Below are 57,671 nucleotides of genomic sequence, written 5' to 3'. Positions count from 1 at the left end.
GAAGAAACCTACAACGGCAGCGACCAGCTGCTTAGGCGTTCTGATAGCGGATTCGTGGCTCATGATTTCCTTAGGACAGTTTTTCGAAGCTGTTGGAGGGTTATCTTTTTGGCATTTTTGATGCCGGGCCCTCGTCAAACCTGCGATTATAGACGGAAACCCCTAGCTATGGAATGGATTTCCGGCTATCCTTCGTGTCTCTTCAGTATCACCTGCGGCTGTAGCTCAGTGGATAGAGTATCGGCCTCCGAAGCCGAGGGTCGTGGGTTCGATCCCCGCCAGCCGCGCCACTTTCCCTTCAGATTGTCCTGCCCAATTCGCCCCTGGCGGGGCCCCGCCATTTCGCAAATCCGATTAATACCTTCCTTATCGAGGAGGTAAATCGTGCGTATTGCGCGCTCCCAACTTCCGTCATATGCAACCGCAACAGCATAAATACGCGATTTATACCGCGCCAAATGCAATCTCGGATCTTCCAGCTTAAATTCACTGCCTGAAGTTAGCTTTACGCTCAGGGAACAAGGATCCGCAGATTCGACGCTTCCCGAACCGGGGCAATACAGACTTAAACCATCGGCTTTTCCATCGCGGTCGATATCCAGTTTCCTAAACTCGATCGTTCCCTCACCTACGTCATTTCCGGCGATCACTAGAGATTTACAAGTTACCGCGCACGATTGAACGTTGCGCATTGGCACAACAATAGTCCATTTATAATCTATTGCTATTTTTGTATGCCCGCCCGCCATCGCCAGCGCAGGCAAACCGCAAGGAATTTGAACCATGAAAATGAATGGGTTGTCTGAATCGCTGGCTGGCTTAGTACCGCTCGGAAGCCTGGCGGGCACCAACCGGCCGATTCGCCTGCGCCTGTCTGATGCGCAGGATGACCTCCTGCTGGTCAAGCACGTCAGTGGAACGGAAACCATCTGCGGCGGCATCGAATACCGCTTGTTGTGCGTATCGAAGAGCGCCGGCCTGCCAACCAAGCAGTTCATCGCCGTGCCTGCTGAAGTGCAGTTCGTGACCGATACCGGAGATTTACGCTCCGTGTGCGGCATCGTGGCCGAAGCGATAGAAGGACAAAGCGACGGAGGCCTGGCGACCTACCAGTTGGTCATCCGCGACGCCTTGGCCATCATGGAACTGCGCACGAATACCCGCGTCTTCCGCAACGCCAGCGAGGTCGACATCACCCAAACGATCTTGAGCGAATGGTGCCAGCGCACGCCGATGATGGCACGCGCCTTTGAGTTCGATCTTGGCCAGTTGCGCAGCTATCCCGCACGTGAATTTACGATGCAATACAACGAATCGGATGCCCAGTTCTTGCGTCGTTTGTGGAAGCGGCGCGGCATTGCATGGTTCATCCAGCCTGGCAAATCAAGTGAGAGCAACGACGATAGCGTGCCGGTGCATACGCTGGTGCTGTTCGACGACGTAACGTCATTGCAGCAGAACGCTGCAGGAACCGTGCGCTATCACCGCGACGACGGAACCGAAACGCGCGACAGCATTACAGCCTGGCACGCCGTGCGCACGCTCAGCCCTGGCAAGACCAGCCGCCAAAGCTGGGACTATGCCAACGCCCAGATGTCGGGCAGCGACGAAACCGGCCGCAATGACCAGGGCGAGTGGGGCAACCAGCTTGCCGCAACGCTGGAAGATTACCTGGTCGACGTGCCGCATGCGGGCGACAGCAGCTCGGACTACCGCGACCTCGGCACGCTGAGGATGCTGCGTCACGAATATGAATCCAAGTGCTATCGCGGCGAGAGCGGTGTGCGCGACCTGTGCATCGGCCAATGGATAGGGGTGACTGGCCATGCCGCCATCGATTCCCATCCGCCCGAGGAACGTGAGTTCGTGATCACCGAGCTGCACGTCGATGCCGAGAACAACCTGCCCAAAGCGTTGAACGACAAGGCACGCCGCCTGTTCGCGATGAACCGCTGGCACGGCGTTGGTGCGAGCGGCGCACTAGAGCAGGCCAGCGATGAACGCGGTGTGCGCTACACCAACCATTTCAGTTGCGTGCGGCGCGGCATTGCGATCGTGCCTGCTTACGATCCGCGCATCGACCTGCCACGTACCGAAGCGCAAAGCGTGATTGTGGTGGGGCCGCCCGGCGAAGAAGTCCATTGTGACGACCTTGGCCGGGTAAAAATCCGCTTCCCGGCTTGCCGGCCCGAGGACCACTCCAACGGCGCCGGGGCTTCCGGCAGTGAGCGCGACTCGGCCTGGGTACGCATTGCCGGCACCTGGGCCAGCCGCCAATGGGGAGCGATCTCGCTGCCGCGCGCTGGCGACGAATGCATTGTCACCTTCCTGGGTGGAGACCCGGACAAGCCAATCATCACCGGCCGCGTACATGGCGGCACCACGCCGCCGCCAACGTTCAGCCACGCCGGTGGACTGCCAGGCAATCGCTACCTGTCGGGCATCAAGAGCAAGGAAGTGCAGGGCGCGCGCTACAACCAGCTGCGCGTGGACGATACGCCTGGCGAGATCAGCGCCCAACTGGCGAGCGAACATGGACATAGTGAGCTGAATCTTGGCTACCTGACCGACCCGCGCTTCGACGGCAAAGGCAGCCCGCGCGGCGAAGGCGCTGAGCTGCGCAGTGACCACGCCGTGGCGATCAAAGGGGCGGAGGGTGTCTACATCAGCGCCGATGCGCAACTGCGCGCCGCCGGCCGCCAGTTGGAGCGTGACGGCCTGACCGGCCTGGCGGATGCCCTGCAAAGCATCCAGCAGCAGTTGGCCGAACTGGCTGGCACCCATCATGCAGAAGACGGAGACGGCAAACCCCTGGCGCAGTTGATCGGCCATCTGAAGCAATGGGAAAAGGGCAGCAATACCGACGGCGGCAAGGGCAATCCGGCTGGCGGGCAACCGATCGTGGCAGTGAATGCGCCCGCCGGTGCGATCCTGGGCAGCTCCGACAACATCGCCATTGGAGCGCAGACCCACGTGGATGTTGTCAGCGTCGGTAATACGCAAGTGTCAGCGGGGCGCAGCCTGCTGATGCGCGCGGCACAAAATGTAAGCCTCTTTGCGCACAAGCTGGGCATGAAACTGATTGCCGCCGAAGGCAAGATCGACATGCAGACGCACCAGGACGACATCGAGCTCACTTCGGCGAAGCGCATCGTATTGTCCGCCTCGGAAGAAATCGTCATCCAGGCGCCGAAAGTGCGCATTGTGAGCCAGGGCGCGCAAACGAATTATTGCGGAGGCGCGGTCACCCACCAGCTTAGCGGCGCCTACACGGTCAAGTCGTCGACCTTCGCACATAGCGGAGCCGGCGACGCCAGTCCGCAGGCGTTGGATCTGCCAAAGAGCAAAGTCCAGACGGACGAAAAATTCATTGTCCGCTACATCGGCAGCAATGCCCCGGTTAAAGGCGCGTCATACATCATCAAGCTGAATAACGGCAATGTCATCAGCGGTAAGACCAATGCCAAAGGCGAGACTGAGCTCAGTAAAGAACAAGAGATGCTCATCGCCGACATTGAGATCCGCGACGACGCAGACGCCTGACGAAAAGATCGAGAAATGACAGACAACACACCAACCAGGGAAGTTCCATCGCAATATGACGGCACCACGGTGCGTGCGAAATCCGTGCTGTCGCCGGAAGGGTTTCCCGTGCGCGCGCTGGTCAAGCTTTACCCAAAGCAGATTATCCCGATTATCTTCATCCCAGGGATCATGGGGACAAACCTGCGCGTAAAAGATGGCAAAGGCTATGCCTGGCGCCCGCCTAATGGCAAGTTGGCAGGCCTGGTCCAGGTTATTCAATATCTCGGCAAAGATGCCGCCGCCAGGAAGAAAGTGCTGCATCCAGATCGTGTCGAAGTCGACGGCGAGGGCTCCGTCAGCCTGACCCGCAAGGTTGAGAAGCAATTAAAAGGCGCACCTGACCTCGATCCTGAAAAGTTGGCACGGCTATTCGGATGGGGCGAGCTTCATCGCGACAGCTACGGTCGAATCTTGAACACCTTGCAGGAGCGCTTGCACGACATCCTGAAGACAGACGGAACGCCTGATGACGCTTGGGTGGAGTTGGTGCTGGAACAGCAAAAGCTTCATCAGTTTGGTGCCGAGAAGGCGTTCGAGGAAATCACGCCAGACGACCTGAAACAATTTGCCAATGCGGCGTATCCGGTACACGCCGTCGGCTATAACTGGCTGCAGTCGAACAATGTCTCGGTCCAGCGCCTAGTAGACAAGATCGACGCGATCACTGATTTCTACAAGAATACCTTGAACAAAGACTGTGAGAAAGTCATCCTCGTCACCCACTCCATGGGTGGACTGGTGGCGCGCGCATGCACGCAATTGCAGGGAAAGAGCGACAAGGTACTCGGCGTGCTCCACGGTGTGATGCCAGCCATCGGGGCCCCGGCAACTTACAAGCGCATGCGCGCAGGTTTTGAAGGCGTCGAACAAGTCCTCCTTGGACGCAATGCGGCAGAGGCGACAGCAGTGTTGACGCAAGCACCAGGCCCAATGGAACTACTACCAACAGCGGAATATCAAGCCAAGCTGCCAAGCGGTGCGCAGCATTGGTTACGTGCCCATTACAGTAAAGGTAAGAACGGTGAGGGCGAGATTACTTCGCTTCTCGGTGAAGGCGATCCTTATGATACGGTTTATTTGAACAAGGCAGATTGGTGGCGCTTGGTGAAGACAGAATTGATCAATCCATCAAAGGCTGAGAGCAAAGATAAGCCCGCAACGACTTCCAATTCGGCTGATGATCCAAATTATCGAGATCAGGACTTCGCAGCGTATGAGGAAGCTCTGAATTTCGCACGGACCTTTCATGATAAGGTGAAGGGCCAGTACCATGGCAACACCCACGCATATTACGCTGCAGATCAAGCGCAGCCAGCATGGGGCGAGGTTCGTTGGTCTGCCGGTACGTCATGCCCAAACTTTTCCAACGGTGTCCTGCTTGACGACGACCTAAACGGCACGGTCAAAGTCCAGTTTGGCGAGGGGTTATGCAAATTAGAGATTGCGGGACAAGACCTGCCTGGCGATGGAACAGTACCGGAACTATCGGGCCAGGCGCCAAAGAATTTTGTCGCACAGATCTTTCGCCACGAGGGTAAGAAGAAAGGGCATGCCAGTTATGACCATCAAGGTAGCTACTCCAATGATTTTACGGCTGGCCTTACTTTGTATTCGATCGTCAAATTGACGCTCAAAGCCGGGATTCTGAAATGAGGCAAACGATGCATAGTCTCAAACGACGCTTTCGACTTGCATTTGCGGTCCAAATGATAATTTTGTTTTCTCTATTGAATACAGCAAGTGCCTCACCGAGTGAAGAGTCAAAGGATCAAGGAATGATTATTACCGAGAAGAGTCAATGGGTCACACACTGCGTTGGTCGCTTTCTAATCGACCTGCCTAAGGAGGCGGAGTATGTTGGCGGCCATTACGAGTATGGGTTCACTACTATTGAGCGCCAATCTATGGATCGCGATGCCTTTCTACAGGAGGTAGATGCACTCGAAAAGCGGTTGCGGAATACGACACACAAATCGGGAACTCCGCTTCTCCTGAAGAAGTCTGCACTAGATGAAAACACTCGGATCTTTGGTTTCTGGTTGGACCGTGATCAGCACGTGGTTGTAAAAATTTGGGGATATCGTTGGCTCAATGGCATGCGCTATTTGGTCCAGAACGGTGCCGATCCCGACAGACTGGAAGGTTCTATGGCGCGCCAGGAGATCATATTGGCTAGCCTTCAAGGAACTCAATCAAATATTCCAACAACAAAAGGCTTCTGTATCGAGCATGCTTTGATTACCGATGACGGAACCAGCAAAAACGAAGCCCTCAATATGCGTTTTCGCATGAAGAATCATCCCGATATCGTGCTCGATATTGCGACTACGCGAAATGCAGGCTCGCCGCCAGAATCATTGTTGTCACGCAAGCCGAGCGTATTCAGTGGGCTGGGACTTCTTGGCGCGACAATAGGCGGAATAAACAACCTTAAGGAGGGTGACCGCAAGATTCGAGAATTTCCTGGTCAAGAATGGTTGTTGAAAGCTCCAAACGATCACGGGCAAAAGGCACATCTATTTACTTGGGAGGCACCTGGACTGTCCCACGACGTCCTACATCCGCAAATTCGCTTTGATCTTCAATCAGGCAACTTTGATGGCGGTCTTGACCCTAAGCCGATCAGCTTGCAAGACCAGCAAATGATCGAACTTTGGGACAAGATCCTCAATTCGTTACGGCTACGACCAACCGATGGTGACCAAGGGGCGCCTGAAAAGAGACCGCCGTCGCAATCGAGTAGTGGCGATGCACTCCCGTTGGGCGAGCTTGTACGTACTGGGGCAATCTGCCCGCAGACTGGTTACTGGCAATGCCCCGAGAGCGACGTACACGGCAATACGCGGCTCTTCAAAGCGGGTGATGCTATGCCACCAGCCATCATCAGGCGCGACTTGTCCTTTGTCGAGCGCCTGAAAGGAAGCAGCGATCGACATAGCGCCAGTACCGTTTGGCGGCTTGTGCGTTATGACGAACAGAGTGCAAATAGTTCACCGAACTCGGTGGCGGGCGACGAGGCCATTCAATCATCAAGCGGTGTCTAAGTATGCCTAACGTCATCCGCCTCAATGACCCGACCTCCCATGGCGGAAAGGTCGTCAGCGTAAGTGCGACGTGGTTTACAGTTGATGGAATTCCAGTCGCACGCGTCGGTGATCAGTGCATCTGCCCTTTGCCGGGCCACAGTGTCTGCGTAATCATCGAAGGAAGTTCCGATCATGTCATTGACGGAATTCCGGTTGCTTATGATGGCCACAAGACAAGCTGCGGCGCCGCACTGCGATCCACAATATCAAGCTTTAGCACAAAGTGAAGCTTCTACGTTGCGGATGGCGGTGGCGGCAAAGTGATTGGCCTGGTGATGGTAGAAGGAGGCAGCAATCCCGCGCTTGCACTTGGGCGGCACTAGCGTTTTATGCGGTGGTGCTCTGCGCTGGAGACACTTGTGCAAATGAGCAAACGATGAACGAGATTAGTAATGACCGAACAGTTACGCACTGTCTTGGCCGCTTCCTGATCGATATTCCTGTGGACGCGGAATATGTCGGCGGCCATTACGAGTACGGATTTGCGACGATTGAACGCAAATCGATGGATCACAACACGTTCATCCAAGAAGTTGATGCTTTCGAACAGCCGCTGCGGGAAACCAAACACAAGTCCGGTACTTCACTTCTCTTGAGGAGCACTGCACCTGATGAAAATGATCGTGTTTTCGGTTACTGGGACGGTAAAAATCAGCATGTGGAGGTCGACATTTCGGGCTACCGTTGGCTCAGCGGCCAACGGTATTTGCTTCACAAGCCTGCGGATTCCGATAAGGTGGATTTAGCGGTTAAGTTAATGGAGAGGGCGATAACCATACTGCAAGCACAGGATCCCGCTGTGAATTCTGGCCCGGGGTTTTGCGTTGACAGGGCAATATTTTCTGACGGCGGTCGTAGTGAAAATGAAAGTTTGAACGTCCGCTTTCGGTTGAAGAATCACCCAGATATCGTACTTGATGTAGCTACCAGTCTTAATATCTATGCGCCGCCTGAGTCTCTGTTGTCCCGCAAACCCGGCGTGCTTAGCGCACTGGGAATTCTCGGGGCGACGCTGGGTGGGATTCGCAATATCAAGGAAGGCGATCGCGTGATAGGCGACCATCCCGGCCAGGAATGGTTGATGAAAGCCCCTAACGACCATGGTCAGCAAGCTCATCTGTTCACGTGGGAGGCCCCCGGATTGCAAGGTGACGAAGTTCACCCCCAAATCCGCATCGACCTCCAGTCGGGAAACTTCGATGGTGGCCTCGATCCTAGGCCGATCAGTATGAGCGATAAGCAAATGCTCCAACTGTGGGACAAAATCCTGAACTCGTTGCGGCTACGCCCGACCGTCCAAGCCCCCGCGCGATAACGTAGGCGTTGCATCCGCCCATCAATCGAAATTTCGAAATTGTATAACTTGCAATTCTGATGCAAAATATGTACTCGACTTTCCGGGTGCAGCAACATGACGAACAAACCGAACCTTGATCTGCTGCGCGCGGTGGCAGTGCTGTTCGTGCTGTTCTCGCATGTACTCCGCATCGGGCAACCCCAACAGTCGCCGATTTTGTACGCGATGGGCCAGTTGGGCGTCATGATCTTCTTCGTGCACACCAGTCTGGTACTGATGCAATCCCTCGAGCGCCAGCAGGTCAGCGGTTCTGCACTGTTCAAGCGTTTCTATATCCAGCGCATCTTCCGTATCTATCCCTTGTCCATCACCCTGGTGCTGGGGATTTTCTTCCTCACCGACCAGCAGTGGACATACTACGAGCTGTTCACCAACCTGACCCTGACACAGAACCTCACCTACACCAGGCTGATGAGCGACCCGCTGTGGTCGCTGCCTCTGGAAGTGCAGATGTATTTCATGCTGCCTTTCCTGTTCGTGTTTTTCCGACACCGTCCGGTCAAGTGGCTGCTGGCGTTCTGGGTCCTGTCGCTGCCCATCGCGATGTTGCCGCAGTGGCTGTCGCCGCGCATGGGCGTGCTGTCGTATCTGCCTTGTTTCCTGGGCGGCGTGATCGCCTGGCGCCTGCAGGGCAGGGAACGGCTGCCGGCCTGGGTGTGGCCTCTCGCCCTGGCCGTCGCCAGTGCTGCCTACATCCTGTTCGCCGATACGCGCAGCAACCTCTATGCGCGCTGGTCGGTTTGCCTCGTGCTGGGCCTGGTCATTCCATGGGTACACCAGTTAGGCAGGCCGGTCTTGAACCATGCCAGCAAGATCATCGCCAAGTACAGCTATGGCATCTACCTGTTCAACTACCCCTTGTTGGCCCTGTGTTTCGACACGCTGGCCGGCTGGCCTCCGGTGCTGCAGTGGAGCCTGTTCTGGGTCCTGATGGTGGCACTCCCTTGCCTGGGCTATCACCTGATCGAGCACCCGATGATCAAGCTGGGCGCAACATGGCGCGAACGCAAGACCGTCGCCGCGAGCCAGCTTACCGGCGCATGATGCAGCGCAAAGCTTAGGCGCCGATCGTCGTGCAGACTGAAGTTTCTGCACCACGCGACCGGAGCCACGATGCTCAAGCCGAATCTCGATTTCCTGCGCGCGGTTGCCGTGTTGCTGGTGCTGGCGGCGCATATTGCTGGCTACACCATCCGCACCAATGCGATGTCCTTCGCCATGGGCCAGTTGGGCGTGATGCTGTTCTTCGTGCACACCAGCCTGGTGCTCATGCAGTCGCTGGAGCGCCAGCAACTGGCCGGGGCCGCGCTGTTCCGTGCCTTCTACCTGCAGCGTGCCTGCCGCATCTATCCGCTGGCAGCGGTGACGCTGTTGGGGATCTATTTCTTGCTGGATGCGCAATGGACGCCGTTCGAGCTCGCCGCCAACCTGCTGCTGGTGCAGAACCTGGTGTATGCGCGCTATATGTCTTCCGTGCTGTGGACGCTGTGCCTGGAAGTGCAGATGTACCTGTTCTTGCCTGTGTTGTTCCTGCTGTTGCGGCGCAGGCCGCTGCGCTGGCCACTGGCGCTGTGGGCACTCTCCGTGCCGCTGGCCTTGCTGCAGCCCTTGGTCAGTGCACGCCTGAACGTAATTGAATTCGCACCGTGCTTCCTGGCTGGCGTGCTGGCCTGGCGCCTGCAGGGAAGGGAGCGGCTGCCTGGCTGGCTATGGCCGCTGCTGCTGGCACTGGCATGTGCCGGCTTTGTCGCGTATGCGGAGCCGCGTGCCAATAACTACGGGCGCTGGGTGGTCTGCCTTGCAGTGGGCCTGCTGTTGCCGTGGATGCGAGAGATGTCGGCGCCCTGGCTGAACCGCGCCAGCAAGTTCATCGCCAAGTACAGCTATGGCATCTACCTGTTCCATCCGCCGCTGATGGGTCTGGCGTTCCGCACGCTGGAGGCGCTCCATCCGTTCTGGCAATGGAGTCTTTTCCTGTCGCTGCTTGTGGTGTTGACCGGCCTGGGCTATCACCTGGTCGAATTGCCGATGATCAGGCTTGGCGCGCGCTGGAGCGCACGCCGCAGCTCTATGCCAGCGGCCGCGCCGCCAGTTGTTCCGGGGTAGAGTAGATGGTCAGGTTTTCGCCGGCCAGGCGCTGCAGGTGGTCGAAGAAACCTTGCGCGGGAATCCACCACGATGGCGCCTCGCCCACCTGGCCGGCATGCAGCAGGCCGGCGCGCGTGAATTCCGCCATGAAGTAGGCGCGCAAATCGTCGCGCGAGCCGTGGTCGATGCGGCGCTTTGCCAGCACCGGGTCGAAGGGGCGCAGCGGCACTTCGCTACGCTGCCCCGCCTGGTCGACGCAGGGCAGGCGGAAAGTTTCCTCGCCCCACACCGGCTCTGGGAATTCGTCGCCCATCGCGTCTTCCAGCACATGGTAGAAGGTGACCGGGCCCATCGAAATGCCCAGGCCCAGCACCTTGGCGTTCTCCAGTCCGACAAAGCGCTGCCACGGCGAGCCTTCGCCGAACACCGACGGCGCACGGTGGTGGGCTTCGGTCAGGTAGGCTGCATGGCGGCCCCAGGCTGAAACCGAGTGGGTCGGGTGCACGCTGCGCGCGATGCCGGCGCTGGCCAGGAACGCTTCCGGCAGGCGGCCCATATTGGTGCCGTGCTTGCGCACATCGAACACATAGTCCTGCATCTCGCAGGTGCCGCGGATCGAGCCGCCCGGCATATAGTACGTGGGCAGCACCAGCGTGCCCTGCGGACCCACGGCTTCCTGCAGCGCTTGCACCACTGTGGCGGCGCCGCCTTCCACATAGCCCAGGCTTTTCAGCGAGGAGTGGATGAACACGGCATCGCCCTTGGCAATGCCGAGCTGCGCCAGCCCTTCCACCAGTTCTTCGCGGCTGACATGGCGTTGCGTTTGCTTGACTTCCTTGGCGCTGCTGCGACGACGCAGCTTTTCCAGCACGGCCTTGACCAGGCGCTTGGCTGGCTTAAGCATGACGTGCCTTCAGCAGATCCTGTTCCAGCAGGTTGGAGTCGATGCAGAACTTGACGGCCCAGTTCAGGAACTCGTAGCGGCCATAATCGCCATTGACCGGGAACGAGCCTTTAACGGCGCCACGGGTTTCTTTCGGGCCCTCGACCTTGACGCTGCGCCGTACATACTGGTTCAGGCGCTGGGCGGCGTCGAAGTAGCGCTGCTGGCCGGTGAGCTGGAACAGCAGGAACAGGCAGTGGGCGTTTTGCACCGAGCCGGTCAGGCAGGCGAAATCAACCGCAGGCTTCCATTGGCTGTCCAGGCGGCCAGGCAGGAAGCCGTCTGCGCCGACCACGCCGGCCAGGGCGTCGCCGGTGCGCACGGCAGCGGCCAGCAGCTCCGGGCGTTGCGAAAGCAGGTAGCCTTCCAGCACGCCGCGCAACACGTAGCCGATGGTGTGGCTGAGCGGATGGATTGGGTCGTTCAGGCAATTCGACGCAAACCAGCCGTTTGGCTGCTGCTTGGTGAGTGCCCACGCCACCTGGCGCAGGCCGGCTTCGCCATAGCCGTGGCCGGGCGCTACGCGCTCGGCGGCAAACAGGCCCCACGATACGTGGGTCTCATAGGCTTTTTCGCCGGGCTTGGCAAACGGCGTAGGGTGCTTGCGCCAGCAGCCGTCTTCATCGAGCGAGTCGCGCAGCCAGGCGGCGGCGCGGTGCATGGCGTCGTGATATTTCTGGTCGCCGTACTCCTGGGCGCCGGCAGCCAGGCCCAGCAAAATCTGTCCGGTATTGAAGGTGACCGGCACCCGTGGCGTGGAATCGATGCGGCCGCCCTGGAAGCCGCCTTCCGGGAACTGGATCGCGACGAACCAGTCCAGCATGCGGCGCGCACGCTGGTGCAGCTCGTCGCTCTGCTGGCGACGCGCCAGCTCGATCACGGTCGGGATGATATAGCCGGTGGTTTCCGGATAGGAGGTGGCCCAGCCCTTGACCAGGCTGAAGTCGCGCGCCACGCCGCCGTCGGCCGAGGCTGAATGGTCCTGGGCCGCCCGCAGCCAGTCGGTGCCGGCCGCAATCACCGCCTCGATGCCCGGGTCTTGCGCCGGCAAGCCGCGCTGGTCGGCCTCGCGTTCCGCAACGGCGCCCAGCGGCAGCGGAGCCTCCGGCGTGAATTTGTTCTTGATCGACCTCAGGAGCTGGAGCATTTTATTTCCGTTAAATGTTGTCAATTGACCATCAAGATGATGCCAGCCGGACTGCCTGGTGTCAATTTCAGGATTGCCGGAGCAATGTCATTAAGCTAATATGCTGGACGTTTTGATAAGCGCGCGGTGGGGCGCTGGCGCTTGCGACAGCAAGCCAACTCCCTTATCCTGATTGCAATCACTCTCCCTGGACCGTCATGAATCCCTCGTCCCCGCAGCAGGCGTCGCTGCATGGCGCCAAACTGGACCTGCTGTTCCCGTCTCCCGTCATGTATTTCGATTGGCCCGACAGTGAGCAACTGAACCGGGAATTGCGCGATGTGGTACTGGCGCGACGCACAACCAGTTGTGGCACCGTGAAGACCAACCGCGGCGGCTGGCAGTCCGATGCCGACCTGCAGGATTGGCAGGAAGCGCCGGCGCGCAGCCTGCTGCAGCGCATGACCGGCCTGGCTGCCGAATACGTGGCGCGCCAGACCGGCCGGGATGCCGCGGAATTTGCCGCCGGCTGGAAAATCCGGGCCTGGGCCAACGTCAACGAGCAGGGCCATTACAACCGGCGCCACGATCATTTGGGCGTGCATTCCTTCTTTTCCGGCGTGTACTACGTCAATGTGGGCGATATCGAAGCCGGCCAGGCGGCCGGCGGCCGCACCCGTTTTGAGGATTGCAGCTTCGTCGCGATCGATGTCGACCGCGATGCCGACCCGCTGCGGCGCGACTATTTCATGACCCCGCGCAATGGCCGCATGCTGCTCTTTCCTGCCAGCCTGATGCATTCGGTGGAGACTTACGGCGGCACCCAGCAGCGCATCACCATCGCCTTCAACCTGTACCACCCCAGCTTTACGGTGCCGCGCCTGGTCGAGCGGTTGCAGCAGGACGACTGGTGGATGACCAATTTCCGCGGCCTGATCGTGCTCAAGCGTAAAGTCCCGGAAAAGCTGTATGCGATGCGCCTGCTGCCGCGCCAACTGGCGGCACGCAAGGTCAGCAACCCGCTGTCGCTGAGCGCCTGGCGCCAGCACATCGATGCCGCCATGCAGCACGCTACCGCGCTCGCCTCGGAACATTTCGAGGCGCGCCGCAATGGCTGAAAAGCAGGGCATGACACGCAGCTTTTCGCTGTACCTCGACTTGCTGCGCCTGCTGGCTGCACTGACCGTGATGGTGGCGCATGCTGCCAGCACCAAGACGCTGCATACCCCACTGCTGTCCAATTCGGTTGGCCACAATGCGGTGGTGGTGTTTTTCCTGCTGTCGGGCTATGTGATCGCCTTTGTCGCCGATGGCAAGGAAGCGACGGCGCGCGAATTCTGGATCAGCCGCCTGGCGCGCATCTATTCGGTGGCTCTGCCTGCCATGCTGTTGGCGCCGCTGGCCGACCAGGTCGGCCTCGCGCTCAATCCCCAGCACTATGCCGGCGGCCTGACCACCCATGATCATCCGGTGCTGCGCATGGCGGCGAGCCTGGTTTTCGCCAACGAATTGTGGCTGGTGTCCATCATGCCGTTCTCGAATTCGGCTTACTGGTCGCTGTGCTATGAAATGTCGTATTACCTGCTGTTCTCGCTGTGGTGCTTCGGCAGCAGCCGCCGCCGCTGGTTGTGGCTGGGCTTGGCCGCCCTGCTGGTCGGGCCCAAGATCCTGCTGTTGGCGCCGGTCTGGGCGCTGGGTGTGCTGCTCTACCGCTGGCAAGGCGGTTACCGGCTGACGGCCGTCATGGGCTGGACCTGCTGGCTTGCTTCGCTGGCGGGCCTGGCGCTCTACCAGTATCACGATACCGGTGAACAGTTGGCGCGCTGGAGCGGCGGCCTGCTGGGCGCCGAGCTGCACCGCTTGCTGCATTTCTCCAAGCACTTCCTCGGCGACTACGTGCTGGCGCTGCTGATCGGCCTGAACTTCCTTGGCTTCCGCGCGATTGCCGCCCGTTTCGACCCCCTGTTCAAGGCTTGCGGCACGGCGATCCGCAAGGCGGCCAGCTATACCTTTTCGATTTATCTGTTCCATCTGCCGCTGGTGCTGCTGTTTGAAGTCCTGCTGGCCGGCATGGGCAAAGGCTATGCTTACCTGGCGGCCGTGCTGGCCGCAACCCTGGTGGCGGTCGTGCTGCTGGGCAGCGTGACCGAGCAGCAGAAGGACCGCCTGCGGCGCTGGCTGGCGCAGGTGATCCCGGCCGCAAAGCCGGCCAAATTCGATTTCCCGGCGCGGAGCACCGTCAAATGAAAATGCATTCCGAGCTGGCGCGCGGCGTGAAGTGGGTGGCGGGGGCCAAGCTGGTGTCCCAGGTGATCACCTGGGGCGTCACCATCTATGTGATGCGCCTGCTGGCGCCTTCCGATTACGGCTTGCTGGCCATGTGTACCGTTGTGCTGGGCCTGCTCGGCATGTTTGCCGAGGTGGGGTTGGGCCCGGCCCTGATCCAGCGCAAGGAAATCAGCGAACAGGAACTGCGGCAGGCCATGGGGGTACTGTGGCTGGTCAATCTCGGCCTGTGCCTGCTGGCCAATGCGCTGGCGCCGCTGGTGGCCGCTTTTTACGGCGAGCCGCGCCTGCAGGGCTTGCTGCACGTGCTGTCCTTGCAATTCGTGCTGCTGCCGCTGGCCACCGTTCCCGATGTGCGCCTGCAGCGCCGCCTGGAATACAAGCAGCGCTCGCTGGTCGAGCTGACTGCGGCGCTGGCCGGTTCGCAAGTCACCCTGTTCATGGCCCTGTTCGGCGCCGGCGTGTGGGCGCTGGTAGCCGGTATGCTGGCCACCCAGGCCTGGCGGGTCGGCGCGCTGAACTGGTGCGCGCCGGGCCAGCCGCGGCCGGACTGGTCGCTCAAGGGCATGGGCAAGCTGCTGGGCTTCGGCGGCAGCCTGACCGCCACCCGCCTGCTGTGGTACAGCTTCACCCAGGCCGATGTGGCGATCGTCGGCCGCGTGCTGGGCGACCACGCGCTGGGCTGGTATTCGGTGTCGATGCACCTGGCGTCGCTGCCGGTGCAGCGCATGGCAGGCATCCTGAACCAGGTCCTGTTCCCCATCCTGTCGCGCAACCAGCATGATTTGCCGGCGATCCGCAGCGGCGTGCTGAAGATGCTCGGCTACATCGGCTTGCTGTCCTTCCCGCTGCTGTGGGGCATGGCCAGCGTGGCGGCGGAAATCGTCGCCGTGGTGCTGGGCAAGGGCTGGGAGGGCGCCGTGCTGCCCTTGCAGGTGCTGTGCCTGGTAATGCCTTTCCGCACCCTGACCCAGATGCTGCCGACCGTCACCGATGCCCTTGGCCAGCCAGGCATCAACTTCCGCAATGTGCTGCTGTCCTGTCTGGTGATGCCGCCCGCCTTCTACATCGGCACGCGCTGGGGCATCCAGGGCGTGGCCTATGCCTGGTTGCTGGCCTACCCGGTAGTGTTGTTCTTCAATATGCGCCGCATGCTGGCCGCCATCGGCATCAGCGCGCGCGCGGTGGCCGGGCGCGCCGGCCCGGCCGTGCTGTGCGCCGGCCTGATGTTCGGCGCCGTGACCCTGGTGCGGGCGCCGCTGGCGGCGCAGCCGCGCGCCTGGGCGCTGGTGGCGGAAGTGGTAACCGGCATGCTGGCGTATGCGGTGGTCAGCCTGCTGTTCAACCGCAGCATGGTGAGCGAGTTGCGCGGCATGTTCAGGCGCCAGGCGCCGGCCTGATTGCAAATCCGCAACACCGGCCATTGAATTTTCCTATTGTAATTTTTCGTGAGTTTCCACAGCGCACCATCTTCCTATACTTGATCGCATGACATGGCAGGGCGCCTGCTTGCGCCCCGCCCAAGCCATGCGGACCCCAGCTCCCGGTTCGTGCCAGAACTCCCCTGTAGATAGCCGATAAGGAGCACCGCCATGCGCCTCAACACCCCTGTCACCAACCAGGAGTTCATCCTGGATGACGGCAAGACCATCGTCTCGACCACGGACCTGAAGGGCAAGATCACCTACGCCAATCCCTACTTCATCGAAGTCAGCGGCTTCACCGAAGAAGAACTGATCGGGGCGCCGCAGAACATCCTGCGCCATCCCGACATGCCGGCGGAAGCCTTTGCCGACCTGTGGTCCACCATCAAGGCCGGCATGCCGTGGAGCGGGATGGTGAAGAACCGCTGCAAGAACGGCGACTTCTACTGGGTGTATGCCAACGTGACGCCGGTGATCGAAGCCGGCCGCCCGGTCGGCTATATGTCGGTACGCACCAAGCCCAGCCGCGAGCAGGTGGCGCAGGCCGACCATCTCTACCGCGAAATCCGGGAAGGCAACCCGCGCCGCCTGCGCCTCGAGCGCGGCCGGCTTCGCCGCTCCGGCTGGCGCAACTGGGCCAGCCAGTTGCGCGACATTTCGCTGGCCAGGCTGATCGGCATCGGCATGGGCGCGCTGAGCGGCTTCCTGGCCTTGCTTGCCATTTCCGGCATCGTGCAGCAGGCGCCGTCGTGGTTGACGCTGGCCCATGCCGGCTTTGTCGCGCTGGCGCTGTCGTTCTGGTACGCGCTGCATGCCGCCGTGGTGCGCCCGCTGCGCCTGGCCACCGGCTTCGCGCGCAAGATGGCCGGCGGCGACCTGACCGGCCGCATCGACATTGGCGCCGACAATGAAATGGGCCAGTTGCTGGCGGCGCTGCGCCAGACCAATGTCAACCTGCACAGCATCATCGGCGACGTGCGCAGCAACTTCGATGAGATCCAGACCGCCACCAGCGAAATCGCCAGCGGCAACCTGGACCTGTCGGGCCGCACCGAATCGCAGGCCTCGAGCCTGCAGCAGACGGCGGCCAGCATGGAGCAGCTCACCAGCAATGTGCAGCAGAGCGCGGCCAGCGTACACAGCGCCAACGAGTTGGCCGGCCAGGCGTCCAGCATGGCGGCAGCCGGCGGTTCCATCGTCTCGCAAGTGGTGCAGACCATGGACGACATCAGCCAGTCGTCGCGCAAGATCCTCGACATCATCGGCATGATCGACGGCATTGCGTTCCAGACCAATATCCTGGCCCTGAACGCGGCGGTGGAAGCGGCGCGCGCCGGCGAACACGGCAAAGGCTTTGCCGTGGTGGCCACCGAGGTGCGCAGCCTGGCCCAGCGGTCGGCCACGGCCGCCAAGGAAGTCAAGCAACTGATCGACAGTTCGATCGCCAAGGTCGACGCCGGCGCCAGGCTGACCAATAACGCCGGCGCCACCATGAGCGAAGTGATCGAGTCAGTCGGCCGCGTCACCCGCGTCATGGATGAGATCCATAACGCTACCCAGGAGCAGAGCCGCGGCATCGGCCAGGTCAACCAGGCGGTGGTGCATATCGACGACATTACCCAGCAAAATGCGGCGTTGGTCGAGCAGGCGGCTGCCGCTGCCAGCAGCCTGGCCCGCCAGGCCGAATGGGTGGCGCAGGCCATTGCCGTATTCAAGCTGAAGGAGATCGCGGCGCGCAGCGCCGTGCCGGGCGTCGTGCCGGCGCAACGTGTGGCAATAGCGGTCCCTACCAAGCGTGCAGTCATCGCTTTGTCGCAATAATCGTTTATCATTTAGACAATGCTGGCGGCCTCGGCCGCCGCGTTGCTTTATGGTGCGCTGCAAAGAAAGGCTGTGACAGCTGTACGGGTTCCGTGTAAAATTGACAATCCGTATCAAACGAACAAGTTAATTGGCAAACATTCCATACATTCATGTCGCATTTGGCCAACGGAAAGCCAAATAGATTGTTACGCGCTTCATAGTGCACGGCGCACTTTTTCGCGCCCCGCACGGCGGAAATTGTGAACCGTGCATTGTAGTTGTAGGGCTTCTGGAATATATTGTTAGCATAATAGTAATTGGTAATTCTCACGGGAACCGATATGGATCACAACAAGGTTGTAGCAGTCGTAGGTTTGGGCTATGTAGGCCTGCCACTGGCGGTAGAGTTTGGCAAGAAGCGCAAGACCATCGGTTTCGACCTGTCGCAGTCCAAGATTGAGAATTACCGGCAATTCTGCGACCCCACGGGCGAAGTGTCGGAAGCGGAACTGCGCGAAGCGACCCAGTTGCACGTGACCTACGACCCGGCCGCGCTGGCCGAAGCCGATTACATCGTGGTGGCCGTGCCGACGCCGGTCGACAACGCCCATTCGCCTGATTTCAGCCCGCTGGTGGGCGCTTCCACCACGGTCGGCAAATACATGAAGAAGGGCGCCATCGTCGTGTACGAATCGACGGTCTACCCGGGCGCCACCGAAGAAGTCTGCATCCCCGTGCTGGAAGAACATTCCGGCCTGAAATGGCCACAGGACTTCAACGTCGGCTACTCCCCCGAACGTATCAATCCAGGCGACAAACAACACCGCCTGACCACGATTTTGAAGGTGGTTTCGGGAGATAATCCAGCAACTCTCGAAGAGGTTGCTAAACTATATGAGTCGATAGTGACTGCTGGGGTATACCGGGCTTCCAGCGTGAAAGTTGCGGAAGCCGCCAAGGTCATCGAAAATACCCAGCGCGACCTGAATATCGCGCTGATGAACGAACTGGCAATCATCTTCGACAAGATTGGCATCGATACGCTGGAAGTGCTGCAGGCGGCTGGCACCAAGTGGAATTTCCTGCCTTTCCGTCCTGGCCTGGTTGGCGGCCACTGCATCGGCGTCGATCCTTACTACCTGACCCACAAGGCCGACATGATCGGCTACCACCCGCAGGTGATCCTGGCGGGGCGCCGCATCAATGATGGCATGGCCAAGTTCGTGGCCGAGAAAACCGTCAAGCAGATGATCGCGGCGGGCTGCCATATCAAGGGCGCAAAAGTGAACGTGCTGGGCCTGACCTTCAAGGAAAACTGCCCGGACTTGCGCAATTCGAAGGTGGCGGACGTGGTGTTTGAACTGAAGTCGTATGGCCTGGACGTGCATGTGCACGACCCGGTGGCCGATTCGGAGGAATCGGTGCACGAATACGGTATTCGCCTGGAAAGCTGGGACAGCCTGCCGCAAGCCGATGCGGTGGTGGCTGCCGTGTCGCACAAGGAATTGCTGGCGCTGTCGCTGGGCGACCTGTCCGCCAAGCTGAATCCGGGCGGCGTCTTCATCGACGTGAAATCGGCATTTAATATGGCAGGCCTGGAAGAAGCTGGTTACAGCGTCTGGCGCCTGTAAGAAAAATATCAGGGAAGCCTGGGAGGGCTGTTGTGGGCAAGTTTGACGACGTGCGGCTGCACCTGCGTGGCCAGCGATACCATTGGCTGGTGACGGGGGCTGCCGGATTCATCGGCTCCAACCTGGTGGAGGCGCTGCTCAAGCTCGGCCAGCAGGTCACGGGCCTAGACAACTTCGCCACCGGCCACCAGCATAACCTGGACCAGGTGCGCGAAGCCGTCGGCTCCGCAGCCTGGGCTTCCTTTACCTTCATCGAAGGCGATATCCGCGACCTGGCAAGCTGCCAGCAAGCCTGCGCCGGCAAGGATTACGTCCTGCACCAGGCCGCGCTGGGCTCGGTCAGCCGCTCGATCGACGACCCGCTGCTGACCCATGGCACCAATGTGACCGGCTTCCTGAACATGCTGGTGGCGGCGCGCGACGCGAAAGTGAAGCGCTTCGTCTACGCGGCATCCAGTTCCACCTACGGCGACCATCCCGCATTGCCGAAAGTGGAAGACACCATCGGCCGGCCGCTGTCGCCGTATGCCGTCACCAAATATGCCAACGAGCTGTACGCCGACGTTTTTGCGCGCACCTATGGCATGGAAACCATCGGCCTGCGCTATTTCAATGTGTTCGGCCCGCGCCAGGATCCGGACGGCGCCTATGCGGCGGTGATACCGCAGTGGGTGTCGGCCCTGATCCGCAACCGTCCCCTGTTCATCAACGGCGACGGCGAAACCAGCCGCGATTTCTGCTTCATCGACAACGTGGTGCAAGCCAACCTGCTGGCAGCCATGGCCGACAAGCCGGGCGCGGCCAACCAGGTGTACAACGTGGCGCTCAACGAGCGCACCAGTCTCAACCAACTGTACCTGATGATGCGCGAGTTGTTGCAGGAGCGTTTCCCGCACCTGCTGCAGCACCAGGCGCAATACCAGCAATTCCGGGCCGGCGACGTGCGCCATTCGCAGGCCGATATCACCAAGGCGCGCGAGCTGTTGGGTTTCGATCCTTCCCACCGTATCGGTGAAGGATTGAAGGAGGCCATGGATTGGTACGTCCGCCACCTGGCCCCGCAAGAATAGTTAACGAGACATGGCCGGAAGGCTCCGCGCGCTTTCATGGCCAGCATGAGCGGCAAAGCGGGAGGGAATAAAAATGCTAAGAATTTCCAATCACTACATTTCCAAGGTTGTCTTCAGCCTGCTTTTCCTGGAGGTGTTGATCCTGATTGGCTCGTTCTACGCTGGCGCTGGTCTGCGTTTTTTCGACGGTGACCAGTTCGCCATACCGAAGCTCGACCACTTCTTCATGTCGGCCTGCATTTTTGCAGCCGCGATCGTGTTCAGCATGTCCGCGCTGGGCATGTACCAGATCAATTTCCAGGAAGGCTTGCGCAATCCCTTCTTCCTGCAATTGATGCCTTCATTTGCCATGGGCTTTTGCATCCTGACCCTGGTGTTCTACCTGGCGCCCGACCTGTACTTCGGGCGTGGCATCCTGGTGCTGGTGTTCATCATTTCCGGCTTTGGCATCCTGCTGGCGCGCGCCATGTTCATGAAAACATCGCGCACGCATTTCCTGTCGACCCGTATCATCTTCCTCGGCTGCGGCGTCATGGCCAAGGAATGCGGTGAACTGGCCACGCGCGACACCAATTACCGCCGCTACGACGTGGCCGGCTATGTGGCGGTGCCGTCGGAAGAAACCTGCGTGCCGCAGAACCAGTTGCTGCACCTGCCGGAAGGCGGTTCCCTGGTAGCGCTGGCAAACGCCCAGCGCGTATCGGAAATCGTGGTCTCGGTGCAGAACCGCCGCGGCGGCGCCTTCCCGATCAAGGAGCTGCTCGAGTGCAAGCTGTACGGCATCCAGGTCACCGACGCCGCCACCTTCTTCGAGCGCGAAACCTACCAGATCCGGGTCGAATCGGTGCAGCCTTCCTGGCTGGTGTTTGGCGGCGGCTTCGACCAGAGCTTCATGCGTACTTTCATGAAGCGCGCGGTCGACGTGGTGGCGAGCGTTTCGCTGCTGGTAGTGTCCTTGCCGGTCATGGTCCTCACCGCGATTGCCATCGTGATCGAAGATGGCGCGCCGATCTTCTACTCGCAGGAGCGGGTGGGCATGGATGGCCGCGTGTTCCGCGTCCTGAAATTCCGCAGCATGTTCAAGAATGCGGAAAAGAATGGCACGCCGCAATGGGCTTCCAAGAACGACCCGCGCATCACGCGCGTGGGCAATATCATCCGCAAGCTGCGCATTGACGAACTGCCGCAAATCCTCAACGTGCTGAAGGGCGAAATGTCCTTCGTCGGCCCGCGTCCCGAGCGTCCTTATTTCGTCGAGCAATTGACGGAGCGCGTGCCTTACTACAATGTGCGCCACAGCATCAAGCCGGGCATTACCGGCTGGGCCCAGGTGCGCTATGGCTATGGCGATACGGTCGAAGACGCGCTGCAGAAGTTGCAGTACGACCTGTACTACGTCAAGAACAACAGCCTGCTGCTCGATGTGCTGGTCCTGATCGACACCATCAAGGTGGTCATGTTCAGGGGAGGCCGTTAAGCACATGGAGTCCTGATGCCGACCAGTATCACCGCCTTCAGTTACGCCAGCGCAGCGCTGGCGTTTCTGTTATTTAGCGTGCTGGTCCTGACCGGCTGGCGCCAGCGCCCGGACCAGCGTCCGCACCAGCGCGTGCTGGCCACCGCCTCGCTGCTGACGGTGCTGTGGGGGGCGGTCATGGCCAGCGCCACCGTGGTGCCGTGGGCGCCGTGGGTGCTGCATGGCGCCGAATGGCTGCGCAATGCCGCCTGGACCAGCGTACTGCTGGCCATGCTGGGCCTGTGGCAGCGCGGCGCCCGTACCTTCCAGGCCAGCCTGGCGGTGTACGGCGCCATGCTGCTGGCCAGCCTGCTGGCGCAGCAGCTGCCGGCCGGCCTGGCCTTCCACGTGCTGGCCATCGGCCGCCTCGGCATGGCCGTGCTGGGCATGCTGCTGGTGGAGCAACTCTACCGCGACCGCAGCGTGCAGGTGCGCTGGGCCATGAAGTTCATCTGCCTCGGCCTGGGCGCGCTGTTTGCCTACGACTTCTACCTGTACAGCGATATGCTGCTGCTGCGCGAACTCGACCCCGAGTTGTGGGCGGCGCGCGGCCTGGTCAATGCACTGATTGTGCCGCTGCTGGCGATTTCGCTGCTGCGGCGCGCCTCCTGGCCGGCCCAGCTTGCCGTGTCGCGCCGCGTGGCCTTCCATTCGGCGGCCCTGCTCGGCTCAGCGGTCTACCTGCTGGCCATGAGCATGGCGGCCTACTACCTGCGTTTTGTCGGCGGTACCTGGGGCGGCCTGATGCAACTGGCCTTCCTGTTTGGCGCCACCTTCCTGCTGGCCGGCGTGCTGTTTTCAGGCTCGTTCCGCGCCTGGCTGAAAGTGTTCATCAGCAAGCATTTCTACCGCTACAACTACGACTACCGCGAGGAATGGCTGGCCTTTACCCGCACCCTGTCGGCCACCGGCCCCAACCTGGGCGAGCGCACCATTTCGGCCCTGGCCGAGCTGGTGGAAAGCCAGGGCGGCGCCTTGTGGATACGCCGCGAGCAGCGCTTTGAGCCGCTGGCCTCCTGGCATGTGCAGGCCCAGCAAGCGAGCGAGCCGGCCGATTCGGGGTTTTGCCAACTGATGGAAAGCAAGCAGTGGCTGGTGGAAGTGGCCGCCCACCACTTGCACGACCCGGAAGTGCCGCTGCCGCCCTGGCTGCTGGCCTTCCCCAAGGCCTGGCTGGTGGTGCCGCTGCTGCTGCAGGGCCGGCTGGCCGGCTTCGTGGTGCTGATGGCCTCGCGCAGCGAGGTCAAGCTGAACTGGGAAGTGCTGGACTTGCTGAAGATCGCCGGCACCCAGGCCGCTTCCTACCTGACCCAGCAGGAAGCCGACAACGCCCTGATGCTGGCGCGCCAGTTCGACTCCTTCAACCGCCTGTCGACCTTCGTTGTGCACGATTTGAAGAACCTGGTGGCGCAGCTGTCGCTGATGACCGCCAATGCGGAAAAACATGCCGACAATCCGGAGTTCCAACGCGATATGATGGAGACCGTGACCCTGTCGGTGCAGAAAATGAAACTGATGCTGCAAAAGCTCAGCCGTACCGCCTCGCCCGAGCGCGCCACGGCGCAGGACCTGGGCCAGTTGCTGGCGCAGGCGGTGGCGCTGAAGGCCGCCTTCGAGCCCAAGCCCACGCTGCAGTTGGCCGACGCCGGCCTGAAAGTGCTGGCCGAAGGCGAACGGCTGGAACGCGTGCTGGGCCACCTGATCCAGAACGCGATCGAAGCCACGCCGCGCGACGGCAAGGTGTGCGTGCGCCTGGCGCGCGACGGCGACAGCGTGCTGGTGGCGGTGGCCGACACCGGCACCGGCATGAGCGAAGAATTCATCCGTGAACGCCTGTTCAAGCCCTTCGACTCGACCAAGTCGGCCGGCATGGGCATTGGCGCATTCGAAAGCCGGGAATATATCCACCAACTGGGTGGAACGCTGCAGGTGCGCAGCACGCCGGAGCAAGGCACCACATTCACGGTCAGCCTGCCGCTGTACCGCCAGCAAACCATTGAACAAGCCGCCTGAAGGCACAAGGACCTGTTGTGAGCCAGAGCAAACCCAAGCTGTTGATTATCGAAGACGACCCCGGCCTGCAAAAGCAGCTCAAGTGGAGTTTCGACGACTACGACGTGGTGGTGGCGGGCGACCGCGAAGCCGCGCTGGCCCAGTTGCGCCGCCACGAACCGGCCGTCTGCACCATGGATCTCGGCTTGCCGCCCGACCCGGACGGCGCCACCGAAGGCCTGGCCACGCTGCAGCAGATCCTGGCGCTGGCGCCGGACACCAAGGTCATCGTCCTGACCGGCAACCAGGACCGCTCGCACGCGGTGCAGGCGATCGCCATGGGCGCCTACGATTTCCACCAGAAGCCCTGCGAGCCGGAACTGCTGTCGCTGGTGATCAAGCGCGCCTTCTTCCTGCACGGCCTGCAGCAGGAAAACCGCCGCATGCAGCAAGGCAGCGCCGACGCGCCGCTGGCCGGCATCATTTCGCGCGACCCCGGCATGCTGAAGGTGTGCCGCCAGGTGGAAAAAGTGGCGCCAAGCTCGGCCACCACCATGGTGCTGGGCGAATCGGGCACCGGCAAGGAAGTGATCGCCCGCGCCCTGCACCAGGGCAGCCCGCGCGCCAAGGAACGCTTCATGGCGATCAACTGTGCGGCGATTCCGGAAACCCTGCTCGAGTCGGAGCTGTTCGGCTATGAAAAGGGCGCCTTCACCGGCGCGGTGAAACAGACCAAGGGCAAGGTGGAAGCGGCCAACGGCGGTACCTTCTTCCTCGACGAGGTGGGCGACCTGCCGATGCCGCTGCAAGCCAAGCTGCTGCGCTTCCTGCAGGAGCGCGTGATCGAACGCGTCGGCGGCCACGAGGAAATCCCGGTCGATGTGCGCATCGTCTGCGCTACCCACCAGAATTTGAAGGAACTGGTGAAAGCCGGCCGCTTCCGCGAAGACTTGTACTACCGCCTGTCCGAGATCGTGCTGACCATCCCGCCGCTGCGCGAGCGCGACGGCGACTCGGTGCTGCTGGCGCAGCACTTCAAGAACCGCTTCTGCGCCCAGGAAGGCCGCGGCAACCTGCACTTCAGCCCCGACGCGCTGGCCCAGATCGCCCACCACGACTGGCCGGGCAATGTGCGGGAAATGGAAAACTGCATCAAGCGCGCCATCATCATGGCCGACGGCCCGGCCATCACGGCCGACGACCTGGGCCTGTCCGGCGCCCCGGTGGAAGAAGAACCGTTCAATCTGCGCCAGGTGCGCGACGAAGCCGAATACCGCGCCATCGTGCGCGCCCTGGCGCGCGTCGAGGGCAATATCGTGAAGGCTTCCGAACTGCTGGGCGTTTCGCGCCCGACCCTGTACGATTTGCTGGAGCGTCACGCCATCAAGGCATCGTCCTGATCGACAGCTTCCAGGACAGCGCGCAGCGGGTGCTGCTGCCCGGCAGCCAGTTGTTCAAGCTGGCGAAGTTTCTGCTTCGCGGCGTCTGGAGAAAAAATGCCGCACGCGGCGCGTCCGCTGTGGTGAATTTCCAGCATCAAGGCGTTCGCTTCTTGCGGCGACTTGGAAAATACCGTTTGCAGGACGTCGACTACAAATTCCATCGGACTGAAATCGTCGTTGAGCAGGAACAGCCGTACTTTGGCCGCCTCATCCTGCAACTCCGGGTGTGCTGCGACTGGCCTTGGGTACCTCGCATTCGTCACATGGCACAGCAAAGCGTAGCGTGAAACAGCGTGCCTTGCCAGGAGTGCGCTGGCGGGACCCGAGCTGTTCTCAATGATTGATAACAGCAGGTCGGTATCCTGAACGACCCCTGGCGGGGGCACCCTCAGGATGGCGCGCATCAATACGTGTGTGGCATCGTCGGAGAAGCGCGGAGCGTCGTCCAGCCATTGATCGAGCCTCCTGATGCCGCGTGGCAGCATGAAACGCGCCAGCGGCTTCAGCGTCTTCAGGCCGTCAGGCCAGCTCCGCCGCGGCGCTGCTTGCGGAGTCGGCTGCCGGTCCAGCATCAGGTACAGTTCGGCGCGCAGTGCGGCTTGGTTTTCCTGCGGCAAGTTGGCATCCAGGAATGCGCAGACGCCCGGCTCACCTACCAGCAGCGCCAACATGTGCTCGACCGTGACAGTCGTGAGCTTTCTATCCTGCGCCAGGTGAAACAAGCGCTGCAAAAGGACTTCAACCGCCACCGCGATGCGTGGAGCAGCGCTCATAGCAGGAGAGTCAGGCAAGGTTGGCGGCATCTGCATCGAGTTCCGCGCCGGGGCGCTGCCGCTTGACCCTGATGCGCTTGCGCGCCGCCTTCAAACTGCCCGCCATGGCCACCAGCAGGAACACGATCGACAGGCGCGGCACGTCGGTGATGGAGTCGAACAAGCCCACCATCATGCAGCCGGTCAGCGAGGCCAGGCAAACCGCCGCATAGCTGTCGCCGGCCAGGCCGCGCGACACCAGGCGCGCACCGACTGCCAGCAGCAGGAAGGCGGTCGCGAACACCCCGGCCCAGCCCAGTTCAAACAACTGGTTGACTGCGAAATTCTTCACGTGCCAGGGCATGTGGTTGCGGTCGCTGCTGAAGAACCAGAAATCGTTGGCGTCGGTGAAGCTGCCATTGCGAAGCAATTCGCGTCCGGTATCCAGCTCCACCAGGCTGACATTGTCGACTTCCAGCGGCGCCTTGTGCGAGCGGTTGTACAACTCCAGTACCAGCGGCGCCCCCCAGGCAGCGCGCGCAGTGCGTACCGGCAGTTCGCCGGTAATGGTTTGCCAGCCTTCAATCAGCGGCGCCTTGCCGAACTTGGCGACGCTGCAATCGATGGGATAAATCAGCCAGCGCAGGCACACCATCGCCACCGGCGAGGCATCGGCGCTGTTGCGGCGGATATCGAGCTTGAGCTGGTAACGCTTGCCCGGCTGCACATCGACGTGCTGCAGCATGCGCAGCACTTCGCCGAAGCCTTGCGCATACTGGGCCGCGCCCAGGTGCAGGAAACGGTTGCGCGGCTCTTCGGCATAACTGAATGTGCCGGGCACTTCGCCGTGGGTGTTCTGCCAGGTGAAGGCCTGCGGGTAGCGGCCCAGGCCCTGGCCAAACGCGGTGGTCATGGCATCGTCGTCCATCATGCCGAGCGCTTCGCCCCAGTGCGCCAGGCGCACATTGAGGTCGTTGCCGACGGTGGCGAAGCGGCTGCCGGTGTAGTAACTGCCGGAAATCGGGATCAGGGCAGCAAACACGATGGCGCTGAAGAAGCTCACGGTCAGCGTGCCGCGGTCCAGTTTCCAGGGCGGCTGCGGCAGCAGGCGGCTGGCGCCCATGGCCAGGGCCAGCGCGATGGCCAGTGCGATCCCCGGCAAGGCATCGTTGCCGCCGTAATGGCGCGCCACCAGGGCCGCCGCAACTGCCTGTGCCGGCAATGCGGCAGCCAGCAGCAGTACTCCCCACGGCCGCTGCGCCTGCGGGCCCGCGGCCAGCAGGACAGTGCCGCCGACGGCGCACAGCAGCGGCAGGGCGTAGGCGACATACGCGCCTTTGTCGGTGGCGCCTGCCGGACCGAACATGCCGATGGCGCCTACCAGCAGCAGCAGCAGCAGTGCCAAGCCGCCGGCAACCAGCGGTTGCGGCATGCGCGGTGCGGCGCCTGCTAGCAGCAGCGCGGTGGCCAGCATGCCAAGCGCGGCACCCAGGCCGCGATAGCCGCCCAGGGCGAACACCTGGCTCAGCACCCAGTAGGTCAGGACCAGCATCAGTGCCGACGCCACCATGCTGCGCCCGGTCAGGGTACCGCTGCGCAGGTGATGCGCCGAACCCAGCACGGCAATGACGCCGCCCGCCGCGGCATAGGCCAGGTAGATATCGCGCGAGAACGTCGTCAGGCCGGCAAACAGTCCCAGGGCCAGCGCTGCCAGCCCCAAAGCCAGGCGGCGCGGCGGCGGATGGTTGACCAGCCACAGCGTGACGAAGGGGAAGGACATCGCCAGGTAGGCATCCAGCGCAGCGCCACCGGTATGCATGGCGGAAAACGGCGCGGTGGGACGGTAATCGCTGGAGAAATTGAACAGCCCGGGGAAGGCCAGGCGTTCCCACACCGCGGCCAGGCTGCAGGCGGCCAGGCCCAGGATCATGCCGGGCACCAGCAGGCGCTGCAGGTTGCTGCCATTGTCGCCGGCGGTGCCGCGCAGCAGGGGCAGCAGCAGCACGGGCCACAACACGCCTTTCAGCACGCGCAAGCCGTTATAGGGACTGGTGTAGTTGGCGAAGGAATTGGCATCCAGCGGGGCCAGCGGCGCCAGGCCGCGCCAGGCGGCAATCGCATAGCACAGCACGAACAAGCCCAGCGCCAGGCGCGCCAGGCCCGGCAGCTTGGTGGGCGCCCGCGTGCGCCCCAGGGCCCAGTAGCCGGCGGCGCAGGTGGCCAGCAGCAGCAGGTCCAGTTCTTCCAGGAAGAACCAGCCGGTCCAGGGCGCGAAATCCAGTACCGGCAGCAGGGCCGGCACCGCCACCAGCCAGGCTTGCGGCCGCCACAGCAGCAAAGCCATGTAGCCGCCCAGCAGCACGGCCATCAGCAGTTTGGGCGCCGGATAGACGCTCGCCGCCGCCAGCAGCAGGCCAAAGAAGGCCAGTGCTGCACCGCGCCGCAGCAGCAGTTGCATCATGGCTTGGTTGACGCGGCCGGATCGGCAGGTTTGGCCGCCGGCGCGGCGGATGCGAGCGAAGCGGCGGAAGCCGCAGACGCCGCGGAAGCGGAGGCGCCAGCTTCCGCCTGCTCGGCTGGTTCTTCCGGCAGCGGCGGCGGTTCAACCCATTTGCCGGCCTTGACCAGCATTTGCTTCAGCGCCGGCAGGGGGAACTTGAGCTGATAGGCCTTCTGGGCGAAAGGCAGGGCCTCGTCATACTTCTTCTGCTTGGCATAAACCAGGCCCATGTTGTAATTGATGGCCGCATCTTCCGGCGACATCGCATAAGCCTTCTCCATCATGGTCAGGGCTTGCGCCTCCTTGCCCTTCATGAACTGGTAGCGCGCATACGCGAACCAGGTCGTCGGGTCGTCCGGGAAGATGCGCACGGCGCGCTCGAAATAGCACTCGATCAGCATGCGCGAACCCGGCATCTTGCCGCTCGAATAGCGCGGCGCCAGGCGCACGACCGAGTTCAGGGCGCGCGGATGGTTGGGCATCTTGGTCAGCGTATAGTCGTATTCGGCGCCGATATCGCCTTGCTTGCCGGTGTAGCCGGCGATGCCCATCTCGATGTCTTCGGTAAAGTGGCGCCCCTCCAGCACCGACATCATCTGCGGCGTGGCAAGGCGGTAATCCCATTCCTGGCCGGTCGGGCCGCCGCAATAGTTGCGGGCGCTGGCGGGAATCGCGCTGGCGCACAGGGCGGCGGCCAGCATCAGCATGCGAGTCTTCATACTTTCTCCGTGGAGCTTGCCGTGGCGGGCAAGGCGAGCGATTGAGGCAGCACGCTATCGAGCAAGCGTGCCAGTTCGGCAGTGCGGGCCTGGCGCGAGGCGGCGGCCACTGCCGCGGGCGACGGCAGCGGCGCCTGGCCGGCGCGCGCCAGTTGCAGGAAGTGCAGCAAGCCCTGCTTGATGCCGGCGCTGTCGTCCAGCGGCGCAATGGTGTCGACCCCGGCGGCGCGCAAGGTGGCGGCGGTATCGCCGGCGGCATCGGTCAGCGCCATGATCGGCCGCCGTGCGCGCAGGTATTCATACAGCTTGGCCGGGATCTGGTGGTTGCAGTTGCTGGCTTGCAGCAGCAGCAGGCCGTCCACCGTCAGCATTTCCGCCAGCGCTGCGTGGTAGGGCACCGGCGGCGCCAGGCTCACCAGGTCGGCAATGCCGTGTTCGGCCAGCAGGCGGCCAACGTAGTCGTCGTGGGCCGTGGCGCGCAGCACGATCTGCAACTGGGAGGCCGAGACGGCGCCGCTTGCCTTGAGTTCGGACAGCGCGCGGAACAGCGGTACCGGGTCGCGTTCGGAGGGATAGATGATGCCGCTGTGTACCAGGGTAAATGGGCGCCCGGCCGCAGGCGTTACGGCCAGCGCGCCGGCGCTGCGGAAGTTTTCCTCGTCATAGCCGTTTTCCAGTACCGTGAAGCGCTGGCGCGGCAGCTGCGGATAGCGCGTGGTGTAGGTCACCACCGCGCTCGGCGTGGTGCACACCACCAGCGCCGCATTGTGCACCGCCTTGCGCTCGATCCAGCGCTGGATCGCACGCACCTTCGGGTCGCGCGGGTAAAACTCGTCGGTCATCGGGTCGCGGAAGTCGACCACCCAGGGCAAGCCGCTCAGCTTGTGCAGCAGATAGCCGATCAGGGTCGCGCTGGCAATCGGATAGGTGCTCCAGATGACTTGCGGGCGGTACTTGCGCAGCAGCGACAGGCCGGCCGGCACGGCGCCCAGGCACCAGCTCACGAAGCGGTCGGGCCAGGCCGTGCAGCCCAGGTAGCGCCCGCGCCACGCCAGGTGGCGCCCGCTGTCGAGGGCAAAGGCGCGCTTGACCACGGCTTCCGGCGGGATTTCCGCCAGCTGGTCCGGGCCCTGGTTGACGTAGGCGCGCGGATGGGCCGACAGCAGCAGCGGCTGCCAGCCCAGTGCCGGCAGGTATTGCACGAACTTCAGCGCGCGCTGGATGCCGCTGCTGCCGCGCAGCGGCGGGAAGTGGAAGGCCACCATCAGGACGCGCTTTACCATGCCGCCACCCATGCGCCGGTCCAGTCGGCTACCTGGTCGCGCCAGGCGCGGCGCGAGAAAGTATGGTCGGCGCCGTCCAGCGTAAGCTGCTGCACGGACGGTCTGGCCAGCAGGCGTTGCCAGCTCGGCGAAGCCTTGCACATGTCGAGGAACTCCTGCGCCGTCAGGTCGGCGCTACTGAAGATGAACAGGACCCGGCCGGTAAAACCTTGCATGCCGGCCAGCAGGCGTGCATGCAGGTCGGGTGTCAGGGGGGGCGCGCTGCCATCGCGCGGCAAGGCAGGCAGTGTCGCGGCTGGGGCGGCGGCGGGCGCCTCCTGGCGTGCCGCGCCGACCAGCCCGAGCAGCGAGCGCAGCGAAGCGCCCAGCGCGAACTGGCCGCGCGCCAGCTTGCGCCACAGGGCCGGGTCGCGTAGGCGCGCCCAGTAATAGTGCTTGAGCGTGCTGCGCGCCAGGCCGGCCGCGCTGCGTGCCCAGGGATTGAGCAGCACCAGGCCGCTGACGCGCGGGTCGCGCTGGCCGTAGAACAGGGCGGCCGCGGCGGCATCGCACAGGCCCCACAGCACCACTTCCTGCAAGCCGGGCACGGCGGCCTGGAAAGCATCGATGGCGCTGCGGATATCGGCCGCCACGTCTTCGAAGGTGCGGGCGGCGCCACTGCTGTCGCCCAGACCGCGATAATCGAAGCGCAGCGCCGGGATGCCCTGCGCCGCCAGATGGCGCGCCAGCAGGGCAAACTGGCGGTGGCTGCCGGCGCGGTATTGCGGGCCGCCGACAATCACCAGCACGCCGCGCCGCGCCGGCGCTGCAGCGGGGCTGAGGATGCCGACCAGGGTCTCGCCTTCGCAGTCGAAGGCCAGCGCGCGCTCGTCAAGCATGGCAAGCCTCCCGCAGCATGGCACAGGTCGCTGCCAGCAGCGCGGGCGCTTCGGCGATTTCCTGGGTGGCCCAGAATTGCGGGCCGGCGACGGACTGGGCGCGGCCATCGACGCCGGCCGCCTGCCAGCCTTGCAGCACGCGTTGCGAAACCGGCGACAGCGGGCGGCCTTCTGCCGCAGCCACTTCCAGCCAGTTGACGGGGCAGGGCGGCGGCAGGCGGCCGGCATCGAGGGTGTCAAGCGCAGCGGCCATGGCCGGGGCCAGGGTGTAGCCGGCCACTTCCACGGCGCTACCGCCGGCCAGCGTGGCGCGCAAGGCGTCGGTGCCGCCTTCTCCATTGCCCTCGCCCAGCATCTGGGCTGCCACGCGCAGGCGCAGGAACTGGGTCAGGTGACTGGCGCCTTGCAGCACCGGTTGCCACAGCAGCAGTTGCGACGGCGCCGGGCCCGCCGGACGGCTGGCGTAATCGAGTGCCAGCAGGGCGCCCAGGCGCAGGCCCCACAGGCCGGGCGCCTGCGGCAGCTGCTGGCCGAGGGTGGCCTGCAGCCAGTCCAGGCCGAGCGCGACGTCGGCGCGCCAGCTATCCCAGCCGGCCTCGCCAAAGTCGCCGGCGCTGTCGCCGCAGCCATGCAAATCGAGCTGCAGCACGGCCCAGCCTTTGGCGGCCAGGGCGCGCGACTGCAGGGCGGCCATGCGGCGCGCCTTGTTCATTTCCTCGGCCCACGGGTGCAGGTAGAGCCAGGCGCCGCGGCACGGCGCCGCCGGCGCGTGGTACAGCGCAAAGCGCGCTGCCGCGCCATGCGCCAGGAACAAGGCTTGGGGCGCCGTGGCCATTGCTTTACGCCGTCAGCTTGTGCTGCACGAAAGCGGCCAGGCTGCCGAGGGTGGCAAAAGTGGTGGCGCTGATCTCGTCGTCGTCGATGCTGAAGCCGAACTGTTCTTCCAGCGCGCCAATCAATTGCACGACGGCCATAGAATCGAGTTCCGGCAGGCTGCCCAGCAGGGCGGAGTGTTGGTCCAGCGACTGGCCGGCCGGGCCCAGTGCGAGGACGTCGATCAGGATGGTTTTTACTTCTTCCAAATACATGTGATGCTCCAGGATTGCGGTCAGTGCGCAGTATACCTGCCCCCGGAAGCGCCGCTGTGCGATTCCGGGCAAAAAATAAATTATTGCCGATTTCGCATGTTTATTGTTGTTTTTGGAATAAAATAACGTGCCAATACTATTCTTTGCTGAGGAAGAAGGCCGAGTGGTAAGCTTAGCTGATTCAACTAGCCCGGTGGGCCCCCCAATGCTGGAGTTCTTGCGTTTCGACCCGACTGCCTGCCATTTCCCGGCACCGGTCGTGCCGGTGCTGCCTGGTCTTCGCCTGGGCGATTTGCGCCTGCTGGCCGGGCCTGCCTGGCCGGCGCATGGCCAGCATTTCGTGCGCGGGCGCTATGCCCTGGCGGCAGCTTACGCAGCGGCCGGCGTCGGCGCGCGCGGCGCCTTGCTGGCGCCGGCTTACCATTGCCGTACCATGCTCGACCCGGCGCTGGCGCTGGGCGGCGCGATCGGCTTGTATCCCCTGCAAGATGACCTCAGCCCTGAGCTCGGCGCGCTGGCAGCGCGCCTGGCCGGGGGCGGCGTGGCCGCGCTGCTGCTGACCCATTACTTCGGCGTGCCGCAGGCCGCAGCCACGGTGGCGGCAGTGCAGGAGCTGTGCCGCCGCCATGGCGTGGCCCTGGTCGAAGATTGTGCCCATGCCTGGCAGGTGGCGCTGCAGCGCGCTCCGCTGTGCCAGCCCGGCGGCGGCCACTACGTGGTGGCCAGTCCCTCGAAATTCTTTGGCTGTGCCGACGGCGGCATGCTGTGGGGCGCGCCGCCGCAAGCGCTGGCGCCGCGCGGCTGGCTGCAGGAAGTGCGCGGCTGGCGCGATGCCTGGCGCCGCGGGCGCCCGGCGCGCCACCCGGCGCCGGCAGCCGCACAGCGTCCCTGCGGCGCCGATGTGCGCAGCCGCGAAAGCGCGCCCTCGCACCAGTTCCAGGCGGCACTGGCGGCCAGCAGCGGCCTGGCCGGTTCGCGCTGGATCATGCGGCATAGCCGGCTCGAGCGGCTGGCCGGGCAGCGCCGCCAGCATTACGCCACCTGGGCAGCCCAGGTGGCCGGCCTGGCCCTGGCGCGCCCGCTGTGGTCCAGCCTGCCGGACGGCTGTGCGCCCTATATGTTCCCGCTGCTGTTGCAGGACGACAGCCGCTTCGCGGCGCTGAAACACGCCGGCCTGCCGATCTGGCGCTGGGACGAACTGGCCAGCAGCGATTGCGAGGTATCGGGGCGCTATCGCCTGAACCTGTTGCACCTGCCCTGCCACCAGGGCCTGGAGGCGGACCAGCTTGAATGGATGGGCAGCCAGCTGCGGAGGGTGCTCGCATGACGCGCTGGCAATCGGCGCCGCTGCGAGGCGGCTTGGGCAGCCATGCCGAACGCTGGGATGCACTGAACCAGCGCATTGGCGGCAACCACCCCCTGCTGGACAGCCGCTTCGTCGATGCCCTGCTGCAGCATTTCGGGCGCGGCGACGAGCACCTGTTCTGGCTTGAGCAGCACGGCCAGTTGCAGGGCATGTGCATCCTGCGCCCGCACAGCCGGATGCGCTGGGCCAGCTTCCTGCCGCCGCAGTTGCAGCTCGGACCCACCCTGGTGGCCGAGCGCGCCCAGCTCGAAGGCTTGTGCCGCAGCCTGCCGGCTGGCGCCGTGCAGCTCGACCTGCTGTGCAACGATCCGCTGGTGGGCGGCGTGAATGCGGTTACGCGGCCGCTCCAGCTCCACAGCAACCACGCCCTGACCATGCAGGTCACCTTGCAAGGCAGCTTCGAGGATTACTGGTCGGCGCGCTCGCGCAGCCTGCAATCGAATATGCGGCGCTACCAGAAGCGTGCCGTCACCGACGGCCTGGCGCCGCGCTACACCGAAGTGAGCGACCCGGCCGAAGTGGGCGAGGCGGTGGCGCGTTACGCCGCGCTGGAAGGCGCCAGCTGGAAAGGACGCGAAGGCACTGCCATCAGCCACGGCGGCCAGCTCCCGTTCTACCAGAACGTGCTGGTCGAAGCGGCGCAGCAAGGTCATGGGCGGGTGTACGAACTGTGGTTCGGCGAGCGGCTGGTCGCTTCCCGCCTGGTGCTGGCGCGCGGCAGCATGCTGGTCATGATGAAGACGGCCTACGATGCCGAGTTCGCGCGCTATGCGCCGGGCCGGCTGCTGCTGCACGACTTGCTGCGGCGCGCCTTCAGCCAGTTTGCCGGCCAGGTGATCGAGTTCTACACCGATGCCGACCAGAACCTGCTGGAATGGGGCACCGCCCAGCGCTGGATCCAGCACGACACCCTGTACCGCTACAGCGCGGTGGAAGCGCTGGCCAAGCTGCGCCAGGTACTGGGCGGCCAGCAACGCCAGCGCCAGGCCCTGGCCAACGGGCGCTACACGGTGGATGCGATCGGCAGCGTCGAGGCGCTGCCGGACGATGCGCGCGCCTGCATCGAGCAGGCCGGGCAGGGCAGCAGCGATGCCGGCTGCGACTGGTACCGCAACCTGATCGAAACCGTGATGGACTGCGACGACGTGGTGCGCTTCTACGTGCTGCGGCGCGACGGCCTGGTGCAGGCGGTGCTGCCGCTGCATGCGGTCCAGCACAGCGGCGGCTGGCAGCTGCATGCGTTGAGCAACTTCTACACCTCGCTCTACCAGCCGGCCTTCAATCCCTGCCTGAAGGCGGCCGATCTGCTGGTGCTGCTGGCCGCCGTGCAGCGCGATTTCCCCGGCGCCAGCCACCTGACCATGAAGCCGATGGACCCGTCCAGCCATGCCTACCAGGTGCTGCTCGATGCGCTGCGCAAGCTGGGCTGGCTGCCCTTCGAGTATTTCTCGTTCGGTAACTGGTTCCTGACCACCGACAGCAACTGGCCGGCCTACCTGGCGGCGCGCCCCGGCGCCGTGCGCAGCACCCTGAAGCGCATGGGCCGCAAATTCTCGCAAGCCGGCGGAACGCTGGAAATCGTCACCGGCGGCGCCCGCCTGCCGGAAGCCATCGCTGCCTATGAGGCCGTGTATGCCCATAGCTGGAAAGTGCCGGAACCCTACCCGGCCTTCCTGCCCGGCCTGATGCGCCTGTGCGCCGCCCAGGGCAGCTTGCGCCTGGGCCTGGCCTGGCTGGACGGCAAGGCGGTTGCCGCGCAGTTCTGGATTGTGCGCAATGGCAAGGCCATGATCTACAAGCTGGCCTATGATGAGTCAGCCAAGCCGTATGCCCCGGGCACCCTGCTGAGCGCCCACCTGATGCAGCATGTGATGGAAGTCGAGCAGGTGCAGGAAGTCGATTACCTGCAGGGCGACGATCCTTACAAGCAACTCTGGATGAGCGAGCGGCGCGAACGCTGGGGCATTGTGGCGTATCAGCCACGCACCCTGGCCGGCCTGGCCGGGGCCTTGCATGAAACCATAGGCCGCGCCACGCGCCGGCTGCGCCAGCGTGAGCGCGCCCACCCGCCGCGGCATACCGGCTGGCGCCGAGCGTTGCCGGAGCAATGAGTTGCACATACAATTGTCATTTGATCCAGATTTCAGGAGGGCCGCCGCATGAGCGACCTGGTACACGAGTTCATTTTCCACAGCGCAACACGCAGCCCGCAGGCTGAGGCGCTGGTCTACGGCGCCCGCCGCCTCGTTTACGGCGAACTGGCCGGCCTGCTGCGCAGCACGCGCGATGCCTTGCTGGCGCACGGGCTGGGCATGGGCGAGCGGGTCGCCGTCTACATGGAAAAGAATGTCGAGAACGTGGCTGCCATGTTTGGCGCCGCAGCCGCCGGCGGCGCCTTCGTGCCCGTCAATCCGCTGCTGAAGCCGGAGCAGGTGGCTTATATCCTGGCCGACTGCAATGTGCGCGTGCTGGTGACTTCGGTCGACCGCCTGCGCCTGCTGGGCGACGCGCTGGCCCATTGCCGCGACCTCAAGCTGGTGATCGCCGTCGGCGCCGGCGTCCCGGCCGCCGTGCCGGGCGTGGAAGTGCTGGGCTGGGATGCCGCCCTCGCCAGCGGCCAGCATGCCCCGCCGCCGCACCGCGTGATCGACGGTGACCTGGCCGCCATCCTGTACACCTCGGGCAGCACCGGCAAGCCGAAAGGCGTGGTGTTGTCGCACCGCAACTTGGTTGCCGGCGCGAAAAGCGTCGCCAGCTACCTGGAAAATACCGCGACCGACCGCTTGCTGGCGGTACTGCCGCTCAGTTTTGACTATGGCCTGAGCCAGCTCACCACCGCCTTCCACGCCGGCGCCACTGCCGTGCTGATCAACCACCTGCTGCCGCGTGACGTGCTGAACGCCGTGGTGGCGGAAAAGATTACCGGCCTGGCTGCCGTGCCGCCGCTGTGGATCCAGCTGGCACCGCTGCCCTGGCCGGCCGACTGCACGCTGCGCTACCTGACCAATTCGGGCGGCGCCATGCAGCGCCCGACCCTCGATGCCCTGCGCGCCGCGCTGCCGAACGCCAGGCCCTTCCTGATGTACGGCCTGACCGAGGCTTTCCGCTCGACATATTTGCCGCCGGAAGAACTGGAGCGCCGCCCCGATTCGATGGGCAAGGCGATCCCGAACGCGGAAGTGGCCGTGCTGCGCCCGGACGGTTCCGAGTGCGCGCCGGGCGAGCCGGGCGAACTGGTGCACCGCGGCGCCCTGGTGTCGCTGGGCTACTGGAACGACCCGGCCAAGACCGCCGAACGATTCAAGCCGATCGCGCCGCGCCATTACGGCCTGCCGATCATCGAGCTGGCCGTGTGGTCGGGCGATACGGTACGCAAGGACGAGGACGGCTTCCTCTACTTCATCAGCCGCAACGATGAAATGATCAAGACTTCCGGCTACCGCGTGTCGCCCACCGAAGTCGAGGAAGTGGTGTATGCGCGCGACCAGGTGGCCGAAGCGGCTGCACTGGGCGTCAAGCACCCATCCCTGGGCCAGGCGATCGTGGTGGTGGCCCTGCCGCGTGAAGGCGTGGCGCTGACCGCCTCCGACCTGCTGGCCGCGCTGAAGCCGCACCTGCCGGCCTATATGCTGCCGCAGAAAGTGGTGATCGTCGCAGCCAGCCTGCCGCGCAACCCGAACGGCAAGATCGACCGCAAGCTGCTGTCGGCCCAGTATGAAAACGTGTTTGGGGAGGGCGCATGAGCATGGAGGCACCACGCCGCCCGCAACACGCGCCGCTGCTGCAGTTCGCGGTCGAGGACGACTGCCTGCTAATCGGCGGCATCCCGCTGCCGCGCCTGGCGGCCCGCGTCGGCCAGACCCCGTTTTACGCTTACTCGCGCGCCGCCATGACGCAGCGCGTGGCCGAGCTGCGGGCGGCGTTGCCGCAAGACGTGCACCTGCATTACGCCATGAAGGCCAACCCGATGCCGGCCGTGGTGCAGCATATGGCCACCCTGGTCGACGGCATCGACGTCGCTTCCGGCGGCGAGCTGCGGGTGGCGCTCGATACCGTGATGGACCCGGCCAAGATCAGCTTTGCCGGCCCCGGCAAGGGCACGGCCGAATTGTCCTGCGCAATTGCCGCCGGCATTGTGCTGAACCTGGAATCGGAAGGCGAAATGGAGCGCGCCGCCGTGGTTGGCCAGCGCCTGGGCATCGTGCCGAAAGTGAATGTGCGGGTGAATCCGGACTTCGAACTGAAATCGTCCGGCATGAAGATGGGCGGCGGCCCCAAGCAGTTCGGCGTCGATGCCGAGCGGGTGCCGGCCATGCTGGCGCGGATCGGCGGGCTCGGGCTCGATTTCCACGGCTTCCACATCTTCAGCGGTTCGCAAAACCTGAAGGCGGCCGCGCTGCAGGACGCGCATGAAAAGACCTTTGCGCTGGCGCTGCGCCTGGCCGCAGCGGCGCCGCGTGCGCCGCGCATCCTGAACATCGGCGGCGGCTTCGGCATCCCTTACTTCCCGGGCGAAGAACGGCTCGACCTGGCGGCCGTGGGCGAGAATCTGGCGCGCATCATGGATGAAGTGCGGCCGCGCCTGCAGGGCGCCGACGTGGTGATCGAACTGGGCCGCTACCTGGTCGGCGAAGCGGGCGCCTATGTGTGCCGCGTGGTGGACCGCAAGGAGTCGCGCGGCCAGGTGTTCCTGGTGACCGATGGCGGCTTGCACCACCACCTGTCGGCTTCCGGCAATTTCGGCCAGGTGATCCGCAAGAATTACCCGGTGGTGAGCGGCACCCGCGTGGCCGGCGGCCCGCGCGAGCTGGCCTCGGTGGTCGGTCCCCTGTGCACCCCGCTCGACCTGCTGGCGGACCAGATGGAACTGGGCCAGGCGCAGGCCGGCGACCTGGTGGTGGTATTGCAATCCGGCGCCTATGGCGCCACGGCCAGTCCGGCGGCTTTCCTCAGCCATCCGGCCGCAGTCGAAGTGTTCGTGTAAGCGGAAGGGAAGCTATGAGCGGGATTTGTGGATGGATTGGGTTGGCCGGTGCGCCGGAATTGCTGGAGCAGATGGCCGCGCCGCTGTCCCGCTTTGACCAGGGCGTGGTGCTGGCCCGGTCCGGCCAGCGCAGCGGCGTGGCCGTGGCAGCGCAGGCCGGCAGCGCCGACGTGTACCAGCGCGATGGCTTGCTGGTCGCGCTGTGGGGCCAGCCGCGCTTCGACGACCCGGCGCTGGCGGCGCAAGCCGCCGGCCAGGGCATGGCCGCCACGGTGGCCACGCTGTGGCCGCAGGGGGCGCAGCGCACTTGCGCGCAAATCCATGGCTGCTTCACGCTGGCCATCCTCGATGAACGCAGCGGCGAAGCCTTGCTGGCCACCGACCGCATGGGCATCCAGCCGCTGAACTGGCAACTGGCCGGCGAAACCCTGGTGTTCGCCAGTTCGGCCGACGCCCTGGTGCGCCACCCGCTGACGCCCGGCGTGCTGGACCACCAGGGCCTGTACAACTACGTCTACTTCCACATGGTGCCGTCGCCCAGCACGGTGTACCAGGGCCAGCAGCGCCTGCTGCCCGGCCACTACCTGCACTACCGCCAGGGCCGGGTCGAAGAGCGTGCCTACTGGCGCATGCAGTTCGAGGAAAACGGCAAGCGCTCGTTCGGCGAGCTGAAGGAAGACTTCCTGTCCGTGCTGCGCCACAGCGTCAAGGACGCGGTGGGCGACCGCAAGGTGGGCGCCTTCCTGTCCGGCGGCACCGACAGTTCCACCATTGCCGGCATGCTGACCCAGGTTGGCGGCGTGGCGGCCGACACCTATTCGATCGGTTTCGAAGCGCAGGGCTACGATGAAATGGAGTATGCCCGCATCGCCTCGCGCCATTTCGGCACCAGGCACCATGAATACTATGTGACGCCGGACGACGTGGCGAACGCGATCCCGCAAGTGGCGGCGGTGTTCGACCAGCCCTTCGGCAATGCTTCGGCGGTGCCGGCCTTCTACTGCGCGCGCATGGCAAAAGCCGACGGCGTGCAGCGCATGTTCGGCGGCGATGGCGGCGACGAGCTGTTCGGCGGCAACGAACGCTATGCCAAGCAGCATGTGTTCGAGTTGTACGAGCGGGTACCGCGCCTGGTGCGCAAGGCCCTGCTGGAACCGGCCGTGTTCAATTTCCCCGGCGGCGAGCGGGTGCGCCTGCTGCGCAAGGCGCGCAGCTATATCGAGCAGGCCTCGGTCGGCATGCCGGCGCGGCTGGAAACCTACAACCTGCTGGGCCGCTATGGCCCGCAGCAAGTGTTCACCGACGATTTCCTGGCGGCGGCCGACATCGGCAACCCGATCGCCACGCTGGAGCGCAACTACGGCCGCAGCGAAGCGCGTTCCCTGATCAACCGCATGCTGGCGCTGGACTTGCAGATCACCCTGGCCGACAACGACTTGCCGAAAGTGATGAAGGCCTGCGAGCTGGCCGGCGTGGAAGCGGCCTTCCCCTTCCTGCACGATGCGGTGGTGGCTTTTTCAGCCGGCCTGACCCCGCAGCAGAAGCTGAATGGCACCCAGTTGCGCTGGTTCTTCAAGGAGGCATTGCGCGGCTTCTTGCCCGATGCCATTATCACCAAACAGAAGCATGGGTTCGGCTTGCCGTTCGGGGTCTGGCTGCAGCAGCACCAGGCCTTGCAGCAACTGGCCGCGGACAGCCTGAGCGACCTCAAGGCGCGCAAGGTGGTGCGCGGCGAGTTCATCGAACAACTGGTCGGTACCCATTTGAAAGAGCATGCCGGCTATCACGGCACCATGGTGTGGGTGCTGATGATGCTGGAACAGTGGTTCCGCGCGCACCGCAACGTATAACAAAAGATAACCAAACTGAGGGACAACATGGCACATCGCGTAACCCGGCTGGCCGTCGCCGCCACCCTGGCCGCCAGCGCATTGCTGGCTGGCTGCAAATCGGACACCCCGGAAAGCCTGCTGGCCGACGCCAGGCAGCTGCAGCAAAAAGGCGACCGCAAAGGCGCCCAGATCCAGCTCAAGAATGCACTGGCCAAGGACCCCAACAACGGCGAGGCGCGCTACCAGCTCGGCAAGCTGTCGCTGCAAATGGGCGACCCGGTATCGGCGGAAAAGGAAGCGCGCCGTGCCCTCGAATTGAAATACAAGCCGCCAGAGAGTGAACTGCTGCTGGCCGAAGCGCTGCTGCGCCTGGGCGAGATGCAGAAGATGCTCGATGAAACGGAAAAATTCCAGCAAAGTCCGGCCATGCTGGCCTTGCGTGGCGAAGCCCTGATCGGCTTGCGCAAGCTCGATGAGGCGAAAAAGCAATTCCAGTCGGCACTGGAAGCCGAGCCGAACAGCGCCGATGCGCTGACCGGCATGGCGCGCCTGGCCGCCATCGGCAACGACCTGGAGGGTGCGCGCGCGCTGACCGAGCAAGCGATTGCCAAGGATGCCAGCAATATCAATGCGCTGACCTTCAAGGGCGAGCTGCTGCGGGCCCAGGCCAAGCCGGAAGAAGCGCGCGCCGCCTTTGCCGAAGTGCTCAAGCTGGACCCGACCAATAGCAGCGCCAACCTGGAGCAAGCCTACCTCGACATCGTGTCCGGCAAGCTCGACTCGGCCCAGGCCGCCATCAACGCGGCCAAGAAGACGGCGCCGCGCAGCCTGACCACGCTGTACACCCAGGCCTTGCTCGATTATTCGCGCGGCAATTACACGGCGGCGCGCGACAACCTGCAAGCGATTGCCAAAGGCGCGCCCAACCATCCGCCGACCATGCTGCTGTCGGGTGCGGTCGACTTCCAGCTCGGTACGCTGAAGCAGGCGGAAGCCAAGCTGCGCACCTACCTCGACATGCAGTCGGACAATACCTTTGCCCGCAAAATGCTGGCGGCAACCCTGCTGCGCGAAAACAACCCGGCCGAGGCACTGAAAGTGCTGGAGCCTACCCTGAAGGACAAGGTGACGGACGGCAGCCTGCTGGAGCTGGCGGCCCAGGGCAATATGCTGTTGCGCGAACCGGCCAAGGCGGCCTCGCTGCTGGAGCAAGCCATCGCGCTGAATCCGAAACGCGCTGCCAGCTATGTGGCGCTGGGCGGCGCCCGCCTCTCGATGGGTGAGCGCGACAAAGGCCTGGCCATGCTGAACAAGGCGCTGGAGCTGGAACCGGACTCGCTGCCGGCGGCCACCGCGCTGGCGCGCACCCACCTGGCCATGGGCAATTACGACCAGGCCCTGGCCGTGCTGGCCAAGCAGGACGCCAAGCATGGCAAGGAAACCGAGCTGCATATCCTGCGCGGCCACGTGCTGCTGGCCAAGCAGGACAAGGCTGGCGCCCGCGCCGCCTTCAGCAAGGCAGTGGAGCTGGCGCCGACCAGCTATGCGGCGGTGGTCACCATTGCCCAGCTCGAAATGATGGAGAAAAAGCCTGAGGCGGCACGCCAGCACTTGCTGAAACTGCTGGAAAGGGACAAGGACAATATCGGCGCCATGACAGCGCTGGCGCAAATGGCCGAACGCGACAAGAAGCGCGACGAAGCGGCCCAGTGGCTGGAAAAAGCCGCGAATATCGATGCCCAAGCGCTGGCGCCGGCGGTGCGCCTGGGCGGCTACTACCTGCAGACGCGCCAGCCGGCCAAGGCGGTGCAACACCTGCGCAAGGTGCTGGTGGCGCACCCGGCTGAGCCGATCGTGCTGGAACTCATGGGCCGTTCGCAGCAGATGTCCGGCGACATCGAGGGCGCCTACGAAACCTATAGCAAGCTGGCCGGCGCCGCGCCGCGGGCACCGCAGGCCCAGCTGTACCTGGCCAGCGTCCAGGTACAGAAAAAAGACTTGCCGGGCGCCCAGGCCAGCGTGAAGAAGGCGCTCAGCCTGGACCCGAATTCGGTGCCGGCTTATATGATGCAGGCCGACCTGGCCATGATGCAGGGCAAGCCGGACGAGGCGCTGGCCATCGCGCGCAACCTGCAAAAAAACCAGGTCAAGCTGCCCAGCGGCTTCCTGCTGGAAGGCGATTTGCAGATGCAAGCGGGCAAGCCGGCGCAGGCGGTGGCGCCTTACCAGCAAGCCTTCACGCTGGCGGCGCGGCCGGAATTGCTGCTCAAGCTGACGGCGGCGCTGCGCGCTTCCAACCGTGCCGCCGACGCTGACGCCCAGGTGGCTGCCTGGCGCAAGGCGCACCCGGACGAACCGCTTGGGCTGATGTACGCTGCCGAGCAGAATATTGCGGCCAAGCAGTACAAGGCGGCCATCGGCCAGCTGGAAAGCGTGCTGGCCAAGCTGCCGGACAACGTGCTCGCCCTGAACAACCTGGCTTGGTCTTACCAGCAGGAAAAGGATAAGCGCGCCTTGCCTACCGCCGAGAAAGCCCAGCAACTGGCTGGCGATAACCCGACCATCATGGATACCCTGGGCTGGATCCTGGCCGAGCAGAACCAGCTGGACCGTGCCCTGCCGATCCTGAAGAAGGCCAGCGACCTGGCGCCCAAGGCGGCCGACATCCGCGGCCACTACGCAGCCGCGCTGTGGAAGAAGGGCGACAAGGCCGGCGCCCGCAAGGAATTGCAGGCCGCCATGGCCGATGCGCGCTTCGCCCAGACCGACGAAGCACGTAACTTGCAAAAGCAATTTGAATAAGTAACAACTTCTGCGCTGTCCCACCCGCACGCTTGCAGGCAGCGTGCGGGCACCCCTCCTCTATGTCTATTGTGCGATTGAAAACAATAGAGTCTTTTTCACAACATTTACTTCATGGGTATTGTGTAGCGGGCGCTGCCATGCCAACATGTAGAAAGTTAGTAATTTTTACATAACTCGCTTGCAACCCGCTACATTTTCGTCCCGGCATCAATCGTGCGCGCCTCCGCAAGTGTAATCAACTATATTTTGCCGTTGAGCACGGCGTCCGCGCCGCTCGCAGTGCTCATTGGTAGTGGCTGGCCCTGAGGCCGGCGGGTACCAAAGGAGGATAGAGCCATGAATGGAACAGTCCCAGTGCTGGAAGCCGAGCCCGTCCGGCAGGCACCAGCCAATTCCCATGCGCGCGCCACGCTCGAGGACTTGCTTCCGGAAAATATGGAAGACCTGGTCACCGACGAAAAATCGTTTGGTATTCGCATGATCGATACGGTCGAAGGCCGCAGCAAGGCTAGCCTGCTAATCAACAAAATGTACTCCTGGCGAGGCTATGCCGGGACCCACAAACTCACCGATGATCCGAACCGGATCACGCTCACCGCCAGCGACAAGGGCGAGGTGGTCGGCACCCTGACCCTGGGGCTGGATTCGCCAATCGGCATCATGGCCGATGAAATCTTCAAGGAAGAAGTCGATTCGGTGCGCATGATTCCGGGCGCCCGCGTGTGCGAAATTACCAAGCTGGCCTTCGACAATGGCGGCAGCAAGTCGCAGATGGCCTCGCTGTTCCACCTGTCGGTGATTTATGCGCGCGATCTGCACCACTGCACCCACATCTTTATCGAAATCAACCCGCGCCACCGCCGCTTCTATGAAGCCATGCTGGGCTTCAAGCGGCTGGGCGAACTGAAGACCAATCCGCGCGTCGACGCCCCGGCCTACCTGCTGGTGGTCGAGCTGGCCTATGTCAGCGAGCAGATTGAAAAATACGGCGGCCAGGGCGTGGAAATGGCGATGGCGGCGCGCTCCTTCTATCCGATGTTCTATTCGCCGCGTGAAGAATGCGGCATTGTGCAGCGCCTGAAGAACATCCAATAGTCTATTGAGATTTGATAGTCGATTGACAATTATTGTGGTATTGTCAATATCCTGATAACCACGCAGGGGTTTCCATGCCACGTCGCCAGAACCGGGGGGTGCAGCGCGCCCTCGCCATCTTCGGCAGCCTGATGCTGGCTGCCGGCCTGTCCGGCTGCCTCAAGTCTGAAACCAGCGCCACGCTGATGGCGGAAGCGCAGCAGCACTTGCAAAAGGGCGAAACCAGGGCCGCCCTGATCCAGATGCGCAACGCGGCGGCCAAGAGCCCGGACGATGCCGAAATCCGCTATCAGCTGGCGCGCGTCTACAACGACTACAACGACCCGGCCACGGCGGAAAAGGAAATCCGCAAGGCCCTCAGCCTGAACTACGACCGCGCCAAGGCCATGCCGCAACTGGTGCGTGCGCTGGTGGCGCAAGACAAGGCGCAAGCCGCGCTCGACGAAAGCGCCGCCGATGCGGCCCATGCCGGTCCGGCCCTGCTGGCGGCGCGCGCCGATGCCTGGCTGGCCGTCGGCGACAGTGCCAAGGCCAGGGAAGGCTATGCCCAGGCGCTGGTGGCGCAGCCGGGCTTCGCGGCAGCGTTGCTGGGCCAGGGCAATATGGCCTGGATGGCCAAGGATGGGGAACTGGCCCTGAAGCTGGCCGAGCAAGCCGTGCAAGCTAATCCGAAAGATCCTTCCGTGTTCCGCTTCAAGGGTTCCGTGCTGCGCAACCAGGGCAAGCACGAAGCGGCGCTGGATGCGCTGGGACTGGCGCTGGCCCTGCAGCCCGACCACCTGAGCGCGCGCGTCGAACGCGCCGACCTGGAAATCGAACTGAAGAAATATGACGCCGCCAAGGCCGATATTGCCGCGCTCGACAAGGTCACGCCGAACAGCCCTTACGCCATTTACCTGCAAGCACTGCTCGACCATACGCAAGGCAAATTTACCGATGCGCAGGGCCAGCTGCTCAAGCTGCTGAAAATCGTTCCCAACCACATGCCGACGGTACTGCTGGCCGGCGCCAACGAACTCAAGTTGGACAACGCCACCGCCGCCCAGGGTTTCCTCAACGCTTACCTGGAACGCAACCCGGACAGCATGTATGCTCGCAAGCTGCTGGCGCAAGCCCTGCTCAAGACCAGCCAGCCGGCCGAAGCTGCCGCCGTGCTGGGCCCGCTGCTGCGCAGTGGTGCGCAGGATGCCCAGCTGCTGGTGCTGGCCGGCGAATCGAACTTGCGCAACAAGGACTACAAGGCGGCCCAGCAGTACTTTGAAAAAGCCGCTGCCATCATGCCGAACGAGGCCACCTTGCATACCTCGCTGGGGCTGGCCCAGCTCGGCCAGGGCCAGGTGGCGCAGGCCGTCGAGCAACTGGGGCGCGCCACCGCGCTCGATCCCAAGTCGGAGCAGGCAGCGCTGTACCTGATCCGCTCCGAAATCAGCCTGGGCCGCTATGACAAGGCGCTGGCCGCCGTCAAGGCTTACCAGGCCGTGCAGCAGGACAATGCCGTGGTGCGCAATATGGAAGGCAGCATCTACCTGGCGCAAAAGAATGTGCCGGCAGCCCGCGCCGCCTTTGAAAAAGCGGTGGCGCTGCAGCCGACCCATATGGCGGCCATGCTCAACCTGGCCCAGCTCGACCTGCAGGAACACAAGACCGACGCCGCCCGCAAGCGCTTCGAGACCGTGCTGCAGCATGACCCGCACCACGTCGGCGCCATGACGGCGCTGGCCGATATCGCCGTGCTGCAGGGCCAGCCGGAACCGGCAGTGCGCTGGCTGGAGCAGGCGGTGGCGGAAAAGCCGAAATCGGCCGAACTTGGCATGCGCCTGGCACGGGCCTACCTGAAGTCCGGCCAGAACGCCAAGGCCACCACCCTGGCGCGCCAGTTGCAGGTGAACGATGCCGGTAACCCGGCCCTGTCCGAACTGCTGGGGCAGGTGCAGCTTGCCAATAACGACGGCGCCGGCGCCCTGGAGAGCTTTGGCAAGATGGTGCAGCAAGATCCCAAGTCCGCCCCGGCCTGGTTCGGCACGGCCGCCGCCCACCTGATGCTGAAGAACGCGCCGGCCGCCAGCGCCGACCTGAAAAAAGCGCTGGCAATCGATCCGAAATACCGCCCGGCGCGCATGGCCCTGGCGGAAATCGCGCAACAGCAAAACCGCCCGGCCGAGGTGCTGGCGATCGCGCGCCAGATGCAGAAGGAAGATGGCCAGCAATCGGCCGGCTATGTGATGGAAGGCGACTTGCTGGTGCGCCAGCAGAAGTACAAGGAAGCCGTGGCGCTGTACGAGAAAGCCTATGGCTACGAGAAGGATGGCCGCATCGTGCTGGCCATCCACCGCACCCTGCTGGCGGCCGGCTTGCCGCGCGATGCCGACCAGCGCCTGGCGCAATACCGCAAGGAGCAGCCGGGCGACCTGGCCGCCACCATGTACGTGGCCGAGCTGAACTTGTCGCGCAAGGAATTCAAGGCGGCCGCGGCCGACCTGGAGCAAGTGCTCAAGGCCGCGCCGGACAGCCCGGTGGTACTCAACAACCTGGCCTGGGCGTACAGCGAGCAGAAGGATCCGCGCGCGCTGGCGACGGCTGAAAAAGCCTTGAAGGCGGCGCCCGACAGCCCCGCTATCCTGGATACGACCGGCTGGCTGCTGGCCGGCAAGGGCGACACCGCGCGCGCGGTGCCGCTGCTGAAGCGCGCTTCCTCGCTGCAGCCATCGAATGCCACGCTGCGCTACCACCTGGCCGTCGCCCTCAACCAAGCCGGCGACAAGAAAGCTGCCAGGGTCGAGCTGGAAAGGCTGGTCTCGGGCGGCACACCGTTCCCGCACCTGGACGACGCCATTGCCCTGCTGAAAGTCCTGAACGGCAGCTGAGCGATGAGCGACGAATTCATCTACAGCAAAGCTTTCGCCCGCAATATCGGCTGGGTCACCGAGGCCGAACAGGCCAGCCTGCGCGGCAAGCGCGTCGCTATTGCCGGCGCCGGCGGGGTGGGCGGGGTGCACCTGATGACCCTGGTGCGCCTCGGGGTTGGCTCCTTCCACATCGCCGATTTCGACAAATTCGACCTGCCCAACTTCAACCGCCAGGTCGGCGCCATGCAATCGACGCGCGGCTTGCCGAAAATCGACGTGATGGCGCGCATGGCGCGCGACGTCAACCCCGAACTCGAAATCAAGACTTTCCCGGACGGGATCAATGCCGGCAACCTCGAGGAGTTTTTCGAGGGCGTCGACATCTACATCGACAGCCTGGATTTCTTCGCCTTCGATATCCGCCAGCAGACCTTTGCCCTGTGCGCCGCGCGCGGCATCCCGGCCACCACGGTGGCGCCGCTGGGCATGGGCGCGGCGCTGCTGAACTTCCTGCCGGGCCGCATGACGTTCGAAGAATATTTCGGCTGGGGCGATTTGCCGGAAGGCGACAAGGCGATCCGCTTCGTGGTCGGGCTGGCGCCGGCCGGCCTGCACCGTCCCTACCTGGTGGTGCCGTCGGCCGTCAATTTCGCCGAACGGCGCGGGCCGTCGACCATCATGGCTTGCCAGCTGTGCGCCGGCATCGCGGCCACCGAGGCACTGAAAATCCTGCTAGGGCGCGGCGGCGTGCTGGCCGCGCCTTACGGCATGCAGTTCGATGCCTACCGCAACAAGCTGGTGCGCACCTGGCGCCCCGGCGGCAACAACAACCCGATCCAGCGCCTGGCGATCATGATCGGCAAGCGCGCCTTCGCGAAAATGGCCCAAACATGAACACCATCGAACAGATCCTCGACCTGGCGCGCTGGGCGCCCAGCGGCGATAACACGCAGGTGTGGCGCTTCGAAATCCTGGCGCCCGACCATGTGGCCGTGCATTGCTACGACACGCGCGACCACGTGGTGTACGACCTGGACGGGCACCCGAGCCAGGTGGCCGTCGGCGCCATGCTGGAAACCATGGCCATTGCCGCCAGTGCCCACGGCTTGCGCGCCGATGCCTTGCGCCGCGGCGACAGCCCGGACACCCATCCGGTGTTCGACGTGCGCTTCACGCCGGACGCGTCTATCACGCCAAGCCCGCTGCTGCCGGTGATCACCACGCGCAGCGTGCAGCGCCGCCCGCTTAGCACGCGGCCCCTGACGGCGCAGGAAAAGCAGGCGCTGGAAGCGGCGGTCGGCCCCTCGCACCAGGTGCAGTGGATCGAAGGTTTCGGCGGCCGCTGGTCTGCCGCGCGGCTGATGTTCAACAACGCCAAGCTGCGCCTGACCATGCCGGAAGCGTATGAAGTTCACCGCAGCATCATCGACTGGGGCAAGAGCCACAGCCCGGACAAGGTGCCGGACCAGGCGCTCGGCGTCGACAATGGCACGCTGGCCCTGATGAAATGGGCGATGGTGAGCTGGGAGCGGGTCAACACCATGAATACCCTGATGGGCACCTGGGCGCCACGCCTGCAGATGGACTTGTTGCCCGGCATGGCCTGCGCCGCCCATTTCGTGATCCGCGCCAGGAGCGCGCCGGCCGGCATCGACGACTATGTGGCCGCCGGCCGCGCCACCCAGCGCTTCTGGCTGACGCTGACTGCGCTGGGCCTGCACATGCAGCCCGAGATGACGCCGCTGATCTTTGGCCGCTATGTGCGCAATGCCGTGCGCTTCAGCCGCCTCGACAAGTTGCAGGAATCGGCGCGCAGGCTGTATGGCCAGCTGACCGGCGTGATTGGCAACGACCCCGCCACGGCCATGTTCATGGGCCGGCTCGGGGCCGGCAAGGGGGCCAAGGCGCGCTCGCTGCGCAAGCCCCTGGCTGAACTCATGAAGTAAGCCGGCGTCCCGCGATGACACGCAAGAAAATCCTGTTCGTTGCCGAAGCCGTGACACTGGCGCATGTGGGCCGCCCGCTGGCCCTGTCCGCCACCCTCGACCGCCAGCAGTATGAAGTGCACTTCGCTTGTGCCGACCGTTACGGCTTTTGCTTCGAAGGCGAGGACCTGGTGCGCTGGCCGATGCACAGCATTTCAAACCAGAAATTCCTGCAAGCCCTGGCGGACGGCAAGCCGGTGTACGACGCGGCCACCCTGGCCGGCTACGTGGAAGAAGACTTGCAGCTGCTGCGCCAGGTGCAGCCCGATGTCGTGGTGGGTGATTTCCGCCTGTCGCTGTCGATCAGCGCGCGCCTGGCCGGGGTGCCCTATATTTCGCTGATCAATGCCTACTGGAGCCCCTATGTGAGCCAGCAGTACATTGTGCCCAGCCTGCCGCTCACGCGCCTCCTGCCGATTCCGTTGGCCAACGCCCTGTTCAAGCTGGTGCGTCCGCTGGCCTTCGCGCTGCACACCATGCCCTTGAACAAGGTGCGGCGCCGCTATGGCCTGGCGTCGCTGGGCTGGGATCTGAACCGGGTCTACACCGATGCCGACTACACCCTGTATGCCGACGTGCCGGACCTGTTCCCGCCGCACAACCTGCCGCCCGAGCATGCCTTCATCGGGCCCGTGCTGTGGTCGCCGCCGCTGCCAGTGCCGGACTGGTGGCACCAGTTGCCGGCCGAGCGTCCGCTGGTGTATGTGACCGTGGGCAGCTCCGGCCATGGTGCCTTGCTGCCTGCCGTGCTGCGGGCGCTGGCGGACTTGCCGGTGACGGTGCTGGCAGCCACCGTTGGCCTGGTCAAGCTCGATGCCGTGCCTGGCAATGCCCGCGTGGCCGACTTCCTGCCGGGAGAAGAAGCGGCGCGCCGCGCCGCCCTGGTGATCTGCAACGGCGGCAGCCCGACCAGCCACCAGGCGCTGGCGGCCGGCGTGCCGGTGGTCGGCATCGCCGGCAACCTCGACCAGTTCCTCAATATGCAGGGCATCGTCGCCGCTGGCGCCGGCGCACTGCTGCGTGCCGACCGCTTCGATGAGGCGGCCTTGCGCCATGCCGTACAAGGCTTGCTGGGCACGCCGGCCGCCACGACGGCGGCGCGCAGGCTGAAGGCCATATTCGACAGCTATCGGGCGTCGGAATCCTTTAGCAAGTTACTGTCGAAAATCCTTACATCGGCATAAGTTAATATCAATGTGGTACTAACAGTAAGACCTTAAACTATTGATTTCTAAGGGAACGGGGAAGTTGGCACAACTATTGCTCATATGAGTACGTGCCCGCTGCGAGGCCGGAGAGCAGCAAAAGGTCAAGACAGCCCTCTTTAACTCAGGAGTCATAACAATGAAGATTTTCCGCAAACTGCTCCCGCTCGCTACTGTAGCAAGCATGCTGTTCGCTGCTGGTGCCGCCCAGGCTGACGTGCTCACCCCGTTCAACATCAAAGACGGCGTGGGCAATACGCTGGCTTCCAACGTTGACCGCCTCGACTGGTCCTCCAACGGCAGTGGCCTGGCGCGCGGCATCGGCCCGTTCGGCACCCCGCTGACCGTCGGCCAGAGCTTCGATTTCCTCTACCAGTCGACCCTGGTCGGCAAGAATGGCGGCACCGGTACCCCGAACCTGGGCGGCCGCCTCGACGGTGAAGCAAACGGCATCGCGACCGGCGATTTCGAATTCACCATCGCTGCAAAAATGACTGAAGTGGTGACCGGCACCTTCGGCCCAACCGCAACCTTCGGCCTGGGCGGTGCGCCGGGTTCCAACAAGGTCGCGATCTATTTCGATACCGCGCGCAATGCCAACACCGTGACTGGCCAAGGCTTTGACGACGGCATCATGGTGGCGCTGCTGACCATCGATTCCAACTCGTCCGTGTTCACCCTGTTTGGCCCGAACAATGGCCAGGGCTCCGCCAAGCTGCACGCCGGCATGCTGGAACCAGGCGACTTCGTGAACCCTGACTATTTCGAAGGCGTGATGAGCCTGATCTTCGGCGTCGATTTCGAATCGAGCCTGAACTACCCGGCCGGTTCCGCAGCGACCGCCGGCTTCCACCGCAATACGTCGAGCAATAACGGTGACCCGTTCGCTACCGTGCTTCCAGTGCTGGGCGGCCCACGCAGCGACATCATGTTCAAGGTTGACGGCGACAGCGGCTTCACCCGCAACGTGCCGGAACCAGGCACCATGTTGCTGATGGGCGTTGGCCTGCTGGGCTTGGCTCGCCTGCGTCGCCGCGCTTAAGCAGCGACGATTCAAGGAAATTAGATGGGGACGTACCCTCGGGTACGTCCCTTTTCTATTTACTGTGGCGGCTTGAACATCTTGGCCACTTCGCGGATCACCATGCTGTGCGGGAACAGGCCGGCGAAGAAGCGCTGCTTGTAGGTGCCCTTGATCGAGGCCACCACGGGATCGCCCTTGGCCAGGCCGGCCAGCGAAGCCTTCACCACTTGCGCCGTGCTGCCGCGCGTGGTCAGCGCGCTGGCATAGGCGCCGGCCTTGGCATCGAACTCGGTATCGGTCGGTCCCGGCACCAGGGTTTGCACCAGGATGCCGCGCTCCTTCCATTCGCCATGCAGGGCCTGGCTGAAGCTTTGCACGAAGGCTTTCGAGGCGGCGTACACCGCCATGTAAGGTACCGGCTGGTAGCTGGCCTGCGAAGAGACATTGATTACCGCGCTGCCCTGATGCGATGCCAGGTCGGGCAGGAAGTGGTAGCACATTTCCACCATGGCGCTGTTGTTCACCTCGATCATGTCGCGGTAGTCCTTGAGCTCCCAGTGTTCGAGCCGGTTCCAGCGCCCCATGCCGGCGATATTGCACAGCAGGCGGATGCGGATGCCAACCGCATCGAGCCGTTCCTTGATGTGCGCCACCGCGCCCGGCCTGGCGAGGTCGACGCGTACTACTTCGGCCCGCGCGCCCAGCTCGTGCACCACGTGCTGCTCCAGCTCGCGCAAGCGTTCCTCACGCCGCCCCACCAGCACCACGTTGACGCCGTTGCGCGCCAGTTCGCGCGCGAATTCGGCGCCGATGCCGCCCGAGGCGCCGGTCACCAGCGCCCAGTGGCCGCGCAAGTCTTCAAGCTTGATCATTGAAAGCTCCTTTTCCTGTCAGGTGGCGCGCCACGCGCAAGGCGTTGGCAGCAATGGTCAGGCTGGGATTGGTCCCGCCACTGGACGGGAAGAAGGAGCCATCCACCACGTACAGGTTGGACAGGCCGTGGGCGCGGTTGTTGGCATCGAGCACGCTGCTGCGCGGATCGCTGCCGAAGCGGCAGGTGCCGCACACGTGGGCGATGCGCTGGTTGTTGTCGGCCTGTTTCACCAGGTCGAAGGAGTAAGGCTTGAGCGCCGCTTTCATCAGGCTGCGCATGGCCTCGATGCGCGCCGTATCGTGCGGGCGCACGCGGTAGTCGAGTGCCAGGCGCGCATCGCCGCTGGCCGGCGTGACGCGGTTGTCGGCATAGGGCAAGTCTTCCAGCGTGGTGGCCAGCACCAGGCGCTCGTGCACGAACTGCCTGAGGAGCGGCCTGAGCACCGGCTGCGCCAGCTTGAACAGCGGCGCCAGCCAGGGCAGGGCGCCTTGCCGGATGTCGTCTTCCATCGAAGCGGCCAGCACTGGCACCGGCGGCAGGCGGCCGAACGATTGCACCGAGCCCAGTTTCATGCCGTCGCGCTGGTAGAAATCGTTGAAGCCGAATTCCTTTTGCCGGTTGTCGAAGCCGGCCGGGGTGCTGGGCTTGATCACGTACAGGTCGATATGGTGGCGCATCAGGTTACGCCCCACCAGGCCGGAATCGTTGGCCAGGCCTTGCGGCCAGTGTTCGGACGCCGATTGCAGCAGCAGGCGCGGCGTTTCCAGCGCGCCGGCGGCCAGGAACACCAGCTTGCCGCGCAAGGTCAGGCGCTGGCCGCGCTGCTGGCAGACCACGCCAGTGACGGCCTCGCGCGTGGCTTCCAGCTGCACCACCTCGCATTCATCCATCAGCGTGGCGCCATGCTGCGACAGGGCCGGTTGCAGGCAGACGCGGCTGGCGTCGTTCTTGCATTGGCGGTCGCACAGATAGCCCTGGCAGGCATCGCAGCCTGCCACGAATTCACAGGCCAGCGGCAGGCGGTAGGGATGCAGCGCACGCTGCTGGAAGAACGCGAACAGTTCGCCGGAAGCCGGCGTCAGCGGTGGCGGCGCGCGGAAGTGCGCCGCCCAGTCGCCGCTGCGGTCGGCGCGCAGCGGATCCGGCGTGCCACGCACGCGGAACAGCCGCTCCGCCTCTTCGTAATGCGGCAGCAGTTGGTCGTAGCCGATCGGCCAGGCCGCCGGTAGCGTGGCCTCGGCGGCCTGGGGGTGCTGGGCGCGCGGCGCGAAGTCGGCGGGGAAGAAGCGTTCCAGCACCATGCCGTACAGCGCGCTGGAACCGCCGGTGCCGCTGCCGATGAAGGGCACGAAATGCTGGGTGCGCGGGCCGGCGTTGGTGCGGATGGTATCGCTGTAGCGGCCGGCGCGCTGCAAGGTCGCGCGGTGCTGCGGGCCCGGTGCGGCCGGGGCCGGGAAGTGGGTTTCGGCGTAGCTGTTGGCCAGCGCCCCCGGCTGCAGATGGGATTTGCCTCTTTCAAGGAACAGCACGCGCTGTCCGGCCTTTGCCAGCGCGTAGCCGAGTGGCGCGCCGCCCATGCCGGTGCCGATGATGATCGCGTCCCATTCCATCGGGCAAGCATATCATCGGCGTGAGCGAATTGCCATCTGGTGCACGCAGCGTTCCGGCGCCGCTGCCGCGAAAGGATGATTCGATTTGCCGTACAGCTTGCCGATCCGCCGCACATAGGCGCGCGTCTCGTCGTAAGGCGGCACGCCGCGGTACTGGTCGACTGCCTGTTCGCCGGCATTGTAGGCCGCCGTGGCCAGCGTGACGTCGCCGCTGTAGCGCGCCAGCAGCCAGCGCAGGTAGGCCAAGCCGCCGCGCAGGTTCTGCTCCGGGTTGAAGGCGTCCAGCACGCAAAAGCGCGCAGCCGTGGCGGGGATCAATTGCATCAGGCCGCGCGCATCCCTGGGCGATACGGCGCTGCGGTTAAAGCCTGACTCGACTGCGATGACGGCCAGCGCCAGGGCCGGTTCGATTGCATATTCCGGCGCCAGCCGGTCGACCAGCGCGCGCAACTGCGGCGTGGCAGCGTTGTAGTCGGGAATCGGCAAGGCCAGGTCGAGCTCAAGCGCGGGATCGGGCGCCATGCAGGCCGGCAGCGCCGCCGAGGGTGCGCCAGGCAACAGCGCCCGCATGCGTGCGCCGGCCGCGTGGCCTTGCTCGGCAGCGAGCCCGAACAGGCGCCAGGCCACGCCATCGTCGTGCACCACGCCGCGCCCGTTGGCATACATCCAGCCCAGGGCATATTGCGCGTCGGCAGCGCCGAGCCGGGCGGCGCGGCAGTACAGCGCTGCTGCCTGGTCCAGGTCGCGCGCTACGCCTTCGCCGTGTTCCAGGCGCTGGGCTTGTTCAAACAGGGTGGCGGCATTCTGCGCGCAGGCAGCGTGGGCCAGCAGGCTGGCCGCCACGAGGGCAAGGAGTCGCATGCATGCTCCGTGCAAAGCGATGTCCCAGCCATTGTAGCGGGCGGCGGCTGGCAGTTGCTGCCGTTATGCGGCTGCATCCTGGGAGTTTTTGGGCGTCAAAAATGCCTTATGGAACAGGTGGCGCGCCAGGCGCAGCGGCGGCATGCGCAACCAGTTGCCGCGCACGTACAGCAGGAAGTCGGCCAGCGCGCTGCCGGCGCTGCGGCAGCTCGGGTGGTGCGGCAACAGGGCGCGCGTGAACAGCGCATCCATGAGCGCCAGCAGTGCCGGCGGCGGGCCGTCGGGCGCCATGGCAGCCAGGGTGGCCGGCGGGACTTCGGTGCCGAGCAGCATGGCGCTGTAGCGCAAGCCGTAGAACATGAAGCGCTGCAACTGGTGCCGGCGCGCGCGGGCCGGCAGCGCTTCCCAGAAGCCCGCTTCGTGGGCGCCGAAATGGGTGAGCAGGCAGTGCAGGTCCCACAGGTCGCGCAAGCCCTTGTCGAATTCGCCGTCGGCAAACAGGTGGGTGGCGCTGTGCAGCACCATGTCCAGCGGCGCCAGGATGGCGGTGCCGGGCGCCGCGCCGTCGCCGGCCAGCGGCCTGGCAGAGGCGCGCAGCAGTTGCGCGTCGGGACGCTGGGCAGCGGTGCGCGGCAGGATGGTATGGTGCACGTCGATGGCGGTCTGGCGCAGCACGTGCATCATCGGCGGCAGCTCGTGCATCCATTCGCGGTAATAGCGCTGGTCGTAGTTGTCGTGGTGGGTGCCGACCCAGCCGTGGCGCATCAGGGCCGCTTCCACTTGCGGCAGGCTGTCTTCCGGCACCAGGATGTCGATGTCGGAAAACAGGCGGCCGGCGGCCGGCGGCAGGCCGGCCGCGGCATAGGCGCCGCCTTTCAGCAGCAGCAGCGGCAGGCCGAGCCCGGCCAGCGCCTTGCCGATCAGGCGGATTTCCCAATAAGTGGCCTGGCGGTGGCGCCGTGCCATCACGGCCGCCCACGACAGTTGCTCGCGCGCTTGCGGCAAGGCTTGCGCCAGCACGCCGTGCTGCTCCAGCCAGTCGTGCACGGTCGCGCTGAGGTTGGCATTGGCGGCCTGGCGCAGCAGCAGGTCCCAGTCCGCGGGCGGCAGGCCGGCCAGCTGCTGCGGCGCGCGCAGGGCGCGCAGCAGCAGCGGCACGTCAGCTTTCATGGAGGCAGGCAAAGGTGTCCAGGGCTTCATCCAGCGCACTATAGCGGAAGCGGAAGCCGGCCGCCTGCTCGATCAGGCGGCCCAGGGCATGGAAGCCGGCTGCGCCGAGCACGCTGTAATTGAAGCTGTTGCCGGCCAATTCCATGAAGGTGGCGGCGCGCGCCAGCGGTTCCAGCGTGGTGGCGGCACCCGCGCTGTAATGCGGGAACACGATCCAGGCCGGCTGCGCGCAATCGGCGGCGCGCGCCACGGCAGTGCCCGGTGCGCGCATATGGGCCACGGTACCCTTGGTGGTGTCATGCACCGGCGTGCTCAGCACCGCATCGGGCACATAGGCGCGGATGATGTCGATCGAAGCGTTCTTCAGGCTGATCGGGCGCGGGTTGGGCACCAGCAGGCCGGTGTCGAGTTCGAGCAGGGTCAGTTCGTCGGACAGCAAGCGCCAGCCGCCCTTGCCGGACAGGGCCGCTGTCAGCGTGCTCTTGCCTGAGCCGGGCGGGGCCGGCAGGATCACGGCGCGGCCCTGGCGTTCCAGCACGGCGGCATGCACGATCAGGTAGCGGTGGGCGCGGCTCGACACGCACCAGTTCAAGCCCCATTCGAACATGGGGAAGGCGTGCTGCAAGGGCATCGGCTGGAACATCTCATAGCCGTCGCAGTGCAACCGCACTTGCGGCCGCAGCCAGCGGCGCGCCGATCGGGGGCGTACCAGCTGCAGGTGGAAATCGGCGAAATCGCTATCCTGCAGCAGCGGGTAGTCGCCGTAAAGCTGGCCGATGCCGGTCGCCACGCTGGGCATGGCGGCCTGCAGCCGGACGCTGAAGCGGCCGGTGCGCAGGCGCAAGCCATCGCCCGCCAGGCGCGCCTGCAGGGCGCCTGGCGCCAGCGAGGCCACGGTCAGCATGGTTCCACCAGGTAGAGCTTGCGCAAGTCGTTAAAGGCAAGCTGGAGCTCGGGATCGGCCCAGTCTTCGGGCCCCAGTTCGCCATCGCGCAAGGCTTGCAGCAGGTCGAGGGTCTGGTCGTCCAGCAGGTGGGTGGCGCCGGATACTTCGTTGTACAGCACGACCTGGCCGTCCCAGCGACGATGCAGCAGGGACTGGCCCGGCACCAGTTGCCACTGCACCGGCATCAACCCATGGTACCGGACAGGTAGTCGACCACTTGCTTGGCATCCCACTGCACGCCGGCAGTCGGGCTGAAGTGACCGGTGTCGCGCAGCTCGTTCCAGATGTTCTGCAGCATCGGCACGGTCTGGAAGCCGGACAGGCCGGCCAGCACGTTCAGGTAGGCAGCGACCAGGTGCGCGCCGAGCTGGTATTTGTCGAAGCTGGCGGCGTTGCCCAGGATGTAGTCCAGGGTGCAGGTGTCCGAGCCGTAGGTATTGTTCATCTCCAGGGTACAGGTGAACACGGTGCGGAATTTATCGGTCGGCAGCGCGCCGGC

Annotated in this window: 45 protein-coding genes and 1 tRNA gene (2 of these 46 running past the window's edge); 29 read left to right on the top strand and 17 right to left on the bottom strand. The window is 64.1% G+C overall.

From position 1 onward, the window contains the following. A protein-coding gene (locus ASD58_RS30210) for a cytochrome c5 family protein (protein ID WP_057266223.1) crosses the window boundary here: on the bottom strand, window positions 1-63 show its 5' portion. It extends 483 nt beyond the left edge of the window; the window shows 63 of its 546 coding nt (coding positions 1-63); the start codon lies at window positions 61-63; its stop codon lies beyond the left edge, outside the window. Window positions 64-214: 151 nt separating this feature from the next. Between ASD58_RS30210 and ASD58_RS30205 the strand changes: the two genes are divergently transcribed. The 8 genes from ASD58_RS30205 (at window position 215) to ASD58_RS30175 (ending at window position 10,134) form a co-directional block, all read left to right on the top strand. Beyond that, a tRNA-Arg gene (locus tag ASD58_RS30205) sits at window positions 215-290 on the top strand. A gap of 493 nt (window positions 291-783) precedes the next feature. Beyond that, entirely contained in the window at window positions 784-3,543 is a 2,760-nt protein-coding gene (locus ASD58_RS30200; RefSeq protein WP_307178613.1) for a type VI secretion system Vgr family protein, read from the top strand. Window positions 3,544-3,558: 15 nt separating this feature from the next. Further along, window positions 3,559-5,238, top strand: coding sequence for a triacylglycerol lipase (locus tag ASD58_RS30195; RefSeq protein WP_057266220.1), 1,680 nt, complete (start codon window positions 3,559-3,561; stop codon window positions 5,236-5,238). A gap of 122 nt (window positions 5,239-5,360) precedes the next feature. After that, complete coding sequence (locus ASD58_RS30190; protein WP_057266219.1) at window positions 5,361-6,629, top strand: T6SS immunity protein Tli4 family protein; 1,269 nt, start codon at window positions 5,361-5,363, stop codon at window positions 6,627-6,629. 2 nt (window positions 6,630-6,631) lie between these two features. Then, window positions 6,632-6,898, top strand: coding sequence for a PAAR domain-containing protein (locus ASD58_RS30970; protein ID WP_082565794.1), 267 nt, complete (start codon window positions 6,632-6,634; stop codon window positions 6,896-6,898). Between the two features lie 149 nt (window positions 6,899-7,047). Beyond that, window positions 7,048-7,986 carry a T6SS immunity protein Tli4 family protein gene (locus ASD58_RS30185; RefSeq protein ID WP_057266217.1) on the top strand — a complete coding sequence of 313 codons (939 nt, stop codon included), beginning with the start codon at window positions 7,048-7,050 and terminating at the stop codon, window positions 7,984-7,986. Window positions 7,987-8,082: 96 nt separating this feature from the next. Further along, window positions 8,083-9,072 carry an acyltransferase gene (locus tag ASD58_RS30180; RefSeq protein WP_057266215.1) on the top strand — a complete coding sequence of 330 codons (990 nt, stop codon included), beginning with the start codon at window positions 8,083-8,085 and terminating at the stop codon, window positions 9,070-9,072. A gap of 69 nt (window positions 9,073-9,141) precedes the next feature. Further along, a complete protein-coding gene (locus ASD58_RS30175; RefSeq protein WP_057266213.1) occupies window positions 9,142-10,134 on the top strand; it encodes an acyltransferase in 993 nt (330 codons plus the stop codon). Here ASD58_RS30175 and ASD58_RS30170 read toward each other — a convergent pair. Together ASD58_RS30170 and ASD58_RS30165 are read right to left on the bottom strand one after the other, a co-directional pair. Then, a complete protein-coding gene (locus ASD58_RS30170; RefSeq protein WP_057266211.1) occupies window positions 10,097-11,020 on the bottom strand; it encodes an AAC(3) family N-acetyltransferase in 924 nt (307 codons plus the stop codon). The genes ASD58_RS30175 and ASD58_RS30170 overlap by 38 nt on opposite strands. Beyond that, window positions 11,013-12,206, bottom strand: a complete 1,194-nt coding sequence (locus tag ASD58_RS30165) for a hypothetical protein (RefSeq protein WP_057266209.1) — start codon at window positions 12,204-12,206, stop codon at window positions 11,013-11,015. The genes ASD58_RS30170 and ASD58_RS30165 overlap by 8 nt, the downstream gene beginning before the upstream one ends. Before the next feature lie 197 nt (window positions 12,207-12,403). On the opposite strand from ASD58_RS30165, the gene ASD58_RS30160 reads away from it, so the two are divergent. The 9 genes from ASD58_RS30160 (at window position 12,404) to prsR (ending at window position 25,307) form a co-directional block, all read left to right on the top strand. After that, window positions 12,404-13,303 carry a TIGR02466 family protein gene (locus ASD58_RS30160; RefSeq protein ID WP_057266207.1) on the top strand — a complete coding sequence of 300 codons (900 nt, stop codon included), beginning with the start codon at window positions 12,404-12,406 and terminating at the stop codon, window positions 13,301-13,303. After that, window positions 13,296-14,432, top strand: coding sequence for an acyltransferase (locus ASD58_RS30155; protein ID WP_057266205.1), 1,137 nt, complete (start codon window positions 13,296-13,298; stop codon window positions 14,430-14,432). The genes ASD58_RS30160 and ASD58_RS30155 overlap by 8 nt, the downstream gene beginning before the upstream one ends. Further along, window positions 14,429-15,871 (top strand): lipopolysaccharide biosynthesis protein, encoded by a 1,443-nt coding sequence (locus ASD58_RS30150; protein ID WP_082565792.1) that lies wholly within the window; start codon window positions 14,429-14,431, stop codon window positions 15,869-15,871. Before ASD58_RS30155 ends, ASD58_RS30150 begins: the two co-directional genes overlap by 4 nt. Before the next feature lie 192 nt (window positions 15,872-16,063). Then, window positions 16,064-17,716, top strand: a complete 1,653-nt coding sequence (locus ASD58_RS30145; RefSeq protein WP_057266201.1) for a PAS domain-containing methyl-accepting chemotaxis protein — start codon at window positions 16,064-16,066, stop codon at window positions 17,714-17,716. A gap of 323 nt (window positions 17,717-18,039) precedes the next feature. Beyond that, window positions 18,040-19,329 (top strand): nucleotide sugar dehydrogenase, encoded by a 1,290-nt coding sequence (locus ASD58_RS30140; protein ID WP_057266199.1) that lies wholly within the window; start codon window positions 18,040-18,042, stop codon window positions 19,327-19,329. Window positions 19,330-19,361: 32 nt separating this feature from the next. Then, window positions 19,362-20,399, top strand: a complete 1,038-nt coding sequence (locus ASD58_RS30135) for an SDR family oxidoreductase (RefSeq protein WP_057266198.1) — start codon at window positions 19,362-19,364, stop codon at window positions 20,397-20,399. A gap of 73 nt (window positions 20,400-20,472) precedes the next feature. Next, window positions 20,473-21,876 (top strand): TIGR03013 family XrtA/PEP-CTERM system glycosyltransferase, encoded by a 1,404-nt coding sequence (locus ASD58_RS30130; protein WP_057266196.1) that lies wholly within the window; start codon window positions 20,473-20,475, stop codon window positions 21,874-21,876. A gap of 15 nt (window positions 21,877-21,891) precedes the next feature. Continuing rightward, window positions 21,892-23,928 (top strand): XrtA/PEP-CTERM system histidine kinase PrsK, encoded by a 2,037-nt coding sequence (gene prsK, locus ASD58_RS30125; protein ID WP_057266194.1) that lies wholly within the window; start codon window positions 21,892-21,894, stop codon window positions 23,926-23,928. 17 nt (window positions 23,929-23,945) lie between these two features. Continuing rightward, on the top strand, window positions 23,946-25,307 hold the full coding sequence (gene prsR / locus ASD58_RS30120) for a PEP-CTERM-box response regulator transcription factor (protein ID WP_057266192.1): 1,362 nt from the start codon (window positions 23,946-23,948) through the stop codon (window positions 25,305-25,307). Here prsR and ASD58_RS31595 read toward each other — a convergent pair. Genes ASD58_RS31595 through ASD58_RS30085 form a run of 7 tightly spaced genes read right to left on the bottom strand, consistent with a single transcriptional unit; the run spans window position 25,283 to window position 32,569 of the window. Beyond that, window positions 25,283-26,122 (bottom strand): ATP-dependent Clp protease adaptor ClpS, encoded by an 840-nt coding sequence (locus ASD58_RS31595; RefSeq protein WP_162253075.1) that lies wholly within the window; start codon window positions 26,120-26,122, stop codon window positions 25,283-25,285. The two genes, prsR and ASD58_RS31595, sit on opposite strands and share 25 nt — an antisense overlap. Window positions 26,123-26,132: 10 nt before the next feature. Further along, window positions 26,133-28,562 carry a hypothetical protein gene (locus tag ASD58_RS30110; RefSeq protein WP_057266189.1) on the bottom strand — a complete coding sequence of 810 codons (2,430 nt, stop codon included), beginning with the start codon at window positions 28,560-28,562 and terminating at the stop codon, window positions 26,133-26,135. Further along, window positions 28,559-29,320: a tetratricopeptide repeat protein gene (locus tag ASD58_RS30105; RefSeq protein WP_057266187.1), complete on the bottom strand. Its 762-nt coding sequence runs from the start codon at window positions 29,318-29,320 to the stop codon at window positions 28,559-28,561. Before ASD58_RS30105 ends, ASD58_RS30110 begins: the two co-directional genes overlap by 4 nt. Next, on the bottom strand, window positions 29,317-30,603 hold the full coding sequence (locus ASD58_RS30100; RefSeq protein WP_057266292.1) for a glycosyltransferase: 1,287 nt from the start codon (window positions 30,601-30,603) through the stop codon (window positions 29,317-29,319). The genes ASD58_RS30105 and ASD58_RS30100 overlap by 4 nt, the downstream gene beginning before the upstream one ends. Continuing rightward, a complete protein-coding gene (locus ASD58_RS30095; protein ID WP_057266185.1) occupies window positions 30,597-31,481 on the bottom strand; it encodes a hydrolase 1, exosortase A system-associated in 885 nt (294 codons plus the stop codon). Before ASD58_RS30095 ends, ASD58_RS30100 begins: the two co-directional genes overlap by 7 nt. Continuing rightward, window positions 31,474-32,316: a hydrolase 2, exosortase A system-associated gene (locus tag ASD58_RS30090; protein ID WP_057266183.1), complete on the bottom strand. Its 843-nt coding sequence runs from the start codon at window positions 32,314-32,316 to the stop codon at window positions 31,474-31,476. Before ASD58_RS30090 ends, ASD58_RS30095 begins: the two co-directional genes overlap by 8 nt. 4 nt (window positions 32,317-32,320) lie before the next feature. Next, complete coding sequence (locus ASD58_RS30085) at window positions 32,321-32,569, bottom strand: acyl carrier protein (protein ID WP_057266180.1); 249 nt, start codon at window positions 32,567-32,569, stop codon at window positions 32,321-32,323. Between the two features lie 205 nt (window positions 32,570-32,774). On the opposite strand from ASD58_RS30085, the gene ASD58_RS30080 reads away from it, so the two are divergent. The 12 genes from ASD58_RS30080 to ASD58_RS30025 all read left to right on the top strand — a co-directional run bounded on the left by ASD58_RS30080 (window position 32,775) and on the right by ASD58_RS30025 (window position 51,729). Then, entirely contained in the window at window positions 32,775-33,896 is a 1,122-nt protein-coding gene (locus ASD58_RS30080) for a DegT/DnrJ/EryC1/StrS family aminotransferase (RefSeq protein ID WP_057266178.1), read from the top strand. After that, window positions 33,893-36,046 carry a GNAT family N-acetyltransferase gene (locus tag ASD58_RS30075; RefSeq protein ID WP_057266176.1) on the top strand — a complete coding sequence of 718 codons (2,154 nt, stop codon included), beginning with the start codon at window positions 33,893-33,895 and terminating at the stop codon, window positions 36,044-36,046. The genes ASD58_RS30080 and ASD58_RS30075 overlap by 4 nt, the downstream gene beginning before the upstream one ends. A 48-nt stretch (window positions 36,047-36,094) precedes the next feature. Continuing rightward, a complete protein-coding gene (locus tag ASD58_RS30070; RefSeq protein WP_057266174.1) occupies window positions 36,095-37,678 on the top strand; it encodes an acyl-CoA ligase (AMP-forming), exosortase A system-associated in 1,584 nt (527 codons plus the stop codon). Next, window positions 37,675-38,919 carry a pyridoxal-dependent decarboxylase, exosortase A system-associated gene (locus ASD58_RS30065; RefSeq protein ID WP_200951754.1) on the top strand — a complete coding sequence of 415 codons (1,245 nt, stop codon included), beginning with the start codon at window positions 37,675-37,677 and terminating at the stop codon, window positions 38,917-38,919. The genes ASD58_RS30070 and ASD58_RS30065 overlap by 4 nt, the downstream gene beginning before the upstream one ends. Before the next feature lie 14 nt (window positions 38,920-38,933). Further along, the gene (locus ASD58_RS30060; RefSeq protein WP_057266171.1) at window positions 38,934-40,769 is read left to right on the top strand and encodes an asparagine synthetase B; all 1,836 of its coding nucleotides are present in this window, start codon (window positions 38,934-38,936) and stop codon (window positions 40,767-40,769) included. Between the two features lie 27 nt (window positions 40,770-40,796). Then, on the top strand, window positions 40,797-43,553 hold the full coding sequence (gene prsT, locus ASD58_RS30055) for an XrtA/PEP-CTERM system TPR-repeat protein PrsT (RefSeq protein WP_057266169.1): 2,757 nt from the start codon (window positions 40,797-40,799) through the stop codon (window positions 43,551-43,553). Window positions 43,554-43,892: 339 nt separating this feature from the next. Next, window positions 43,893-44,651 (top strand): N-acetyltransferase, encoded by a 759-nt coding sequence (locus ASD58_RS30050; protein WP_229210157.1) that lies wholly within the window; start codon window positions 43,893-43,895, stop codon window positions 44,649-44,651. A gap of 74 nt (window positions 44,652-44,725) precedes the next feature. After that, window positions 44,726-47,515 carry an XrtA/PEP-CTERM system TPR-repeat protein PrsT gene (gene prsT, locus ASD58_RS30045; RefSeq protein WP_082565790.1) on the top strand — a complete coding sequence of 930 codons (2,790 nt, stop codon included), beginning with the start codon at window positions 44,726-44,728 and terminating at the stop codon, window positions 47,513-47,515. A 3-nt stretch (window positions 47,516-47,518) separates the two neighbouring features. Next, entirely contained in the window at window positions 47,519-48,391 is an 873-nt protein-coding gene (locus tag ASD58_RS30040; protein WP_057266164.1) for a ThiF family adenylyltransferase, read from the top strand. Next, window positions 48,388-49,443, top strand: coding sequence for a molybdopterin biosynthesis protein MoeY (locus tag ASD58_RS30035; protein ID WP_057266162.1), 1,056 nt, complete (start codon window positions 48,388-48,390; stop codon window positions 49,441-49,443). The genes ASD58_RS30040 and ASD58_RS30035 overlap by 4 nt, the downstream gene beginning before the upstream one ends. Window positions 49,444-49,457: 14 nt before the next feature. Then, window positions 49,458-50,666 (top strand): glycosyltransferase, encoded by a 1,209-nt coding sequence (locus ASD58_RS30030; protein WP_057266160.1) that lies wholly within the window; start codon window positions 49,458-49,460, stop codon window positions 50,664-50,666. Window positions 50,667-50,826: 160 nt separating this feature from the next. Next, window positions 50,827-51,729 (top strand): PEP-CTERM sorting domain-containing protein, encoded by a 903-nt coding sequence (locus ASD58_RS30025; RefSeq protein ID WP_057266158.1) that lies wholly within the window; start codon window positions 50,827-50,829, stop codon window positions 51,727-51,729. Window positions 51,730-51,788: 59 nt separating this feature from the next. Here ASD58_RS30025 and ASD58_RS30020 read toward each other — a convergent pair whose 3' ends face one another. From ASD58_RS30020 to ASD58_RS29990, 7 genes are all read right to left on the bottom strand, one after another. Then, a complete protein-coding gene (locus ASD58_RS30020; RefSeq protein ID WP_057266156.1) occupies window positions 51,789-52,583 on the bottom strand; it encodes an SDR family oxidoreductase in 795 nt (264 codons plus the stop codon). Beyond that, window positions 52,570-54,195 (bottom strand): GMC oxidoreductase, encoded by a 1,626-nt coding sequence (locus tag ASD58_RS30015; protein WP_057266155.1) that lies wholly within the window; start codon window positions 54,193-54,195, stop codon window positions 52,570-52,572. Before ASD58_RS30015 ends, ASD58_RS30020 begins: the two co-directional genes overlap by 14 nt. Window positions 54,196-54,207: 12 nt before the next feature. After that, a complete protein-coding gene (locus ASD58_RS30010; RefSeq protein ID WP_057266153.1) occupies window positions 54,208-55,056 on the bottom strand; it encodes a lytic transglycosylase domain-containing protein in 849 nt (282 codons plus the stop codon). 63 nt (window positions 55,057-55,119) lie between these two features. Then, window positions 55,120-56,226, bottom strand: a complete 1,107-nt coding sequence (locus tag ASD58_RS30005; protein WP_057266151.1) for a nucleotidyltransferase family protein — start codon at window positions 56,224-56,226, stop codon at window positions 55,120-55,122. Continuing rightward, on the bottom strand, window positions 56,216-57,130 hold the full coding sequence (locus tag ASD58_RS30000; RefSeq protein ID WP_156401562.1) for an HprK-related kinase A: 915 nt from the start codon (window positions 57,128-57,130) through the stop codon (window positions 56,216-56,218). The genes ASD58_RS30005 and ASD58_RS30000 overlap by 11 nt, the downstream gene beginning before the upstream one ends. After that, the gene (locus ASD58_RS29995) at window positions 57,124-57,357 is read right to left on the bottom strand and encodes an HPr-rel-A system PqqD family peptide chaperone (RefSeq protein ID WP_057266149.1); all 234 of its coding nucleotides are present in this window, start codon (window positions 57,355-57,357) and stop codon (window positions 57,124-57,126) included. The genes ASD58_RS30000 and ASD58_RS29995 overlap by 7 nt, the downstream gene beginning before the upstream one ends. Further along, window positions 57,357-57,671 carry the 3' end of a hypothetical protein gene (locus tag ASD58_RS29990; protein ID WP_057266148.1) on the bottom strand. It continues 369 nt past the right edge of the window, so only the last 315 of its 684 coding nucleotides appear in the window; its start codon lies off the right edge, out of view — the gene reads right to left on this strand; the stop codon is at window positions 57,357-57,359. Before ASD58_RS29990 ends, ASD58_RS29995 begins: the two co-directional genes overlap by 1 nt.

It is taken from the genome of Duganella sp. Root1480D1 (genome assembly GCF_001427305.1).
Classification (GTDB): domain Bacteria; phylum Pseudomonadota; class Gammaproteobacteria; order Burkholderiales; family Burkholderiaceae_D; genus Rugamonas.
Note: the sequence above shows the minus strand (reverse complement) of the source record. Positions and strands in the feature narration are given on the sequence as shown.

What these genes read in the sequence shown, in the direction of transcription:
- ASD58_RS30145 (WP_057266201.1), top strand. Translation starts at nt 16,064, where the DNA reads ATGCGCCTCAACACCCCTGTCACCAACCAGGAGTTCATCCTGGATGAC.
- ASD58_RS30165 (WP_057266209.1), bottom strand. Translation starts at nt 12,206, where the DNA reads ATGCTCCAGCTCCTGAGGTCGATCAAGAACAAATTCACGCCGGAGGCT.
- ASD58_RS30095 (WP_057266185.1), bottom strand. Translation starts at nt 31,481, where the DNA reads ATGCTTGACGAGCGCGCGCTGGCCTTCGACTGCGAAGGCGAGACCCTG.
- ASD58_RS30970 (WP_082565794.1), top strand. Translation starts at nt 6,632, where the DNA reads ATGCCTAACGTCATCCGCCTCAATGACCCGACCTCCCATGGCGGAAAG.
- ASD58_RS30025 (WP_057266158.1), top strand. Translation starts at nt 50,827, where the DNA reads ATGAAGATTTTCCGCAAACTGCTCCCGCTCGCTACTGTAGCAAGCATG.
- ASD58_RS30190 (WP_057266219.1), top strand. Translation starts at nt 5,361, where the DNA reads ATGATTATTACCGAGAAGAGTCAATGGGTCACACACTGCGTTGGTCGC.
- ASD58_RS30195 (WP_057266220.1), top strand. Translation starts at nt 3,559, where the DNA reads ATGACAGACAACACACCAACCAGGGAAGTTCCATCGCAATATGACGGC.
- ASD58_RS30010 (WP_057266153.1), bottom strand. Translation starts at nt 55,056, where the DNA reads ATGCGACTCCTTGCCCTCGTGGCGGCCAGCCTGCTGGCCCACGCTGCC.
- ASD58_RS30155 (WP_057266205.1), top strand. Translation starts at nt 13,296, where the DNA reads ATGGCTGAAAAGCAGGGCATGACACGCAGCTTTTCGCTGTACCTCGAC.
- ASD58_RS30060 (WP_057266171.1), top strand. Translation starts at nt 38,934, where the DNA reads ATGAGCGGGATTTGTGGATGGATTGGGTTGGCCGGTGCGCCGGAATTG.
- ASD58_RS30105 (WP_057266187.1), bottom strand. Translation starts at nt 29,320, where the DNA reads ATGAAGACTCGCATGCTGATGCTGGCCGCCGCCCTGTGCGCCAGCGCG.
- prsK (WP_057266194.1), top strand. Translation starts at nt 21,892, where the DNA reads ATGCCGACCAGTATCACCGCCTTCAGTTACGCCAGCGCAGCGCTGGCG.
- ASD58_RS30130 (WP_057266196.1), top strand. Translation starts at nt 20,473, where the DNA reads ATGCTAAGAATTTCCAATCACTACATTTCCAAGGTTGTCTTCAGCCTG.
- ASD58_RS30005 (WP_057266151.1), bottom strand. Translation starts at nt 56,226, where the DNA reads ATGAAAGCTGACGTGCCGCTGCTGCTGCGCGCCCTGCGCGCGCCGCAG.
- ASD58_RS30015 (WP_057266155.1), bottom strand. Translation starts at nt 54,195, where the DNA reads ATGGAATGGGACGCGATCATCATCGGCACCGGCATGGGCGGCGCGCCA.
- ASD58_RS30020 (WP_057266156.1), bottom strand. Translation starts at nt 52,583, where the DNA reads ATGATCAAGCTTGAAGACTTGCGCGGCCACTGGGCGCTGGTGACCGGC.
- ASD58_RS30110 (WP_057266189.1), bottom strand. Translation starts at nt 28,562, where the DNA reads ATGATGCAACTGCTGCTGCGGCGCGGTGCAGCACTGGCCTTCTTTGGC.
- ASD58_RS30085 (WP_057266180.1), bottom strand. Translation starts at nt 32,569, where the DNA reads ATGTATTTGGAAGAAGTAAAAACCATCCTGATCGACGTCCTCGCACTG.
- ASD58_RS30140 (WP_057266199.1), top strand. Translation starts at nt 18,040, where the DNA reads ATGGATCACAACAAGGTTGTAGCAGTCGTAGGTTTGGGCTATGTAGGC.
- ASD58_RS30200 (WP_307178613.1), top strand. Translation starts at nt 784, where the DNA reads ATGAAAATGAATGGGTTGTCTGAATCGCTGGCTGGCTTAGTACCGCTC.
- ASD58_RS31595 (WP_162253075.1), bottom strand. Translation starts at nt 26,122, where the DNA reads ATGAGCGCTGCTCCACGCATCGCGGTGGCGGTTGAAGTCCTTTTGCAG.
- ASD58_RS30050 (WP_229210157.1), top strand. Translation starts at nt 43,893, where the DNA reads ATGAATGGAACAGTCCCAGTGCTGGAAGCCGAGCCCGTCCGGCAGGCA.
- prsT (WP_082565790.1), top strand. Translation starts at nt 44,726, where the DNA reads ATGCCACGTCGCCAGAACCGGGGGGTGCAGCGCGCCCTCGCCATCTTC.
- ASD58_RS30000 (WP_156401562.1), bottom strand. Translation starts at nt 57,130, where the DNA reads ATGCTGACCGTGGCCTCGCTGGCGCCAGGCGCCCTGCAGGCGCGCCTG.
- ASD58_RS30170 (WP_057266211.1), bottom strand. Translation starts at nt 11,020, where the DNA reads ATGCTTAAGCCAGCCAAGCGCCTGGTCAAGGCCGTGCTGGAAAAGCTG.
- prsT (WP_057266169.1), top strand. Translation starts at nt 40,797, where the DNA reads ATGGCACATCGCGTAACCCGGCTGGCCGTCGCCGCCACCCTGGCCGCC.
- ASD58_RS30090 (WP_057266183.1), bottom strand. Translation starts at nt 32,316, where the DNA reads ATGGCCACGGCGCCCCAAGCCTTGTTCCTGGCGCATGGCGCGGCAGCG.
- ASD58_RS30035 (WP_057266162.1), top strand. Translation starts at nt 48,388, where the DNA reads ATGAACACCATCGAACAGATCCTCGACCTGGCGCGCTGGGCGCCCAGC.
- ASD58_RS30065 (WP_200951754.1), top strand. Translation starts at nt 37,675, where the DNA reads ATGAGCATGGAGGCACCACGCCGCCCGCAACACGCGCCGCTGCTGCAG.
- ASD58_RS30150 (WP_082565792.1), top strand. Translation starts at nt 14,429, where the DNA reads ATGAAAATGCATTCCGAGCTGGCGCGCGGCGTGAAGTGGGTGGCGGGG.
- ASD58_RS30075 (WP_057266176.1), top strand. Translation starts at nt 33,893, where the DNA reads ATGACGCGCTGGCAATCGGCGCCGCTGCGAGGCGGCTTGGGCAGCCAT.
- ASD58_RS30160 (WP_057266207.1), top strand. Translation starts at nt 12,404, where the DNA reads ATGAATCCCTCGTCCCCGCAGCAGGCGTCGCTGCATGGCGCCAAACTG.
- ASD58_RS30040 (WP_057266164.1), top strand. Translation starts at nt 47,519, where the DNA reads ATGAGCGACGAATTCATCTACAGCAAAGCTTTCGCCCGCAATATCGGC.
- ASD58_RS30185 (WP_057266217.1), top strand. Translation starts at nt 7,048, where the DNA reads ATGAACGAGATTAGTAATGACCGAACAGTTACGCACTGTCTTGGCCGC.
- ASD58_RS30030 (WP_057266160.1), top strand. Translation starts at nt 49,458, where the DNA reads ATGACACGCAAGAAAATCCTGTTCGTTGCCGAAGCCGTGACACTGGCG.
- ASD58_RS30175 (WP_057266213.1), top strand. Translation starts at nt 9,142, where the DNA reads ATGCTCAAGCCGAATCTCGATTTCCTGCGCGCGGTTGCCGTGTTGCTG.
- ASD58_RS30100 (WP_057266292.1), bottom strand. Translation starts at nt 30,603, where the DNA reads ATGGTAAAGCGCGTCCTGATGGTGGCCTTCCACTTCCCGCCGCTGCGC.
- ASD58_RS30180 (WP_057266215.1), top strand. Translation starts at nt 8,083, where the DNA reads ATGACGAACAAACCGAACCTTGATCTGCTGCGCGCGGTGGCAGTGCTG.
- ASD58_RS29995 (WP_057266149.1), bottom strand. Translation starts at nt 57,357, where the DNA reads ATGCCGGTGCAGTGGCAACTGGTGCCGGGCCAGTCCCTGCTGCATCGT.
- ASD58_RS30070 (WP_057266174.1), top strand. Translation starts at nt 36,095, where the DNA reads ATGAGCGACCTGGTACACGAGTTCATTTTCCACAGCGCAACACGCAGC.
- ASD58_RS30080 (WP_057266178.1), top strand. Translation starts at nt 32,775, where the DNA reads ATGCTGGAGTTCTTGCGTTTCGACCCGACTGCCTGCCATTTCCCGGCA.